General features: G+C 34.2%; 35 protein-coding genes, 3 tRNA genes and 1 pseudogene. 6 read left to right on the top strand and 33 right to left on the bottom strand.

The features are described 5' to 3' along the window. Window positions 1-524: 524 nt before the first annotated feature. From CJF12_RS08745 to nusG, 11 genes and pseudogenes are all read right to left on the bottom strand, one after another. Entirely contained in the window at window positions 525-4685 is a 4161-nt protein-coding gene (locus CJF12_RS08745) for an amino acid adenylation domain-containing protein (protein WP_449384837.1), read from the bottom strand. Further along, window positions 4671-6881: pseudogene (locus tag CJF12_RS20545) on the bottom strand (non-ribosomal peptide synthetase); the annotation flags it as partial. The pseudogene CJF12_RS20545 and the gene CJF12_RS08745, both read right to left, overlap by 15 nt. A 58-nt stretch (window positions 6882-6939) precedes the next feature. Continuing rightward, window positions 6940-8322, bottom strand: a complete 1383-nt coding sequence (locus tag CJF12_RS08750) for an aminotransferase family protein (protein WP_034682269.1) — start codon at window positions 8320-8322, stop codon at window positions 6940-6942. A 78-nt stretch (window positions 8323-8400) separates the two neighbouring features. After that, the gene (locus CJF12_RS08755) at window positions 8401-8964 is read right to left on the bottom strand and encodes a GNAT family N-acetyltransferase (protein ID WP_034682270.1); all 564 of its coding nucleotides are present in this window, start codon (window positions 8962-8964) and stop codon (window positions 8401-8403) included. 21 nt (window positions 8965-8985) lie between these two features. Further along, window positions 8986-12240, bottom strand: coding sequence for a condensation domain-containing protein (locus CJF12_RS08760; protein WP_034682272.1), 3255 nt, complete (start codon window positions 12238-12240; stop codon window positions 8986-8988). A gap of 3 nt (window positions 12241-12243) precedes the next feature. Further along, a complete protein-coding gene (locus CJF12_RS08765; protein WP_157759853.1) occupies window positions 12244-12921 on the bottom strand; it encodes an aspartate/glutamate racemase family protein in 678 nt (225 codons plus the stop codon). Between the two features lie 42 nt (window positions 12922-12963). Beyond that, window positions 12964-13929, bottom strand: coding sequence for a TauD/TfdA family dioxygenase (locus tag CJF12_RS08770; RefSeq protein WP_051887199.1), 966 nt, complete (start codon window positions 13927-13929; stop codon window positions 12964-12966). A gap of 13 nt (window positions 13930-13942) precedes the next feature. Next, window positions 13943-21814 (bottom strand): non-ribosomal peptide synthetase, encoded by a 7872-nt coding sequence (locus CJF12_RS08775; protein ID WP_034682278.1) that lies wholly within the window; start codon window positions 21812-21814, stop codon window positions 13943-13945. Window positions 21815-21842: 28 nt separating this feature from the next. Continuing rightward, a complete protein-coding gene (locus CJF12_RS08780; RefSeq protein WP_157759854.1) occupies window positions 21843-24203 on the bottom strand; it encodes a TonB-dependent receptor domain-containing protein in 2361 nt (786 codons plus the stop codon). Window positions 24204-24240: 37 nt separating this feature from the next. Beyond that, entirely contained in the window at window positions 24241-29919 is a 5679-nt protein-coding gene (locus CJF12_RS08785) for a non-ribosomal peptide synthetase (RefSeq protein WP_099668553.1), read from the bottom strand. A 4-nt stretch (window positions 29920-29923) separates the two neighbouring features. Next, window positions 29924-30424, bottom strand: coding sequence for a transcription termination/antitermination protein NusG (gene nusG, locus CJF12_RS08790; protein WP_034682374.1), 501 nt, complete (start codon window positions 30422-30424; stop codon window positions 29924-29926). A 357-nt stretch (window positions 30425-30781) separates the two neighbouring features. On the opposite strand from nusG, the gene CJF12_RS08795 reads away from it, so the two are divergent. The 3 genes from CJF12_RS08795 to CJF12_RS08805 all read left to right on the top strand — a co-directional run bounded on the left by CJF12_RS08795 (window position 30782) and on the right by CJF12_RS08805 (window position 35968). Further along, window positions 30782-32518, top strand: coding sequence for a helix-turn-helix domain-containing protein (locus tag CJF12_RS08795; RefSeq protein WP_084675601.1), 1737 nt, complete (start codon window positions 30782-30784; stop codon window positions 32516-32518). Window positions 32519-32802: 284 nt separating this feature from the next. Then, complete coding sequence (locus CJF12_RS08800; RefSeq protein WP_228379063.1) at window positions 32803-34977, top strand: prolyl oligopeptidase family serine peptidase; 2175 nt, start codon at window positions 32803-32805, stop codon at window positions 34975-34977. Between the two features lie 241 nt (window positions 34978-35218). Further along, a complete protein-coding gene (locus tag CJF12_RS08805) occupies window positions 35219-35968 on the top strand; it encodes a M12 family metallo-peptidase (RefSeq protein ID WP_034682283.1) in 750 nt (249 codons plus the stop codon). Between the two features lie 65 nt (window positions 35969-36033). On the opposite strand, the gene CJF12_RS08810 is transcribed toward CJF12_RS08805, so the two are convergent. The 21 genes from CJF12_RS08810 to CJF12_RS08910 all read right to left on the bottom strand — a co-directional run bounded on the left by CJF12_RS08810 (window position 36034) and on the right by CJF12_RS08910 (window position 53382). After that, window positions 36034-36107, bottom strand: a tRNA-Asp gene (locus CJF12_RS08810). 33 nt (window positions 36108-36140) lie between these two features. Then, window positions 36141-36214: transfer RNA gene (locus CJF12_RS08815), tRNA-Asp, on the bottom strand. 32 nt (window positions 36215-36246) lie between these two features. After that, window positions 36247-36320 (bottom strand) — tRNA-Asp (locus CJF12_RS08820). A 128-nt stretch (window positions 36321-36448) separates the two neighbouring features. Next, window positions 36449-36766, bottom strand: a complete 318-nt coding sequence (trxA, locus tag CJF12_RS08825) for a thioredoxin (protein WP_034682284.1) — start codon at window positions 36764-36766, stop codon at window positions 36449-36451. An 84-nt stretch (window positions 36767-36850) separates the two neighbouring features. Next, window positions 36851-38026: a cysteine desulfurase family protein gene (locus CJF12_RS08830; protein ID WP_034682285.1), complete on the bottom strand. Its 1176-nt coding sequence runs from the start codon at window positions 38024-38026 to the stop codon at window positions 36851-36853. Between the two features lie 2 nt (window positions 38027-38028). Continuing rightward, window positions 38029-38490 carry a protease complex subunit PrcB family protein gene (locus CJF12_RS08835; RefSeq protein WP_034682287.1) on the bottom strand — a complete coding sequence of 154 codons (462 nt, stop codon included), beginning with the start codon at window positions 38488-38490 and terminating at the stop codon, window positions 38029-38031. A gap of 23 nt (window positions 38491-38513) precedes the next feature. Next, a complete protein-coding gene (locus tag CJF12_RS08840) occupies window positions 38514-39101 on the bottom strand; it encodes an HAD-IB family hydrolase (protein ID WP_034682289.1) in 588 nt (195 codons plus the stop codon). A gap of 5 nt (window positions 39102-39106) precedes the next feature. Then, window positions 39107-39832 (bottom strand): SDR family NAD(P)-dependent oxidoreductase, encoded by a 726-nt coding sequence (locus CJF12_RS08845; RefSeq protein ID WP_034682290.1) that lies wholly within the window; start codon window positions 39830-39832, stop codon window positions 39107-39109. Beyond that, window positions 39833-41152: an FAD-binding oxidoreductase gene (locus CJF12_RS08850; RefSeq protein WP_034682293.1), complete on the bottom strand. Its 1320-nt coding sequence runs from the start codon at window positions 41150-41152 to the stop codon at window positions 39833-39835. It lies immediately after the preceding gene. Then, window positions 41149-42036 (bottom strand): decaprenyl-phosphate phosphoribosyltransferase, encoded by an 888-nt coding sequence (locus CJF12_RS08855; RefSeq protein ID WP_034682295.1) that lies wholly within the window; start codon window positions 42034-42036, stop codon window positions 41149-41151. The genes CJF12_RS08850 and CJF12_RS08855 overlap by 4 nt, the downstream gene beginning before the upstream one ends. Window positions 42037-42144: 108 nt before the next feature. Next, window positions 42145-42834, bottom strand: a complete 690-nt coding sequence (locus CJF12_RS08860) for an OmpA family protein (protein WP_034682296.1) — start codon at window positions 42832-42834, stop codon at window positions 42145-42147. 22 nt (window positions 42835-42856) lie between these two features. After that, window positions 42857-43351: a lipocalin family protein gene (locus CJF12_RS08865; RefSeq protein WP_034682297.1), complete on the bottom strand. Its 495-nt coding sequence runs from the start codon at window positions 43349-43351 to the stop codon at window positions 42857-42859. 125 nt (window positions 43352-43476) lie between these two features. Further along, the gene (locus CJF12_RS08870; RefSeq protein ID WP_034682298.1) at window positions 43477-45156 is read right to left on the bottom strand and encodes a S8 family serine peptidase; all 1680 of its coding nucleotides are present in this window, start codon (window positions 45154-45156) and stop codon (window positions 43477-43479) included. Between the two features lies 1 nt (window position 45157). Beyond that, a complete protein-coding gene (locus CJF12_RS08875) occupies window positions 45158-45781 on the bottom strand; it encodes a WbqC family protein (RefSeq protein WP_394336998.1) in 624 nt (207 codons plus the stop codon). Between the two features lie 56 nt (window positions 45782-45837). Continuing rightward, window positions 45838-47493 carry a signal peptidase I gene (gene lepB / locus CJF12_RS08880; RefSeq protein WP_034682300.1) on the bottom strand — a complete coding sequence of 552 codons (1656 nt, stop codon included), beginning with the start codon at window positions 47491-47493 and terminating at the stop codon, window positions 45838-45840. Window positions 47494-47569: 76 nt separating this feature from the next. Continuing rightward, window positions 47570-48271 (bottom strand): 4-hydroxy-tetrahydrodipicolinate reductase, encoded by a 702-nt coding sequence (dapB, locus tag CJF12_RS08885; protein ID WP_034682303.1) that lies wholly within the window; start codon window positions 48269-48271, stop codon window positions 47570-47572. 48 nt (window positions 48272-48319) lie between these two features. Further along, entirely contained in the window at window positions 48320-48958 is a 639-nt protein-coding gene (locus tag CJF12_RS08890; protein ID WP_034682304.1) for a DUF5683 domain-containing protein, read from the bottom strand. Beyond that, window positions 48959-49849 carry a ParB/RepB/Spo0J family partition protein gene (locus CJF12_RS08895; protein WP_034682307.1) on the bottom strand — a complete coding sequence of 297 codons (891 nt, stop codon included), beginning with the start codon at window positions 49847-49849 and terminating at the stop codon, window positions 48959-48961. It abuts the gene before it with no gap. Window positions 49850-49963: 114 nt separating this feature from the next. Then, complete coding sequence (locus CJF12_RS08900; RefSeq protein ID WP_034682308.1) at window positions 49964-50737, bottom strand: ParA family protein; 774 nt, start codon at window positions 50735-50737, stop codon at window positions 49964-49966. Window positions 50738-50904: 167 nt separating this feature from the next. Next, on the bottom strand, window positions 50905-51747 hold the full coding sequence (locus tag CJF12_RS08905; protein WP_034682309.1) for a hypothetical protein: 843 nt from the start codon (window positions 51745-51747) through the stop codon (window positions 50905-50907). Window positions 51748-52095: 348 nt separating this feature from the next. Further along, entirely contained in the window at window positions 52096-53382 is a 1287-nt protein-coding gene (locus CJF12_RS08910) for an adenylosuccinate synthase (protein WP_034682310.1), read from the bottom strand. Between the two features lie 218 nt (window positions 53383-53600). On the opposite strand from CJF12_RS08910, the gene CJF12_RS08915 reads away from it, so the two are divergent. Beyond that, window positions 53601-54536, top strand: a complete 936-nt coding sequence (locus tag CJF12_RS08915; protein ID WP_034682312.1) for an alpha/beta fold hydrolase — start codon at window positions 53601-53603, stop codon at window positions 54534-54536. Window positions 54537-54700: 164 nt separating this feature from the next. Here CJF12_RS08915 and CJF12_RS08920 read toward each other — a convergent pair whose 3' ends face one another. Continuing rightward, on the bottom strand, window positions 54701-56290 hold the full coding sequence (locus CJF12_RS08920; RefSeq protein ID WP_034682315.1) for an ABC-F family ATP-binding cassette domain-containing protein: 1590 nt from the start codon (window positions 56288-56290) through the stop codon (window positions 54701-54703). A 195-nt stretch (window positions 56291-56485) separates the two neighbouring features. Here CJF12_RS08920 and CJF12_RS08925 point away from each other — a divergent pair, with 195 nt between their 5' ends. After that, window positions 56486-57040 carry a phosphoribosyltransferase gene (locus CJF12_RS08925; protein WP_034682317.1) on the top strand — a complete coding sequence of 185 codons (555 nt, stop codon included), beginning with the start codon at window positions 56486-56488 and terminating at the stop codon, window positions 57038-57040. 44 nt (window positions 57041-57084) lie between these two features. After that, window positions 57085-57663, top strand: a complete 579-nt coding sequence (locus CJF12_RS08930; protein WP_034682319.1) for an adenylate kinase — start codon at window positions 57085-57087, stop codon at window positions 57661-57663. Window positions 57664-57671: the final 8 nt, after the last annotated feature.

Consider the following 57671-nt stretch of genomic DNA (forward strand, 5'->3'; position numbering starts at 1 on the left):
TTTCATTCGTAGATCAATTATCTTATCCTCTCATCTTTTTATGTTGATTATAAACACTTTGTTCACTCTGGCAGTGTATGGAATTCGGCGCAATAAATGATTTCACTGGCAATTCCCATAAATACAAGCTAATGCAAGACTTATCAATCACACTACTTTAGAGTAGGAGATCTTTTGTGATAAGACAATAAGCTTTCACTGGATATTTTTCAATTTTGTTTTAAAAACTAATTCTTGATTTGCAATTAAATTGTTCATTGCAAGAACATTACAATCAATTCAGTTTACTGATTGATATTCAAATGAACAACTTTTTACATATTTATTTCATAATGCACAAGAGGTCATATAAATTTCTGTCAAATAATAGATTTTTATATTTCAATATATTACCCCAAATAGAATTGTCAAATTTTCCAGAATCCCCCATTTAAATCGCGGATATGAAATTCAAGTTTATTTGCAAATACTAAGAAAAGAATGTTTGTACGAACGTAAGTAGCTACACAAAGGTTTAATTAAAATTATTTAAATAATTCATTTATTCTTTTTTCATAGATCTCATTATTAAATTCAGACATAGCCTCCCAATGATTTCCTTTAATTTTTTCAATTTCTATGGAACCATTAGTGAATTTCTCCCATTCAAGCATATTATCTGAGCTTTCATTAGACTGGAATAAATAAATATCAGATTTTATTTTCCCTTTTTGAAAATATTGATTGAAAATAGTATTATTATTAATTATATAATTTTTCAGGTTCTGATCAAAATCAATATTATTTTCTTTTGCATAAGCTTCAATTATCTCAAGGTTATTATTCGTATTTTCTTCGATGATATCCTCCTGGTAATGGTTCTTACTAATATAACTCTCTGCAAGAACAAAACTGATATTATCATATTTATTTTCGAGAGTTTTCATCATTTCAAAAGCTATACTACCTCCCATTGAATAGCCAAAAATAATTATATGGCTATGGCCCTGATGTCTTTCAATAATTTCTTTGCAAAACATCTGGCTTGCTTCTTCTATAGATTTGAAAAAAGCATCTCCGTTATTTATCCCGGAATATTCAAATCCATAGCAATTTATATTGGATTCAACACGTGCTGATAAATTTTTAAAAACACCAGGAATACCTGTTATAGGAGGAATACAATACATTGATGTATTTTTTTTCTCAAAAGAAGTATTGAGATCAACAAGAAGGCTTTTATTCGGCTTTATAATACTTAATTTTTGAATAGTTGGTGAACTATATATATCACTAAGCTTTATATTGAGATTTTTTAATTTTTTAATTTTTGACCAAACAGTCAAAGCGTTTAAGCTATTTCCACCTAACTCAAAGAAATGATCCGTTATTCCAATTTTATTGATTCCCAACACTTCCTGCCAGATAAGAACAAGCTGATTTTCTATTTCATTTTCAGGTGCCACGTACTTATTTTTTATCACATCATTTTCAGAAATATCCGGCAATAACTTCCTATCTACTTTACCATTTGCATTGAGTGGCAACATTTCTAATTCCACATAAAAACTGGGAACCATATATTCAGGCAATTTACTCTGTAGAAATTCTCTCAGTTCAGTTTTACCTATGCTGGCATTGCCAGCATAGGCATAATACACCACTAACACTTTTTCCCCATTGAATTCCTTCGCTTCAGCAAACACCTGTCTGATACTGGAACTAAACTGGCGAACATTGGTCTCTATCTCTCCCAATTCTATCCTAAAGCCCCTTATCTTTATTTGAAAGTCATGTCTCCCTAAAAATTCTATATTACCATTGGGAAGCCATCTGGCCAGATCTCCCGTATCATACATCTTCATTTCGGCGTCGAAAGGATTCCCTACAAACCTCTCCGATGTCAACTCGGGTTTGTTCAAGTAACCCCGGCGAGATAAACCGTCCCCGGAAATATATAATTTGCCACCTACTCCAACCGGAACTACTTCTTTATTATCATCTAATATGTAAACCTGGGTGTTGGAAAGAGGCTTACCTATGGATATTTTACCTCCTGCATATAACAATTGAATAGAAGTCACAGTTACTTCTGTAGGACCATACCCATTATAGAAAGAAAAACTATGATTATCAAACCTATTAACTAATTTTTGACTACAAGTATCCCCACCAGAAATAATTCTGTTCAGATGGGTATCATTATCAAGAGTCATCTTATCTAATATAATCGGAACAGTATGAAAATGGGTAACTTGATGCTCTTTTATATACTCCTGAAGACTCTTAGGATCAGTAATGATATTTTTTGATACGACATGAAGTACCGCCCCCCTTAACAATGCTAAAAAGATTTGCTCTACAGAAGCATCAAAAGTATAGTTTGCAAATAAAAGTACAGATTCATTATCCTTAAAATCAAATTCTATTACTTGTCCCCAAATCAGATTTGTTAAATTTTTATTTTCTATCATGACTCCTTTAGGTTCTCCGGTAGTTCCTGAAGTATAAATCACATAGGCCAGACTATCCGGTGTGCTGATAATCGGGAGATTTTCTTTTGTATAATCTTTTTCTGATTTTTCTAAGTCTTTCCGATAATTTTCTAAGAAAGCTTCATCAATGGTAACCTTTGTTTTTGTATCCTTCTCTATATATTCAACTCTTTCCTGTGGATAATTAGGATCTATAGGAACATAGGCCGCTCCAGATTTCAAAATTCCAAAGATGGAAACAATCATCTTCTCGCTCCGCTCAAGTTTAATCGCTACCAAATCATCTGGTTTTAGTTGATACTTTTGCCTTAGATAATCCCCCAACTGATTTGCTTGTTCATTAAGCTCTCTGTAAGTAAGCTCTGTGTTCTCAAAAAATACTGCTGCATTCTCAGGTGTCTTATCCACCTGCTCTTCGAACAATTGAGCAATTGTCTTGTCACTTGGATAATCCATCTTCTTGTCATTGAATTCTATCAATAACTGGTTACGCTCCGCATTGGTTAGGCAATCAATATCTTCTATGATTACTTGTCCTGTAGAATCTTCTATTACATCTGTAATAAGGTTCTCAAAATGAGTAAACATTCTCTGGATTAAGAACTCATCATAAATGTCCGTATTATATTCTATGGTTAAATTTAATTTGTCCGTTTCAACAAAAATAAAGCTGATATCAAACTGAGATGTTTTACTGGTCAATTGATAGTCGCTGGCTTTAATATTGGAAAGTTCCTCATTACCAAAGCTATTTATCTGCCTCTGATTCTGTAAGACTACCATAACATCAAACAAAGCAGACCGACTGGTATCCCTTTTTAAATCCAGTTTTTCAACTAATTTATCAAACGGATAAATCTGGTGATCATATGCTCCCAACAAAGCCTCTTTCTGTATAGCTAACAAATCTGAAAAGCTATTTTTTTCTCTTAAACGGGTCCGTATGGCAAGAGTATTCAAGTATAATCCAAGCTGGTTCTCCAAATCAGGATGTTCCCTACCTGCTATAGGAATGCCTATAACCATATCTTTCTGATTTGAATATTTATAAAGCAGTGCATTTATTCCTGTCATTAAAAGCATGAATAAAGTGGCATCGTGCGCTTTGGAGAAGGTTTCAAGCTTTTCCAGAAAACCTTCCTGAAATTGATGAGTAATACTATTTCCATTATACGTTTGAATCAAAGGACGTGAATTAAAACTTGGTAATTCCAGCACCGGCAATTCTCCTTCAAATTGCTCTAACCAGTAAGCTTCGGCCTTTCGGAACTTTTCTCCTTTTGTCTCTTCTTGCATCCATAGTGTATAGTCTTTATACTGGATATCCAATACTGGCAGACTTACTGGAGTACCATCCGTTAACGAATTATAAATATTCACAAATTCTGAAATAGCAATTCTGGACGACCAACCATCTCCAATGATATGATGCATGGAAAATAAAAGCAAAAATTCATCTTTTTGTACTTTACATAGCAAAACTCTGAAAAGAGGTGCCTGCTCTAAATCGAATGGTCGATTACTTATATTTTGTACATGCTGAATCGCTGCTTCCTCCTGGTTTTCTGACAAGCTAAAATCTTCAACTTCTACTTTAAAAGATAGATTCTCTTTAGGAAGTATATACTGATGAATTTCACCATCTTCATTAGATTCAAAATAGGTTCTTAATATCTCATGACGACCTATCAGCAATTTGAAGGATTCTTCAAATATATCAATCTCTATATTTCCTTTAAGTTTAATGACGGATGACATATTATAAGCCAATGAGCCCCCATCCAATTGACTCAGTATCCATAACCGGCTCTGTGAAGTAGTGAGCGGATACGAGGTAGCCTCTGGCGATTGAGGAATAGGAGTATATTCATTTTCGAACATCTTTTTTATCAGACCTTCTATTGTTGGATTCGTAAAAAATATTCTAAAAGAAATGGTTTTCCCCAATTGCCTGTTGATCCTGTTAATGACCTGATCCACCATTAAACTATGACCACCTAATTCAAAGAAATTATCTGTGATTCCTACCTTAGAAAGCGCCAGCACCTCTTGCCATATTTCTACGAGCAGTATTTCAGTTTTTGAAACAGGTGCCTTATACAATCCGAAACCTACCGATTCATAGCTGGGAGCCGGGAGTTGCTTACGATCTATCTTTCCATTGGTATTGAGTGGCAAATGAGGCATTACTACTACAAAGCGCGGAATCATATAAGCAGGCAGCACCGTTTGGAGGTAATCTTTAATCTCTTCCGATGACAATTCTCCGGAGAAGGTAGCTTTTTTGTCAACATAAGCTGCCAGGAAAATCAGACCCGATTCATCGGGTAAATCAACAACAATAGCATTGTTTACACCAGGAATATTAAGTAATTGATTTTCAATATCTCCAAGCTCCACCCGATGTCCACGAACTTTTACCTGGTGATCTTTCCTTCCCATAAATTCCAAGCTGCCGCAAGAAAGATATCTCCCTAAGTCTCCGGTTTTATACAACTTTTCATACGGACTATTATGAAGCGGATTTTTAAAAAAAGATGCTTTTGTTTTTTCTTCATCTTTAAAATATCCACGTCCTACTGAAAAGCCTGCAATATAAATATCACCTATTACACCAATAGGACAAGGAAGCATATTTTCATCTAATACATATATATTAAAGTTAGGAAAAGGTCTCTGCATCACCGGTACAGTCATACTATCTGGCTGGCTTGTCATTACAAAATGAGAAGTGTCATCAGAAACTTCTGTTGCTCCATAGGTATTGCTGATTTTTTTGCCGGGAAATATTTTAAACCACCTTCTTACCATATCATTTTTTAAGGTTTCGGCGTTCAAAACAACATGATCCATCTTGCTCCAGACTGCAGCATATTCTTCCAGCTCCAGAATATTCAGCAACTCCAGGAAATAAGAGGGTACCAATTCCAATATGGTGACCTGATCTTCTTCTATGCGATGGATGAAGTTTTTTATATTGTATACCAGATCATCATCATACATTACGGTCTTACCCCCTTCTGCTAATGCGGCAAACATTTGCCAGATTGATATATCAAATCCTTGTGATGCATTCTGGACGACTACAGAGCTTTCATCTATATTCAGGACATCAATTTTACCAAAGATATGATTGAGCATTCCTTTATGCTCTATCATTACGCCTTTAGGTTTGCCTGTGGAACCGGAAGTATAAATAATATATGCAAGCTGATTATGATCTATATCTATACCAGGGTTTTCAGTAGTCTGAGTGTCAATTGCGTCTTTAGAACGATCTAAGTCAATTACCTGATAGGATGAGAATACAGTTTTAAGCTGAGCACGATTTAGGAGCTCTGTCTGGCTGATAATCAAAACCGGCGAAGCACTTTCTAAAATATCAATGATACGTTCATCAGGATAAATTGGATCGACAGGAATATAGCAAGCTCCATTTTTCCAGATAGCCAATACGCTCATCAAAAAAAGATCTGACCTATCCATAAAAATAAGAACCCGATCTTCTTTATTTAGCTTTGTAACGCTTTGCATAAATGCAGCAATTTGGTTGACTCTGTTATTAAGCTGTGAATAGGACCAGCAAGCATTTTTAAATTGTACTGCAATATGGTCAGTTCTCTGTAATGCATTGAACTCAACCATCTTAGTTATTGAATACTCGGTAGAACGTCCCTGAGATGTAGTGTTGAACTCTTCCAATAGAAGATATCTCTGATCCGGATCCAAGCTATTAATTTCACCGATTTTTACATCAGGATTTTCAATCACCTGTTTTAAAACATGGATAAAGGATTGCAGAAAGTTTTTCAGGACGTTTTGATTATAAGCTGATGAGGAATCTGTTATTAATTTTAATTGATGATTTTCAGGTATTATTGCAAGCATCCATTCATAGGGGGTGAATTCCTGAGGTGGCCTCCCCATATTTTCGATATGAAACACAACACTTTGTAAATGTGAAAACTGTGAGGAGTCTTCAATACAATCAACCGGGTATAAAGATGCCTCAGCCACTTCTTTCCGAACCCGTAAAAAGAGCTCTTTAAAGGTTTCAGATGTATCGCACTGAATAGGGTAAAATACTACACCACTATTGAAATTCAATTGTTTAAATCCTCCATGGCAGACAGGAATAGGCTGTATTGTACCGTATTTATTAAATGAAATATGTAAAGCCGTAAGAAAGTACACATAGCTCAACACCGGGTTATTATCACAAAGTTCCAATACTTTATCATATACTGTTTGTGGAAGATCAAGACAAATTTCATGATCGGTCTGTGGATTTTCAACAACCTCTTTTATAAAAAATGAGTCTGGAAGCCTGCCTATTAATTCTTCTTTCAATTTTACCTTCCAAAACTGATGTGTTAACTTTGATTTTATACTTTTTTCAAGTTCCATTTACTTATATATATTAAATTGTGTTTACAATAGATTAGATGATTTGGAAATATATTTCCTATATTTTTATACTAGCAGTTTCTTTGGTATTCTTTGTTTGAAGATTTCTACTTACTTCTTCTATACTTTCATCTATTGCCTGAACAATTATTTCTATCTGTTCCTCATTTATTATTAAAGGTGGTGATATGGTAATATGATCTCCCGAAGTACCATCATAGGATCCTTTTCCTAGATAGACAACCACTCCTTTTTCAAATACCTTATCAACGATTTTCCTGCTTATATTTAATTCTTTTGCAAAAGGTAGTTTTGTTTCTCTGTCAGCCACAAACTCTACTCCCAGGTAAAGTCCCATCCCTCTGACATCCCCAACCATATCATGACGATAAATCCTTTGTAATTTCTCAAGGAAAACTTCCCCCATTTTCAAACTGTTTTCGACTACTTTATTTTCCTTCATATAGTCTATTACAAAACTTCCTATAGCCGCTCCCACAGGATTACAGGCAAATGAATGGCCTCCGAGAAAAGGGATTTTCTTTTCTTCAAATATGGCAGTCACTTTCTGATGGGCAATGACTGCTGAGAGTGGAAAATAGCCTCCACTGATTCCTTTTCCTGCAGCTATTATATCGGGGGTAACACCGAATCTTTCCATTCCGAAATTGGCTCCAATTCGTCCAAATCCGGTCAAAATTTCATCGGCAATAAATAGTATTCCATATTTGTCACATACTCTTCTAACTTCTTTAAAATATCCTTCAGACGGTCCTACCCCACCTAAGGCAGCTGCTACCATTGGCTCTGCTATAAAAGCTGCGACGGACTCCGGGCCTGTTTCCAGTAAACATTTTTCTAATTCTCCGGCACTTATGACTGCATATTCTTCTTCTGACATCCCATCAGGTCTTCGATAAGAGTATGAAGGCGGAATATGAGGAAAATTGTTCATCCATTTATCATACACTGCACGTCTTAAAGCCATTCCACCAACATCTAGGGTAAAGACTGAATTTCCATGATATGTTCCCCATCTGGATATTATTTTATATCGGTGGCCTTCTCCTCTTAATTGGTGATATTGTAAAGCCAACTTTAAAGATTGTTCTACAGCTTCTGTTCCGCTTGTAGCTGTCCAGGCACGATTAAATCCTTCAGGGGCAAAATCTATCAGTCTCGCTAAGTATCCTTCTACTTGTTCTGAAGTAAATGTATGAGTAGGAATTAATGCAACAGCATCCATCTGCTCTTTAACCACATCTGAAATACCTGGTATACTGTGCCCTAAGTTTGAAACTGCTGCAGTACCAGATGTTGCATCAATATATTTTTTCCCATTTTTGTCAATAAGATAAATTCCTTCTGCGTGAGTAATAGAAGGATATGCCCTATCATAGTCTGGGCAAACTAGCATTGAATGAATTAGGTTATTTATCATAATTTATTTATAGTTTATGTTTATTGTTATTTTTCCAGATATGAGGATAATTTATTACCATCATATCTAATTAATTTATTAAGGTTTACTATTAAAAAAATAGTCTTCTTCAAGAATTGCATATTCATAATTATCACTCCAACCGTTTCGTAAGGGAAGTAGTTTTCTTCGATGTGCCTCCCTAATCATCCCTGCTTTTTCCATCACTTTATAAGATCCGATATTATCAACAGCACAGCCTGCTTCAATTCGATGTAATTTTAAGTCTTCAAAACCGAACTTAATAATGCTCCCTAGAGCTTCAGTTCCATAGCCATGCCCCCAAACTTCGGGACTGAGTTTAAACCAAACTTCAGCATTTTTATAGTTTACTTTGATAATATCTAAACCAATAATTCCTACAAATGCGCATGTCTCAGTAATTTCAATTAAAAAAGTAAATTTTTTCCTATCACTTCCTTGTTCAATCTGCTGATTCCAATCATGAACTAACCTTCTGGTATCGGCTTCATTTTCAGAATAGGTGGTTGGGTTAAATTCTGAGGTTTCAGGTCTTATCAGCATTTTATGCAGATCAGAAATATCGGATTCTTTAAATCCGCGTAGGGTAAGCCTTTCAAGTTGTAGTACAATATCATTCATCAATTTATTTTTATTTATTTTTTAAAACTTTAACTCGGAATTCAACAACTCTGTAATATCAGTGTTTTCTTCAATAGTAGGGCGTAAATCGAGCTTTTCCAGGGAAACATCTGGGTTTTCACAGGCATAAGACATGAGCTTTTTGAATTTCATTATTAATAATTCAATGGTAGAAAGATCATAAAGTTCGGTACTGTATTCAATAGCCCACTGGAGCTTATTATCAACTTCTGCAAAGCTAAATGTCAGATCATTTTTTGATGTTTTCCCACTGCTTGGATAATCTTTAATGGTAGTATTCTTCAATTCGAATTGCCCGGTTGGAGCATTTTGAAAAACTAGCATACATTGAAATAACGGTGCATATTGGATATTTCGCTTAATCATCAAATGATTCACAATAGTATCAAAAGGTACTTCCTGATTCGCCAATGCTTCCACCGCCAGGGTTTTTACCATTTCAATTATGGCAGTTATTGTTGATTCCGGTTGGATTTTGGCACGTACGGCAACGGTATTCAGGAAAAATCCTATGATTGGCTCCAATTCTTTTCTGCTACGCCCGGCTACAGGAGAACCAATCACTAAATCACTCTGTCCGCTGTCTTTATTCAAAAGTATAAAATACAGAGACAGTAATAACGTATATAAGGTTGTCCCTTTATTTTTTGCAAGGAGAATAAGGTCTTCTGATAGTTCTGGATCAATATCTACATAGATTGAATTTCCTGTTTTTAAAGGAACTTTCGGACGCTGCCAATCATGTTGAAAGGTGCTTTGTAGTGGGGAATCCTTTAACTGATTTTCCCAATATTTCATAGATTTTTTAAAACGTATACTATCCATATCATCATATTGCCATTCAGAAAAATCTTTATACTGGAGTGATAATGTCCCTGCATCAAAATTCGGATTTTGGAGCAATGATGAATAAGCCCGTGTCAATTCATTTGCAAATAATCCCAATGACCAGTAGTCACCGATAATGTGATGCATCGAAAATGACAGTACATATTTCCCCATCTTGTCGTCGATCAGCAAAATACTGAATAGCGGGCCATTTTCGAAGTCAAATAATTTTAGTTCTTGTGACTGCAATAAAGGTTCAATATCATTCTGATTATTATCTTCCGCATCAATAGTATACTGCTGAAAATTAAATGTGAACTGATCAAATGGAATAATTTTTTGTCGGGGTATTCCTTCCTCATTGCGGATAAATACTGTACGAAGACCTTCTTGTTTCTTTACTACACTTAGTAACGCAGTTTTCAAGAGTTCAACATTCAATTCTCCTTCTATTACAAATGTCCTAACAATATTATACGGAATTCTTCCTTCTTCCATCTGATGTTGCAGCCAAACTCTCTGCTGCCCAAATGACAATGGATAATCCTCTTTTTCCTTTACCGGTTTAATACTTTCATCCTGCTCTTCATGGCTGGAATTATTGCGTTGTACAGTAATCTGTTCGCCTAATTTACGTATGCTGTTATATTGAAAAATATCCCTTATGTTAAGTAAAATCTGATATTCTTTATAAATTCTGGAAATCAACTGAATAGCCTTTAAGGATGATCCTCCAATAGAGAAAAAAGAATCTTCCATCCCGAACTTGTCTTTTGAAAGAAGCTCCGACCAAACCTGTTTCAAAAAGGTCTCATTTTCTGTTTCCGGAATACTCATATTTTTTGATAATGAGCCGGTTTTAACTAATAAATGCGCCAATTGTTTTCTGTCAATTTTTCCGTTTTGAGTCAATGGAAATTTTTCCAGATGAACAAAATCAACAGGAATTTGATTTGGGTTTAATAAATCGATCAATAACAAATGAAAATCATGAGTCATTTCTTCCTGAGTACTTGTATAATAAGCTACAAGCTCTTTTTCAAAGTTATTATTTTCGCGGGCAATCACCACAGTTTCTTTAATATTATCCAATGATAGTATAGCTTTTTCAATTGCTTTCGGTTCGATAAGGACTCCATTAATTTTTAGCCTTTCATCCTTTCGGCCTTCAATATGCAAATTAAAATCTGCATCGAACTTACCTTTATCTCCTGTATAATAAATAATATCCTCGGTATCTGACAATAAAGGATTCTGTACAAATACGGAATAACTGGCTTCTGGATTATTATAATATCCTAAGCTTTTATGCGCTGTTTTAATATAAATGTCACCTTCTTCTCCGATTTTACATATTCTATTATCCTTTATAACAGCAATTTTACAGCCTTCAATAGGTTTTCCAACAGAAATAGCTGTCACTCCGCCCGTGGGCACAATACCAATTCTATAGAAGGATTTAATCAGTGTAGTTTCTGTCGTACCATATAGATTTACCAATGTACAATCTTTCACATACTTTCTCCAGGCCAAAACATCTTTGTTATACAAAGGCTCTCCTGCTAAAAGAACAAATTTAAGTTGTGTCAGTTCATCCATTCCATCAGTAAATTCGCTATATATTAATCTAAACATGGTAGGAACACAATGAATCAGGGTAATTTCATTCTTAATAATCCATTCTATCAGTAAGGCAGGATTATGACGAACTTTATTCGATGGTATTACCAAGGTGGCTCCTGTACAAAGAGGCACCAAAATATCCCTTAAGGAAGCATCAAAGGTAGGTGACGTAAGCTGACTAACACGAAAATCTTCATGAATGCCAAACTCTTTTATTTCCCAATTGATAAAATGATTTAATGAGGAACGACTTCCTAGCACGCCTTTGGGCTCTCCTGTAGTACCTGAAGTATAGAAAAGATATGCCTCATCACATGCCTCCGGAAATGGCTTCCCGGTTTCAATCTCTTTCAGCACTGGATTACAGTTTCCTGGTTGATAACTAATGATCTTACTTTCTAATAAATCAACTGCTATTAATAAGTCTATCTCAATACCATTTACTTTTACAAGCTTTTGTACTTTTTCAATATGCTTTGTATTACATATTATAACGGATGGATTGGAATCAGATAATAATTTTTTTAGAAATACATTTGAATGATGTAAATCAAATGGCATATAAATAGAGTTTGAAAACCAGGTTCCCAACAATGCTGTTACCAACTCTACTCCAGGCTCTGCAACAACACCTACGATAGGTGATTTCCTATCTTTTAAACTTAAAATTATATTGCTAATTTCTGAACTTAATTTATAAAGCTCATTATAAGTAAGTCTACCTTCTTCTGTTTGAATGGCAATTTTATTGGGGTATAATCTTGTACTTTGAACTAAAAGAGAGGTAATTGTTTTTATTTCCATTTCTTATATATTACTTATTTTATTATATACTGATCTGGCCATCAGTTCCATCGGATCAATGAAAGGAATACTTACATTCTTCTGACTTAAAACCATAGACACTTCTGTGCAACCAGCAATTAATACTTCTGCACCTCCCTGAATCAATAGGTCTGCTGCTGAGCGCAGTAGCTCTATTGATTTATCCGAGGAAGTATGACTTTTTAATCCGTTTTCTCCATATATTGCTTCCATAAAAACCGATTCTTGTTTATGTATATCCAGAGTTATTAATTCTTTTCCCGAAGATTCAATGGGACCATGAAATAAGCGAGAATGTATAGTGCCGGTAGTTGCCAGTAATCCTATTTTATGTGCTGTGGGAAATTGATAGTTTATATAATCAGTGACTAGTCGGATGGGATGAAGTACCGGACAGTTTGACACCTCCGTCATGATATTAAAAAAATAATAAGATGTCATACATGCAGACAGAACCAAGTCAACTTCAGCATTATTCATCAATTGGATCGAACGGATCAGTTCAGGAACAGGTGATGCTTCATTATAAAGTATTGCACGTGTACGGTCAGGTATATTAGAATTATTATGATATAGAAACTCTATAAACTCCTGATCTGTTTGTGCATTAGAAAACTCTAACAATTTTGATTGAAAAGTAAGACCTGCATGAGTGCCCATTCCTCCGATAATACCTAATTTAACTTTTTCCATAATGCATCATTATGCCATTGCAACAAGTACCTTTCTATCTCCTTTAAAAGGCATCCTACCATGACTGATTAGCTCATTATCAACCATCAGAAAATCTCCTTTTTCCCATGGCGTTAGGTTCAACTCCGCATCGATATTCTGCTGAATCTCTTTTACTACCTTATCGGAAATCGGTTCTCCATCACCAAAGCATACATACATGGGCAAGGCTTCAGCATTATTCCCTGAAATAAGCATAAGAGCCTCATAAATTTCGGGTTCCATATGAGAAGGATGAAATTGATCGATCTGATTAAACCATACTTCTTCTCCATTTTTTGTTTTAATAATTCCTTCACGCAGATGAGAAAGACGTAAACCACCATCCTCTTTCCATTCATAGTGAATATCCCCGGCACGGCAAAAATCTTCCACGTCATTCTTATTATCCAACTCAAAGGTATCTTGCCAGGATGGCCCCATTCCAACCCCACCATGTAAATTCCTGATATACAAAAGCTTATTGTTTTTTATTTTGTCAACCAATTCTTTATCCATTCGCTCCAAAACTTTTCTACCATCTGCCAGCGGGGTTTCGCCTCCTTCTTGGGACGGTTGGATGCAAGACAGATATAAATTTTTTGGCCAGCTGGAAGAATAGGATAGTTCATTATGCTGTGTAATCCTGAAATCCTGATCATACTCTGTTGATGTATAGATATTGCCAGAAATTTTTGTACGTGGAGAATTTCCGTCCTTATAATCTATGTATTTAGTATTGACAATATTGAGTACTTTTTCGAATTTTTCAGCACTGTCAATCTCAAGCCCTCTAAATACAATTGCTCCATGTAGGTTCATGAGCTCTTCAATACCCGAATGTCCTTCGTGAAGCCAGGTTTTAAATTCCTCTAATTCCAAAGCTTTTTTAAACTCAATAATAACAGGTATTCCTATATGCACTAAAACATCTACATTATTTTTTAATATTTCCATAGCTAATTATTTTTTATTTGTTAAAATCATCCCGATACATATCATATATTTCTTGATTTTCATCCTGGATATCTAAGCTTATTTCTTCCATATTTTTTTTATTTTCCTCGATTATTTCGGCTAGGACAAACTGAAAATTGTTCATAAAAGATATAATGGTCTCCTGTTTAAACAGCCTTTCATTATATAGACAATTGATCGTCATACTGCCACCGGATTCGATCACATAGATAGAAATAGGATTTTTACTTTCTATAGGAACTTCAAATTCACAATCTCTAATCTGAAATGGTAAGTCCAACTGATTCTCTAAATTGGTATTCTCATAATTCATCATATTGATTACAACATCAAATAAAGGTTCCTGAAAATAATCCGTCCTTTTTCTAATTTGTTCAATTAAAAGATCAAAGGGATAATCCTGATGATCGAATATCTCTAATATAGAGCTTCCTATTTCTTTCAGGAATGCTTCTATATTTCCTACTTTCGGAACCTTTGACTTTACAATAATTGTATTTAAATAATATCCTATCTGATTTTCTAATTCAGCATTCAGTCTTCCACTGATGGGTACTCCAAAATAAGAACTATTGATCTTAAATTGTTTACTGACCGTAATGGCCAAAATACCTGTAATAAAAGAAAATAATGTTATTTCATTTTTTTGAGAAAAAAGAGTAATGGCATCCGTGCATTCTTTATTCAGGACAAATGTTTCTTTTTTTGCAACTCCTGTTGTTTGTGACGTGTTTTCATAATCAAAAGGTAAACGTTCTACCTCATCCAGATTTTTGAATTCGTTCATCCAGAATTTTTCCAACCGTTCAAGACGATCCTCATTCAGTTCTGTAAATTGCCATTCGGAAAAATCTTTATAATGAATTAAAAGAGGAGATTCTTGGGATTCTTCTGCATTCAATTCACAAGAATAAAAATATTTTAAATCTTTAAAGAAAATATTGAGCGACCATCCGTCTGCAATGATGTGATGAATATTAATCGACAACAAGCTCTTTTTTTCATCTATTCTATACAGTCTGATCCGTAATAGCGGCTCTTTCTGTACATCAAACGTATACAAATTATCTTTTTTAATCTGCATGATGAGGTCTTCGTATTGATAATCATTATCCGAGTATGATATCGTTTCTAAAACAGATGGAAATTCATTGGAAGAAATAATTTGCTGCATGGGCTCTCCATCAATAATAGGAAATATAGTTCTTAAACTTTCATGACGTTGTATAACCTTTGATAGGGCATTTTTAAAATACACTATATCGAAATCCCCAATTAATTCCTGTACCATAAACAGATTGTATTTTTCAGGATTGGATTCGATCTGGCATTGTATCCAAAGTCTCATCTGAGCATTGGACATCCTATAATAAGGCTTATCTTCCTGCTTTTTAATAAGCACATGATGATTCCGATTTTGATGGCTTAAAAAAATGGATAATTGGGAAATTGAAGGCATTTTAAAGATTTCATTAAATTTTAATTTAATCTCTACCTCTTTTTCAATTCTGGAAAGTAATTTTAAAATCTTTATACTATTTCCGCCCAATTCAAAAAAGTTATCAGTAATTCCTACTTTATCTACTCCCAATACTTCCTGCCATATCTCTGCAAGCTTCTGTTCTGTTTCGTTTCTTGGAGCAATATATACTTCTCTAATTAGGTCTTCCCCTCCAATAGGCGGTAACGCCTTTCGGTCCATTTTGCCATTAGGGGTTAGCGGAACAAAATCCAGTTCTACAAAGAACCCGGGTACCATATAATCCGGTAACTTGCTTTGCAAATACGTTCTTAAGTCTGATTTCTCTATTCCTGTTTCTTTATCAACAGTATAGTACGCTACCAAAACTTGCTCTCCACTTACTTCTTGCGCATCAGCTATGACTTGCTTGATCGCTGAACTGAATTGACTGATGCTTGTTTCTATCTCACTCAGCTCTATTCTATACCCTCTTATCTTTACCTGGAAATCTTTTCTGCCCAGGAACTCAATATTTCCATCCGGAAGCCACCTTGCCAAATCTCCGGTATCGTACATTTTGGAACCGATTTTAAATGGATCGCTGATGAATTTTTCAGACGTAAGCTCAGGTTTGTTGATATACCCACGGGACAAGCCGGTACCTGAAATATAAAGTTTGCCGAATTCCCCATGAACACATAGCCTTTGATGAGCATTAAGTATATAAATAGAAGTGTTGGCGATAGGTTTACCAATAGGCGGAATTAATATTCCGTCACAAGACTTATCAATAACGTAGCTCGTTACTACATGAGTTTCTGCAGGACCATAATGATTGTGAATTTTTAATGAAGTACCTTTTATTTTTTCCTGAATCAAATCATTAAGAATCAATTTTTCCCCAGCAACTATGATGTGTTTAACATGCTCTATACAATTCAGAAATGAAATATTCTCTATCAAAACTTTAAAATATGCTGTTGGGAAAAACAGGGAATCCAGCTGTTTCTTTACTATAAAATGAGTCAATTCATGAATATTTTTCTTAACAAAGTCTGATATAGGATATAAAGTTGCTCCACTCAATAGAGTACTAAAAATTTCTTGGAAAGAAACATCAAAACTCGGATTTGATAGAAAAGTAACTTTACTATATGGATCAATTGTTTTAATATGATATATCATTAAATTAAGAATACTACCCTGCTGCATCATTACTCCTTTGGGATTGCCAGTGGTTCCCGATGTATAAATCACATAGGCCAAACTGTCTGGGTTGTTGATGATCGGAAGATTTGATTTCGTGTATTTCTCCTTGTCGTCTAAGATTTGTTTATAAAAGTCTTCTAAAAAAAGTTCGTCTATTGTAACCTTGGCTTTTGTATCTTCTTCAATATAATCTATCCGCTCCTGTGGATAACCAATGTCTATCGGAACGTAGGCTCCGCCAGACTTGAGAATACCCAATATACCCACGATCATCCGATCGCTCCTCTCAAGCTTAATAGCTATTAAATCATCTGCTTCTATTTGATAAGCTTTTCTCAGGTAATCACCCAGTTGGTTGGCCTGCTCATTCAGCTCCTGGTAAGTCAGCTCCAAATCTTCATAGACTACAGCTATATTATCTGAGGTTCTACTTACCTGCTCTTCAAAAAATTCAATGATGGTCTTATTATTAGAATATTCACAACTTGTATCATTGAACTCTACTAATAACTGATGATGCTCTGCTTCAGTAAGAAAGTTAATCTCTTCTATGTTTAATGGACAGCTTCCTTCGCTTTCTTTATGCTTAATCTCATGGTCAATAACTTCTGTCAAAAAATTCTCAAAATGCGAAAACATCTTTGAGATCATTAACTCATCATAAATATCTGTATTGTATTCAATGTTAAGGGTCAATTGATCAACCTGCTCTGAAAAAATATAACTCACGTCAAACTGAGAGGTTTTACGAAGGTACTCATAACCTGTAACCTGCAAACCTTCTATATCATTTTCTGTGTTGCCAAATTGTAATTGATTCTGATTCTGGAACACCACCAATACATCAAACAATGCTGAACGGCTGGTATCCCTTTTTATATTCAGCTTTCCTATAAGTTTATCAAAAGGATAAACCTGATGTTCATAGGCCGATAACAGGGTTTCTTTTTCTTTTTTCAAAAGAGAGTCAAAGGTATTAAGCCCCTCTTCCAATCTTGTTCTTATCGCCAGGGTATTTAGGTAAAGCCCTATCTGCTTCTCGAGATCAGGATGTTCTCTCCCTGCTATGGGGGTTCCTACAATCATATCATGCTGACCTGTGTAACGATAAAGAAGCGCCTTTATGCCTGCCATAAGGGTCATGAACAAAGTGACGCCTTGATGGCCGGAGTATGTTTTTAATTTTTCTGTAAAATCACTTGAGAAACGATAAGCGATATTGGATCCATTGTAGGTCTGGACAAAGGGGCGAGGGTTAAAATTAGGTAACTCCAATACGGGAAGTTCTCCTTCTAACTGTTTCAGCCAATAGGTTTCTGCTCTTTGATATTTCTCGCCTTCCATCTCTTCATACAACCATACAGCATAGTCTTTATACTGGATTGATAATGGGGGGCGTTTTAAATCTTCGTTATATTCTCCGCTAAGATATTTATTGTAATTTTCAACAACTTCTGAGACCAACACTTCTGTGGACCAACCGTCTCCAATGATATGGTGCATGGATAGAAAGAAAATCCTTTCATGATTACCTCTTTTTAGCAAAGAGGCACGTATCAGCGGGGAATCTTCCAGATGAAAAGCCTCGCTATTGGAAGCCTGTAAATAATATTCTATATCAGACTTCGTCTTATCGGTAAAATCTAAAATGTCTATCGTAAAGTTTACCGATTCCTGCGGAGTGATATACTGGCGAATCTCTCCACTAGAAGCATCTAGCCTGAATGAAGTTCTGAGAATTTCATGTTGGTTGATAAGTTGTTTGAAAGATTTTTCAAAATAGATCTCGTGAAGTTCTCCACGCAAGGTAACTACGGCAGGCATATTATAGGCCTGTGATCCACCTTCCAATTGACTAAGTATCCAAAGTCTTTGCTGCGAAGGAGTCAACGGGTAATGATCTTGGTATGGGGCTTTGGATATCGGTATGTAATCCTTACCGGTAAGTTTTTGGGAAATATCCGAAACGACCGGTGAGGAAAAGAAATCTTTAAAACTGATCTGCATGCACAGGGTTTGATGGATCCTGTTCAGAACCTGAGCCACCATTAGACTATGCCCTCCCAATTCAAAAAAATTATCAGTGGTTCCAATACGATCCACTCCCAATACTTCCTGAAAAATTTTTACCAGTTGTTCCTCAACATTATTCACGGGAGCCACATAATCTCTCCTGATAAGATCTTCCCCTGTAACTAATGGCAAAGCTTTATGATCAACCTTACCATTGAGAGTCAACGGAATAGACTCGAGTTCCATGAAGAAACCGGGTACCATATAGTCTGGTAATTTGTTTTGAAGATAGTTCCTAAGACTAGTCTTGTCTATTGATGTTTCTTTATCTACCGTATAATAGGCAACTAGTACTTTTTCACAGTTTATTTCTTTGGAATCAACCCAAACCTGTCGGATAGACTGGCTAAATCGAGAGATATTTGTTTCTATCTCGCCTAGCTCTATACGGTAACCCCGAATCTTAACCTGGAAGTCCTTCCGACCCAGGAAGTCTATATTGCCATCGGGTAACCATCTTGCCACATCTCCAGTATCATACATCTTACATCCTTCTTCAAACGGATTGTCTATAAACTTCCCTGATGTTAGCTCAGGATTATTCAAATAACCCCTGGATAAGCCCGCTCCACTTACATAAAGCTTACCACTTACACCAATCGGAACTACATTCAGGTCTTCATCCAGAATATAAATCCGTGTGTTGGAAATAGGAGTTCCAATGTAAATGTTCTCTGAATCCTTTGTAATTTTATAATAACTACAGCAAACTGTTGATTCTGTCGGGCCATAGGTATTATATACATCAATTTTATTTAACAATTGGTGGATCTGATTAACTTGTAGCCTATCTCCCCCACTTATCAACGTATTTAATTTTAATTCGTCTAACTTATTGGTGTGGTTATTAAAATATTCTATAAGATAAGGATTAGTACTGAGTTTGGTGACTGATTGTTTTTTGCATATATCAATTAAGTTCTCAAAGTCTTTATTATCTTTCGCAATTGCTAATTTACCCCCAGCTATAAGCACAGGGAAAATTTCTTCAATGGATGTATCAAATGAAATAGTAGATTGACTCAGCATTGTATCAGAAGATCCGATTTCAAAATAATTGATAAATGTTACAACATAGGAGGACAAATTTTTGTGTTCTACCATTACTCCTTTTGGCTTACCTGTTGAACCTGAAGTATAAATTACATAGGCCAGATGATCTTGTGTGTTGATCATCGAAAGGTTATCTTTTGTATATTTCCCCTCATTCTCCTGTATTTTTTCATGGAAAACTTCCAAAAAAGTCTCGTTTATCACAAGTTTTACCTGGCTATCTCCTTCTATGTAATCTATCCTGTCTTGTGGATATTCCGGGTCTATCGGTACGTAAGCGGCTCCTGATTTCAATATCCCCAATATCCCTACAATCATCCTATGGCTTCTCTCAAGCTTGATGCCCACCAAATCATCCGCTTGTATTTGATAGTTGTGTCTTAAATAATCCCCAAACTGGTTGGCATATTCATTCAACTCACTGTAAGTAAGCTCCATATCTTCAAAAACCACCGCGATATTACCTGGCGTCCTGGATACTTGTTCTTCAAATAATCCAACTATTGTCTTATCATTGGGAGCATCAACTTGTGTATTATTAAACTCAACCAATAACTGATGACGTTCTTCTTCCGTAAGACAACTAATCTCCTTGATTAAAAAATCACCATTGATAATAATTTTTTCAATCAGATGATTTAGATGCCTGGCCAAATTATCAGAAAAAGAATGACTGTAAATCTCACTATCATAGGTCAAATCTAAATTCAGATGGCCAACTTCAGTGTAAAAACGAAAATCCAGATCAAATTTGCTAGTATGAACATCTAAACTTAATTTTTTAATGAAAAGGTTTTCAAATTGATCATTAAACTTAGATTCTTCTTCGAATGAAACCATTACATCAAATAATGGATTTCGGCCAGCATCATGGGACCATTTTAAGTGGGCCACTAATTCATCAAATGGGTAGTCTTGATATTTATAAGCATCAAGCAGCTGTATCCTGTTCTCCTGCAACACATCTAAAAAAGACTTATCAGATTGAATGTTTGCTCTTAAAGCCAACGTATTTGCATAAAATCCAATCTGATTTTGCAGGTCATCAAGCTCCCTGTTCGCAATTGGAGTACCTATGATAATATCATTCTGATGAGAATATTTGAACAACAAAATATCAACAAGAGTCTTCACTCCCATAAATAAAGTTGCGTTGCTGCTAGCACATAATTTTTGGAACTGTGATGAGATCTTATCATCAAACTGTATGGAGACCGTTTTTCCTTTACCACTCTTATACCGTGGTCTAATCTTTTGAGAAGGCAATTCTAAAACAGGTACTTCTTCTTTAAAAAGAGAAATCCAATATTCCTTCCCTTTACTTATTTCTTCACCGTTTAACCACCCTTGCTGCCAAACTGCATAATCTTTATATTGGATGGATAAATCCGATACTTTAAAATTATCACTATCTATATTTCTAAAAATCTCAAAAAAATCTCTGGTCAATACATCAATGGACCAGCCATCACTTATAATATGATGCATTACTATAAGCAAAAGGTATTTCTCTTCGGAAATTTTCAGTACACTACCCCTTATCAATAAATCCTGTTCCAGATCAAAAGAAAGATTTAGAAATTTATGGACTTCCTCATTAATAGCATTGATATTACATTGATAATCGAGTATAAATATATCATTGTGAAAATCTCTGATTATCTGAACGGGATTTCCTTGATTATCCTCCTTAAAAACGGTTCTAAGAGACTCATGTTTTTTAATTATATACAGAAAGGTCTTTTGTAACTTCTGGACATCAAGGTTACCCTCAATTTCAAGCATCATCGGAATATGATAGGCTATGTTCTCAGGATTCATCTGATGCATCAGCCATGTTCGCTTCTGGGTAGAAGAAAGGGGGTAGAAATCTTTTTTTTGAGCCTTTTCTATACGTACGTTAGTGGAAATATCTTTCAAAAAAGTAGTAATTTCGTTTTTATGCTCTTTTATTTCCGATAAAATATGAGGAGTAACAATTCCTTTCGGAGCCTGTATATCTATATTATCTCCTTTAAGAGATAGCTTTATCTTAAGCTTATTTAATTTTTCTAAAAGTTGATTCATAAAATACTGATGGTATTTAGATAATAAATTAATTACCTGTTCTGTTTATTTCCTCCTCATTGCCGGTAGCTCTTTTTACAGACTTTATTTTTTGATTCCCAAACTTATAACTCATACTGAGTTGTACATATTGGTTATCCATATAATAAATACCTTCTTGATAGACATTATTCACTGTAGAGCTTTGACGTACCTTTTCTGTTCTCAGAATATCGTTTACTTTCAATGAAATCCTTAAATTCTTATTCATCAAAACATATTGCAAAGAGGCGGAAAGATTCCCCATGGCTCCAATATTATAAAACTTACCGTCAACACTTCTGGGGCTATACCAATAATTTACATTAAATAGAAATGTCTTATCCTTGTTTAAAATAAAATCATTATTGGTAGAAAATCGCCCGCTCCAGCCTTTCTGATACCTTTGAATGGCAGGAATAAAAGACTCCGCTTTTACATAGCTGATATCTAAACTATTCATAGAGGTCCACCATTTCAGCTTATCAAAGGTGTAGCTTTCGGATATTCCCCATCTTTTTGTGTTTACATAGTTTTCATTAGTGAATGAGATCTCATTGGTTACTGGATCTGCCAGCGCAATTTGGCCAAAGAGATTTTTTTCGTTTGAAAAGTAAATTTTACTTTCCAACGCTTTGTAGGTATATGATAAATCGATATTATCAATAAATGCAGGTCTTAAAAAAGGATTTCCACCAAGTTTCTGAAAAGGATTTATATACCATTGATTAGGATTTAATTCATGAAAGCTTGGACGTTCAATTCTTCTGCTATAATTTAATGCGAAAGAGGAGTTCTCAGAAGATTTATAATTGATGAATAAACTGGGAAATAATTTGGCATAATTATAATTATTGGTCTGATTAAGGCTTATTGAATTCGATTTTGTTTGCATGGCTTCCAGCCTCATCCCAAGCTGTGTTTCCCAATGATCCCCAAATTTCTTATTTGCAGAAGCATATAAAGCCTGGATATGTTCTGTGTATTCAAACCTTGTCGAATTTGATGGAAAACTTATAACAGGAGTATCGGATAAACCACTGTTAAAGATATCCATGTCATTTTTGGCTTTTGAAGTACCTATTTTTCCTCCAAAGCTGATGTTTATATTTTTCAAAGGGTATTCAACATCTATTTTTCCAGAATAATTATTAATATTTTGAGAATTAAGACTAAAACCATTATAAAATTGTTGTTGATAAGGTGTTGTAGTAGCTGAGTTCCCCTCATAATAACGATCATCCTGATTGGCATAATTGAAATAATCAAAATTTAAAATAATTTTTCTGTTTAATGAATCAAGCTTAAACTCATTATAATAATTAATAGAATTAAAATTGGGTTTTCTGTTTTGATTACCATTGGATTGTAGTTGTTGAAGAACAGTGTCTGAACCGTAATCCAGAACATCTGTAGAGGTTTGTCCAGGAAGTTTAGATCTATTGATATTGGCAATATACTGAATCCCTGTCTTCCAAAAATTATTAATTGTATAATCTACACCAAATTTAGAACTGAATCGCTTAGAACGAACAAATTGAGGAGATTTTGTGTACCATAAAGCATCTTGAAAATAAGCATAGTCATCAGCGTCAATCTTCAATCCACCCTGTCTATAGCTTAATGCTGATGATATAGCCCATCTTCCTTTATTAAAGTTGAAATTTGCAAATCCCGACCCTTCTGAACGACTTCTTTGTAAATAAGTCATTCCTGCATTAGCATTCCACGAATCTCTTTTGGCTATTTTTGTTTTAATATTTATAATTCCGCTATTACCGACAGCGTCATATTTTGCAGGCGGAGTAGAGATTACTTCTATACTTTTGATATTATCTGCAGCAATAGATTTTAAAAAATTACTCAGATCCTCTTGCTTCAGCTCTATTAAACGATCGTCTACCATTACACTTACTGCTCCTTTTCCAATAATTGATATATTATCGTTTCTTACTTTGACACCTGGAGTAATTTTTAAAGCTTCAAGAGCGTCCCCCCCTGCTGTCGCAATGGCATTTTCGACATTGAAAACCACACGATCAATCTTTCTTTCAATCAGTTTCTTTTTGCTTGTGATGATAACCTCTTCTATTTTTTTAGTATTTTCAATCACGATTGTCCCCAAATTGAAATCTGAATTAATTTGAATATTACGATTGTACAGGAAATGATTAAATTGTTTTACCTTAAATGTATAAACTCCTGTATCGTTTATTTTCAAAGTAAAGTTTCCGTTCTCTTCAATTAATCCATTTTTTACAATTATAGAATCTTTGTCTATTAAAAGAACTTCTGTAAATTGATTTTTATTTTTATCAGTTTGTTCAACTTTACCGGTTATTATAAACTGACTATATACCTTGTTTGTCAATAATATTATGATTATAAAGCTTATAAGTCTTAATTTATTAAATAGTAAATGTTTCAGATTCTGATTCTTCATGTTGATTATGTGAGAGATTATGAATTAAATTTAAAGTGCTTATTAGGTTATTTGTTTTTTGTATGGTATTATGTTCAAATAGTTGACTTACATTTATATCTATTTTAAGAGCTTCATTAATAGAATGAGTTAATTTTATAGCCATTAAACTATGCCCACCTAGTTCAAAAAAGTTATCTGTAATTCCTACTTTATCTACTCCCAATACTTCCTGCCAGATCTCTACAAGTTTCTCCTCAATTTCATTCCTTGGAGCAACATATTCTCTTCTGATTAAATCTTCACCTGTCACACACGGCAATGCCTTACGGTCTATTTTACCATTCGGTGTTAATGGGATACTATCCAACTCTACTAAAAACCCCGGTACCATATATTCAGGAAGCTTACCCTGGAGATACTCTCTCAGTTCAATTTTGTCTATGTTTGCTTCCTTGCTCTTCACATAATAAGCTACCAGCACTTTTTCTCCGTTGACTTCTTTAGCATCAGCAACGACTTGCTTAATAGCTGTATTAAACTGGTTAATATGGGTTTCTACCTCACCTAACTCTATCCTGTACCCCCTTATCTTTACTTGGAAATCGTTTCTGCCGAGATATTCAATATTGCCATCTGGCAGCCATCGTGCCAAGTCTCCCGTATCATACATCTTAGTTCCTTCTTCAAAAGGATTATCTATAAACTTTTCAGCAGTCAGTTCCGGTTTGTTTAAGTAGCCACGGGATAAACCTACTCCTGCGATATAGAGTTTACCAAATGAACCGTGTTCTTTTATTTGCAACTTACTATCTAAAATATATAATGATATATTGTCAATTGGCTTTCCAATTGGAATGCTTATTCCACTATTAAAATCTGAGCAATCATAATAACTCACATCAATGCTTGCCTCTGTAGGACCATACAGATTAATTAATGAAGTGTTAGGCAAAATTTTATAAAATAAATCCCTTTGGGGAATCGTTAATGCTTCACCACTAACAAAAACTTGTTGTAAACTATCTATTTTTTTTATAAATTTATTATTTGAATCTAAATAGATTAAGAATCTCATTAGCATAGAAGGAACAAAATGAATTACAGTTACCTTATTCTTATAGATGTTCTCTATTATATCAAAAGGACTTTTTTCATGTTTCGAAGTTAATACGGACAATTTAGCTCCATAAATACCCCACCACAATAATTCCCATACTGAGACATCAAAAGAATAGGTCGTCTTTTGTATCAAAGTATCTTCTGAAGTTAAGGAGTATGCTTTTTGCATCCACACTAAACGATTAATTAAAGAATGATTCTCAATCAAAACCCCTTTGGGCTGTCCGGTAGTTCCGGAAGTATAAATTACATACACTAAACTATCCGGTCTGCTTATAATCGGAACATTTTCTTTTGTGTAAATATTTTCTGATTTCTCCAACTCTTTCTGATAACTTTTTAAAAAGGCTTCATCAATAGTAACTTTTGCATTGGCATCTTGCTCTATGTATTCAATCCTTTCTGTTGGATATTCCGGATCAATAGGAACATAAGCTGCTCCTGATTTCAAGATTCCCCAGATTACAAAGATCATCTGCTCACTTCTTTCTAACTTAATTGCTACCAGATCGTCAGGCTTTATGTGATAGCTCTTTCTCAGGTAATCACCCAACTGATTTGAATGCTCGTTAAGTTCCCAATAAGTAAGTTCTTTATTCTCAAAAACTATCGCCACACTTCTTGGTGTTTTTTCAACCTGTTCTTCAAACAACCCGACAATTGTCTTATCGCTAGGGTAATCTATTTTTGTATCATTAAACTCATAAAGGAGTTCGTAACTCTCTTTTCTGGTAAGAAAATCAATGTCTTCTATAAAGATTTCCTTTGTTGAGTTATCTACAATTACTCTCAGTAGCTTCTCAAAATGAGAAAACATTCGTTTGATGAGAAAATCATCATAAATGTCTGTATTGTATTCTATGGTAAGACTTAGTTGCCCTCCATCTTCCTCAAACATATAGCTAATATCAAACTGAGAAGTCTTCCGATGATAACCATATTTCTCTACCTGTAAACCATTTATATTGTTTTGTGTATTCCCTAAGTGTAACTGAGTCTGATTTTGGAATACTACTAACACATCAAACAATGCTGATCGACTAGTATCCCTCTTTATATTAAGTTTACTCACCAACTCATCAAATGGATAAAGTTGATGTTCATATGCAGACAGAAGAATTTCTTTTTCTTTAGTAAGAACAGATTCAAAAGTATTATGTTCTTCTAATCTTGTTCTTATCGCAAGGGTATTTAGGTAAAGTCCAATCTGATTCTCTAAATCAGGATGTTCCCTTCCGGCTATCGGTGTACCTACAATAATATCGTCTTGTCCCGTATAACGATATAACAATGTCTTTATTCCAGCCATTAAGGTAATGAACAATGTTACCCCATGCTTCTCCGAATACTGCTTGAGCTTCTCTGTAAATTCTCGAGAGAATAAGTGATTTATATTATTACCATTATATGTCTGTATTAATGGTCTTGTTTTATAGCTTGGTAATTCCAATACAGGGAGTTGACCATCAAACTGGTTTAACCAATAGGCTTCTGCGTTCCGGTATTCATCTCCCTTAATTTCTTCTTGTAACCATACTGCATAATCTTTATATTGAATAGCTAGTGGTGCTTTTTCCTTCTCTCCATTTGAGCTAATAATGCCCTCCTCCTTATTACACTCTTTAAGAAGTTTGTTGTAATTATTAACGACTTCCGATATCAGTACCTCTGTTGACCATCCATCGCCAATAATGTGATGCATGGATAAAAAGAAAAGGTATTCTTCACTTCCTCTTTTCAGTAAAAAAGCTCTTACCAATGGACTTTCTTCTAAATTGAAGGCTTCGTTATTGGCCGAATGTAAGTAATCTTCTACTTCTGATTCTGATTTGTCTATAAAGTCCAACACTTCTATGGTAAAGTGGATTTCTTCTTTTGGAGTGATGTACTGTCGGATTTCTCCCGTTCCTTTATCTGATTTAAATGAGGTTCTGAGGATTTCATGTCTATCTATCAAGGACTGAAAAGCTTTTTTAAAATACGCTTTATTAAACTCTCCTCTTAAGATAACTACTGCAGGCATATTATAGGCCTTTGAGCCACCTTCCAATTGGCTCAGTACCCAAAGTCTCTGCTGCGATGGAGCTAACGGGTAATTCTCTTGTTGAGATGCTTTTGGTATCGGGGTATATTCTTTTCCTGTAAGGTTTTTGGTAATTCCTTCAATGGTAGGAAAAACAAAAAAGTTTTTGAAGCTTACCCTCATTGATAGATTTTGGTGGATTCTATTCAATATCTGGGCTACCATTAAGCTATGCCCTCCAAGTTCAAAAAAGTTATCTGTAATTCCTACCTTATCTACTCCCAATACTTCCTGCCAGATCTCTACAAGTTTCTCCTCAATTTCATTCCTTGGAGCAACATATTCTCTTCTGATTAAATCTTCACCTGTCACACACGGCAATGCCTTACGGTCTATTTTACCATTCGGTGTTAATGGGATACTATCCAACTCTACTAAAAACCCCGGTACCATATATTCAGGAAGCTTACCCTGGAGATACTCTCTCAGTTCAATTTTGTCTATGTTTGCTTCCTTGCTCTTCACATAATAAGCTACCAGCACTTTTTCTCCGTTGACTTCTTTAGCATCAGCAACGACTTGCTTAATAGCTGTATTAAACTGGTTAATATGGGTTTCTACCTCACCTAACTCTATCCTGTACCCCCTTATCTTTACTTGGAAATCGTTTCTGCCGAGATATTCAATATTGCCATCTGGCAGCCATCGTGCCAAGTCTCCCGTATCATACATCTTAGTTCCTTCTTCAAAAGGATTATCTATAAACTTTTCAGCAGTCAGTTCCGGTTTGTTTAAGTAGCCACGGGATAAACCGACCCCACTTACGTAGAGCTTACCGCTTACCCCTACAGGAACTATATTTAAAGTATCATCTAGAATATATGCCTGCGTATTACTAATGGGAGTTCCGATAGGAATATTTACATAAGTATCATTCCTCTCCAGTTTGAAAATACTTGTACATACAGAGTATTCTGTTGGGCCATAGGCATTATAATAACTTATTCCGTTTTTAACTATTTCTTTTGCTTTTAACGGGTTAGCCGATTCACCTGCAGTTATTATTTTTTTTAAGGTTTTTACATCTTCATTAGATAGTATCTCTAAATAACTAGGAGGAAAGGTCACAATAGTAGATTCCGTTTCCTTTAAAAATGAAACAAACTTATCTTTATCTTTCTGCTCTTCTTCAGTTGGGATACATAATGTCGCACCTGAATAAAGACACATTATTATTTCAGAAATAGAGGCATCAAAAGCTACAGAAGCAAACCATATAATTTTATCTTCAGAACTAACTTCAAATATCCTTATTTGATCCAAAGACATATTGATATTACTATGATGTTCTACTAAAACACCTTTTGGTTTTCCAGTAGATCCAGATGTATATATTAAATATGCAACATCATTGGGTTTTATTTCAACATTAATATTATTTGTAGATGCAAATTGAATTTCCCCAGATTTTATAGAAGTATAAGGTTGTTGAATGTTTAATGCTTGAAGAACTTCTTTTTCACTTAAAAGTATTTTCGCTTTACTATCTTTTAAAATGTAATCAATTCGATCCTTAGGATAATTAATGTCAATCGGTAAATAAATACATCCTAATTTTTCAATTGCCAATAGCGAAATCAAGAGATCAATCGACTTAGGTAACAATGTAGCAATAATTTGCCCTGATTCAATAGCGTACTTTTCTCTTATATAATGAGCTACCTGATTCGATCTCTCATTAAGCTCTCTGTAAGTAAGCTTTCTGTCTTCAAAAACTACCACTATGTTTTCTGGGGTTTTTATAACCTGCTCTTCAAACATCAAAACAATAGTTTTATCTCGTGGATATTTTTTTTTAGTCTTATTAAAGTCAACTAATATTTGGTTCAGCTCTTTATGATTAACTAGCAAATATTTATGAACATTAATATCTAACAACAATTGATAAGAACAAAGTATATTTGTGAGGTTTTTCAAAAAACTTTCTATGACATACTTTGGGTAATGTTGACTATAAGTAACTGTAAAAATCATTTCATCATCATTTTCTTGATACAATAATGAAATATCATCTTTACAATCGTCTACGCTTTGCTCAAACTGAATTGAAAAATTTGAAAATAGCTCTAAATTTAGCTCCGTTATATTATAATCTTTACAGGAAACTGCATCTTTAATCTCTTTTGCAGTATTTTGTATTCTCTCTTTAAAAGTTTTAGAATCATTATCTTCAACTTCCAATAATATAGGCACTTCCAAATTGATAGAATTAGAAGGATATATTTTAATGATATTCTGAAAGTTCTCAAAATACTTTTTTACGAGAAAAGAGAAGGTCGATGAAATTATGGTAAATTTTGATAAAGAACTATTCTTTGAGATTTTAAGAAAATCTTCTAAGTTTTCTTTTGCCACTTCTGTTTTATAAAAAAAAGAGGTTTTTCCTGAAAAAATGATTGCTTCTTTATCCCTAATTTTATTTCTCCAAAAAATTGTGGATACTAATTGATTATCGGTCATTAGATTAAATTAAATGATAGGAGTGCATTTCAGCTAAAATACTATGCTTTAAGGACTCAATTCTTACGCAAATTTTTTCCTTATTATCTATTTTTATGATTTCACATTCATAATTTTCAAAAGGCCCTGAGGTAATTTTCTTCTTCTCTCCAACTTTAATCTCAAGTGAGCCTCTAAGTTCAACCTCTGAAAATTCATTAAGAAATAATTTAATTCTATTTATTTCTTCATCAAGAACACGAACTAATCTATCTCCAAACTTAATGAATACAACCACCCCATCAATTGCCAGCGCTCGTAAATAATCTTTTATGGTCTCCAAATAAATGAAAACGTAAGAACTAAAAAGAGGCTTCTCTACTTTCTTTTTACGATCGCTCCATTGAGAGATTGTTTTATTAAGTGGTAAATACACTTTGAAATTTTGCTCAGTTAGTACCTGTGCGGTTTTTTTTTCGTAGCGTGATTTGGTATAGATGACATACCATCCTTTAATGAAATTCATTTGCATATATCTTTATAGCTTCGCCCTTTCAGTCACAGTAAATGCTCTATTTTTTTTAAAAGGGATATTAAAACAATGGAATTTTAGAAATAACAGACGTATACATTCAATAAACAAAAAGTAAAAATGTACATTTTAGACCTGTTCTTCTTGTATAACAAAGATGCACTAGCTTTTAATATATAACAACTAAAGCATATCGGAATTAATCAATTTAGGCACTTTATTTACTTAAATTTATAAATTTAAGTAAATAAAAACTTGATTAAAACCCTATATATAAGTCCATTACATTTTTTCTCTTGTCTTCTATTAATATTCAATATAAAATTGTATTATTACGCTTGAAAAACACATATGATGATACGATATTTCATCTTTTTATTATTAATTACTAGCAGTAATCTTTACTTTCCTCAAAGTAGAAAAGGATTTCATATACCGGATTCCTTAAAAACAAAAGATTTTAAGCTTTTAGAAAAGTCTTTTAACAAGACTCTCAGAGTGGATAATAAAAAAGCAGAAATCTATGCCAATATTTTTTTAATAAAGGGTAAAAAAAATAAAGATCTCATCAAAATTGCTAATGGATACCTAATGTTATATCAATTAAGTAATGATAAAACAGCATCATTGTATTTAGATAGTATGATAATAGCTTCTAAGAAAATTCAAAATCCCTATTATTTAGCAAACAGCTATAAATATAAAGGTAACTATTATTACTTGAAAGGAGAATATTCAATAGCTTTAAACAATTATTTAACAGCGAGAAGCTATGTGAAAAACAATAATGAAATATATTATATTCTTAATTTCAATATTGGATTATTAAAACTGGAGCTAAAGGAATATCAGCAAGCTTTACAACTATTTTTGGACTATAAACAGTATTTGGATAAAAATAATATAAAAAATCTTAATTATCTAAGTTGTATATATGCATTAGCTTATACCTATAGTTTTTCAAATCAATTAAATACGTCAGATCATTATGTAGAGATCGGCCTGAAAAAAAACTTAGAAATAAAAGATAAAAAAAGTGAATATAATTTATTACTGGTTTCCGGTATGAACGCCTATAAAAGAAAAGAATATAAGCTATCATTAGAAACACTAAAAAAAGTTAATAAATTAATTAATGGCCATCCTTATAATTCCCAGAATAGAGCAATCAGTGAATATTATATTGGGAGAGTATTATATGATACTAATGATAAAAAATTTGTAGATGCATTTGAGAAAGTTGATTCTATCATTGGTAGAACTAAAAATGTTACTGCTGAATTAAGAGATGCTTACCCCTTATTAATTGATTATTATAAAAAAACAGGAAATAAGGAAAAGCAATTATTATATATAGAACGTCTGTTATCTGTAGATAGTATTTTAAATAAAAATAACAATTTCCTAATTACCGAAATAAATAAAAAACATGATACACCTCTTCTCTTAAAAGAAAAAGAAAATCTCATTTCAGAATTAAATTCCAAGAATTATATTTTATTCCAGCTATTGGGAATAGGTACAATATTTTTAATTATTACATTGCTTTTGTACATTAGAAACCGAAAAAAAATTAAATCCTATAAAAGAAAAGCTTATTTACTGGCCATTCCTCCAGCTTCTACTGATTCTCTCAATATTAATAAAAATATAGAAACAATAACCCAATCAAAAACAATAGATATCCCTCAGGAAAGCCTTAAAACGGTTTTATCAGATCAGAAATTACAACAATTAAGTAAGCAACTAAAAGAATTTGAGAGTAAAAAACTTTTTTTATATAAGAACATGAATCTAGACATTCTGTCTAAAGAGTTAAATACAAATAGGGTTTATTTATCAAAAGTGATAAACGAATTTAAAGGCCAAAGCTTTCCTAAATATTTAAACGAATTAAGAATTCAATATATCGTTGGAGAGCTAAAGCAAAATAAAAACCTACAAAAATTCACCATTGCTGCTATTGCAGATAAAGCAGGATATAATAATGTTGAACCTTTTACCAATGCTTTTAAAAAAATAACAGGTACTTTGCCCTCCTATTTTATAAAATCATTACAAGAGAATGAGAATAGCAAAAACACATAATAAATACAATATCAATAATTTACCAATTAATCTGTTCTGAATTTATAAATTTTGGTATATATTTTTTGGTTAATAATCGATTTCTTTATTTCTTCGTACTATAAATCAAAAAATAAAGCACATTATGAAACAGAAAAAATTACAAACAGAAAAAAAATTAGCATTGAAAAAATCACAAATGTCCAAAATCAACAATCTTAAAGTAATAAAAGGAGGTGATCAATTACTAATTAGTGAAACACATACATGTACAGAACCAACAACTAACAACTAATAAGTAAATAGTGGCTAAGTCAGTTTTAATCTTCTATATATTTTTTGTTCTTATTGGAATGATAGATGCTCAAACAACTAATTTAGCTCCTGCTAAATCTGTTAGTAACGAATATTTTGGAATTAAAACAGTTGATGAATACAGAAACTTAGAAAATTTAAAAGATCCTTCAACAATTAAGTGGATGAAGGATCAAACAAAATATTCTGAATCTATTCTTCAAAATATTCCCAACAGACAATATTATATTGATAAAAGATTAGAATTCGATATGCGAAAATCATTTTCTGTATCAAACATTAATGTTACAGAAAATGGTTTTTATTTTTATCTCAAACAAACTCCAGAAGAAAATACCACAAAGGTTTTTTTCAGAAAAAACTTCAATGGAATTGAAAAAGAAATTTTTAATCCTCAAAATTATAAACCGAAAAATAAAAAAAATTACCACATTAATTATATTAAACCTAGTTATGATGGATCTAAAATTGCTATTGCCTTAACAGAAGGTGGAAAAGAAATTTCAGAAATGGTGATTTATGACCTCAAGCAAAATAAATTACTTCCTGATATTATTACCCACTGTTGGCCCTCAGATGGAGCGGGCATATCATGGCTTCCAAACAACAATGGTTTCATTTATTTGTATTACCCTGTTATTGATCCTAATTCACCCTTATTTTTAAAAAATACAGCATCTGTGATTTATAGAATAGGAGATAATCCTCAAAAGCTAAATACTCTACTTTCTAAAGAAAATAATCCAGATTTAAAAATAAATACTGAAGATTTTCCAGATGCAGTGCTCCCTAATAAGAATAGTAAGTATTTATTTGGATATATATCCGGTCCTAACAAATTTCAAGATACTTATTATATGTTTGAGAATAGTATTGATAAAAAAAATCAATGGCAATTTTTATTTAGTAAGGATGATAAAATTACCCGCTTTATAACTAAAGATCACAATATCATCTATATCTCCGAAAAAAACGGAACGAATGCTATATATAGCACTTCATTGGTTAATCCTGACTTTAAAACACCAATATTAATTGTACCCAGTATTTCTGATGAAGTTCTCAAAAATATATCTAATATAAAAGATGGATTTATTTTTAGTACATCCAAAAACGGTGTGGAAGCAAAATTATATTGGTATAAAAATGGAAAATCTGAATTAATAAAGTTACCAATTCCTGCAGGAAATATCTCAATTACAACCCAAAATGATCTTTCCAATGATTTTTGGATAACATGTAGTGGTTGGAAAAATGAAACAGAAAGATTTAGATATAATTCATTAACCGGAAAATTTGTGCCTGAAAATTTAGCACCCACCATTGAATATCCCGAATTTAAGAATATTATTATAGAAGAAATTATTGTAAAATCACATGATGAAAGAGATATTCCTCTTTCTTTAATTTACAATAAAAACATAAAAAAAGATAAGAATAATCCGTTACTTATGAACGCTTATGGAGCTTATGGATATAATAATAGTCCCTATTTTGCCAAAACTTATATGCTTTGGGCTTTACAGGGTGGTATTGTTGCCGTAGCCCATGTAAGAGGTGGGGGTGAAAAAGGTGAAGAGTGGCATAAAGGAGGTAATAAAGTGACAAAACCAAATTCTTGGAAAGATCTAATCTCTTGCGCAGAGTATATGGTTAAAGAAAACTATACATCACCTGAAAACATAGCAATTTGGGGAGAAAGCGCAGGGGGTATTACTATCGGTAGAGCCATGACTGAAAGACCTGATTTGTTTAAAGTAGCAATTATTGATGCGGGTATTGTGAATTCATCAAGAATGGAGTTTACTCCAAACGGCTTAAATAGTGCAAAGGAATTCGGTTCTTTAAGTATTGAAGCTGAATTCAAAGCACTATTACAAATGGATGCCTATCAACATCTTAAAAAAGGGGAAAAGTACCCAGCAACCTTAATCACTTCCGGTATTAATGATCCCAGAGTATCTTCATGGATGCCAACAAAATTTGCGGCTAAATTATTAGCTTATAATACTTCAGAAAATCCTATTCTTTTAAAAATAGACTACGAAGGAGGACATGGGGGCGACATTCCTATTGCGCAGAAGTATGCTAATTTAGCAGATACTTTTGCATTTGCTTTATGGCAACTAGGACATCCTGATTACCAACCTACTAAAAAACAATAAATAAATCGGATCAATTATTAAGAATAAAATTTTAATTATACGATCTTAATTTACAAATTAAGAAAACGCTGTAAAACCTAGGTTTTACAGCGTTTTTTTTGGTTTCGATACAATTTACCTTAAACAATAATGATCCCAGGATTATAAAGGCAAAAGAGCCCTTTATTCCATTACTTACACTATCCATCTATTATTTTTTTATTTTTAGTATTATTGCATACAATTTTAAACACAATATTATATGCTTAAAAAAATTATTATTCCGCTTTTAATCCTTCCTTTTATTGTTTCTTGCAATAGAGATAACGAATTCAGTAACGGGTCGTCAGATTATAGCCATACGCGTCCGGTAGGAGCCTCTGCCAACAATTTGTTAAGCAATGAACGTTACAACTCATTATTAATAGAAGTCCAATATATGCCGGGATATGCTCCAGATTCTCAGGCTATAGAACATTTAAAGAATTTCTTGTCTACTTTTCTTCGTAAAGATGGAGGAATTACTATTATCCAGCGTGAAATTCCGGGAACTTCATCACCCAGTTTGTCTGCTGAAGATATCAGACAGATTGAAAACACCAACCGTACCGTATTTACTAACGGCTCTACCCTCGCTGTAAGTATTCTCTATACCAACGGGCAGTATACTAATAATAACACCCTTGGAATTGCTTACCGTAATACCTCAGTTGCCTTATTCGGAAAAACAATCCGCGAAAATTCAGGAGGATTCGGACAGACAAGCAGAACCAAGCTTGAAGCCACTGTACTTGAGCATGAATTAGGGCATTTAATGGGATTGGTGGATCTGGGATCACCTATGCAAACCAACCACAAGGATTCTTCTAATGGTAATCATTGCAATAATCAAAACTGCCTGATGTATTATACTTCTGAAACAACAGATATTTTAGGGCTTCTTACTACTGGTAATATCCCTCAATTGGATAATAATTGTAAAGCAGACTTAAAAGCTAATGGTGGAAAGTAGCTGAAAACACATCAACCGTTTAAAAACAAAAAAAGCTGTAAAATAATTTTACAGCTTTTATATTGCGATCCGGACGGGACTCGAACCCGCGACCTCCGCCGTGACAGGGCGGCATTCTAACCAGCTGAACTACCGGATCAGTAGTCCTTAGTTTTCAATCAAATTTGATATGCGATCCGGACGGGACTCGAACCCGCGACCTCCGCCGTGACAGGGCGGCATTCTAACCAGCTGAACTACCGGATCAGTAGTTCTATAATTTCAAATAAATTTGATTGCGATCCGGACGGGACTCGAACCCGCGACCTCCGCCGTGACAGGGCGGCATTCTAACCAACTGAACTACCGGATCAAATTTTGTTAAAGAACTTGTTTCTTTTTTGTGATTGCAAAATTACACCTTTTTTAATTACCTGCAAATTATTTGTTAAAAAAATGCCCTCCAAATATGGAAGGCATTCATTATCAAAGTTATTTTTTTTATAAGTGTGCGCTTAATTTCTCAGCAATCACCTCTTTTGGAGTTACTCCAACTAATTTATCTACAACTTCACCATTCTTAAAGATTAAAACTGTAGGGATATTTCTGATACCGTACTGCATAGAAATCTCCTGATTGTTGTCTACGTCTACTTTTCCTACTACTGCTTTTCCTTCAAAATCTGTTGCTACTTCTTCGATGATCGGACCCAATGTTCTACAAGGTCCACACCATACTGCCCAAAAGTCTACTAATACAGGTTTATCTGATTTTAAAACCGTTTCCTGAAATGAGCTATCCGTAATTTCTAAAGCCATTTTATTATTTTATTTAAATTAATATTCTATTTTATTTTCAATGCTTAATTGAATATCCAAAATTACTACTTTTCAGTAATAACACTATCTATGCTCGACATTTGTTTTTTCTATAACGAAATCATTTGAGATTTCTTTTAAAGCAGTGACTAAAGCATCAATGTCCGCTTTCGTTGTCATATGGCTGAATGAAATACGTAAAGGTGTACAATGATCCATTTCATCCTCAGATAAAACCATCATCATTACCATAGAAGGCTTCGAAGCTCCAGAAGAACATGCACTTCCCTGGGAGATAGCAACTCCCTTCATATCTAGCTGTAATCCTATTAGCGGATTTTTATAAGGCAATAAAGCACTTAGAACAGTATAAAGACTATTCTCCGTTTCTGCACTTCTTCCGTTAAACTTGATTCCGGAAATTTCCGCAGATAATCTCTCAATAGCATAATTTTTAATTTCCTGAATGTAATTGGTATAGCTTTCCATATTTTTGATAGAAAGCTCCAATGCTTTTCCTAATCCAACAATACCGCAAACATTCTCAGTTCCTGCTCTTAGGCTTCTTTCCTGCGGACCTCCTGTAATAATTCCTTTTAATCCGGTCGCTTTCCTGATAAAAGCAAAGCCCACTCCTTTTGGCCCATGGAATTTATGTGCACTGCAAGAAGCAAAATCTACAGGAATATCAGACAGATCCAGATCCATATGAGCCATCGTCTGAACAGTATCCGAATGAAGTAAAGCATTATGCGCTTTACATAGTTCTGCCATTTTCTTTAAATCGGTGATATTACCAATTTCGTTATTGGCATGCATTAAGCTTACTAAAGTCTTCTTTTCTGAAGCTTTTAATAATTCTTCTAATTTATTAAGATCAAGATCTCCTTTTTCATTAGGACGAATATAAGCAACTTCAACTCCTTTTCTATTCTTCATCTCCATAACACTTTCGGAAACACATTTATGTTCCAACGGAGAGCTGATGATTCTTTCGACTCCCAGGTGCTCTATACTCGACTTAATAATCATATTATTAGACTCTGTGCCACAAGAAGTAAAAATAATTTCAGCAGGAGTTACATGAAGATAATCAGCAACTTGTCTTCTTACATTTTCAATAAGAATCTTTGCTTCCTGGCCAAAGCTGTGAGTGGAGGAAGGATTTCCAAAATTCATCCTCATGGTACTTACCATTGCATCAATAACTTCTTCTGAAAGAGGTGTTGTTGCTGCGTTATCTAAATATATTTTATCCATTGTTATTTTGAATATTTTAATGCTACGGAATTGAATTGATAATTTAAAGGTACTGTAAAAACTACCCAGGGATTTGACATCACCTGTATTTGCATTCCACCAGACTCCCGCTGAGGAACTTCTACATACAATATATTGTCTTTTACAGAAATACTTTTAATCTCTGTAATTTTGTAGTCACCAGAATTGAAAGTTCCCAGATTATACAGAACAGCTTTTTGGTTTTTTGGAAAAGTGGGATAATGAACAGTAGTACTACCTAAGTCTGTAAGACTTAAATTTCCTTTTATAACCTTTTGAAGGTCTTCCTGATTTTTCAGAATGATAAAACCTGAAGTTTCAGTTCCTCCTTGAGATTCAGAAACAAGAATTTCACCCCCTTTCTCTGCATTGGATGCAACTGGGGATGGTACATTTGTACAGCTCATGAGGAAAACAAGAAACCCAATAATAAGTTTATGCATTATTACACTTTTACAACCCAAAATTAGTGAAAAAATTGGTAATGTCCCTCATTTGCCCATTTGAGCATTTGCTTATCTCCGGATGTATCTCCGAAAGCGATTATTTTATCGTATTTAGAATCGTTAATTTGTTCTTTTATTCGGACCAGCTTCTCATCTCCGTTACAGTTTCTTCCAATAAAATTTCCTGTAAAAATTCCATTTTTAAACTCTGCACGTGTGGATACCAGCTGCATTTGCAATTTTTCCGCAAATGGCTTCACCCAAATATCTAAAGAGGCGGTTACCAATAGACTTTGCGTATTTTTACGATCTATATTTTTTATAAAGTCTAAAGCATTCTCCCGTACAATTCTGGGATAATGTAATTCAAAAAACTGTTTGGATTTTTTTTCTATTTTTTCCTGGGTTTGACCTTTAAGAATAGAACCTATAAAGCTTTTCTTCACTTTTTCAGTTTCGGCCAGCCTTAGCTTTAATAATATAAAAAGGGGCACATGTCTCAAAAATTGTATATGATATTTTGTAGAATTGTAAAACTTAAGATACATAAACATGGTATCCTTATAAGTGATTGTGCCATCAAAATCAAAACAATACAATTTTTTCATTTTATTTAAAGCTTTAATTTCTTAAATATAAATTCAGGAATATTCCTGATGATCATCATAATAACTCCCCAAATTGGCAATACATAAGCAACATTTTTCCCATTTTTATAAGCTTTATAAATGTAGGCTGCTGCCTGTTTAGGTTTTGCTGTAAGCATAGGGTTTAATGGTAAACCTTCAGTCATTTTGGTTTCCATGAAACCTGGCTTTATGGTCAGCACGTGAACCTTTTTATCAAAAAGATAATTTCTAAGACCACTTAAGTAGGCTGTAAATGCAGCTTTAGCACTTCCATAAATAAAATTACTTTGCCTTCCCCTGTCTCCTGCCACTGAAGATAATCCTATAATTGTTCCCGATCTCCTGCTTTCAAATTTCTGAGCAAAATAGTTCATTACGGGAACTAATCTTGAATAATTAATACTGATTATTCTTTCGGTATTTTTATTATCATACAATCCTTCTTCACTTCCTTCACCTAAATATCCGGTTGCACAAAATAATACATTTGAGCTGACATAATCAAATTTAGTGTAATCAATCTCTTTCATCAGATCCAGTTCGATCACTTCTGACTGTTGCAGAAACTTTACATCAATATGCCTTGCAAACCTTTCGGTAGTTTCCCTGTTAGAGGTAAACAAATAGATTTTCTCATATTTTTCTCCTTCTTCAAGAGCTTTTTCTACAAAAGCTTGTGCTACTTCGGAGGTACTTCCCAGAACTATCATTTATGAATTGTTATTTATGATTCTTTTGTGCTGTAAAGACACAAATTTAGGATTTTGAATATTTTTCAGATAATTGGTCAGAGAGGATTTGCTCATGCTGTCTTTCGTCAAATAAATTCTTCCGCCGAACTCCTGGACAATCTGATCTAGTTGCTCAACCAGCTTTTTTAGTTTAGAATTGACTTTAAAATCAAGTGCTAAAGTATATCCTTCCAAAGGAAATGAATTATAAGCCTCCGGGTTATCTTTTCCAAACAGCTTTAAAACTGCTAAAAAAGATCCATTTCCACTGTTCGCTATGGTTTCAAGAATTTTTTTCATTCCTTCTTTTCCTTTTTCTTTGGGAATAACCATCTGATATTGAATAAAACCTGATTTCCCATAGATCTTATTCCAATCATTGATGGCATCTAAAGGATAGAAAAATGTTTCGTAATCAATAAAGCTTTTCACTTCTTTTTTTGATTGCTTTTTATAATACAAAAGATTGAATAGCCTTACAGTCAGAGAATTCAATACAAAGCCAGGGAAATAAAAAGGAACCGTTGGCTGAAGCTTTTTCTTGAGCCTTAAAGGAGTTTTAGACATATTTTGAGGAAGCTCATGCTGGAAAGCATGTTCTCCCCGCATCAATATACTTCTTCCGATATTTTTTCCTTTCTGTAAGCAGTCAATCCAGGCTACCGTATAAGTCCAGCTTTCGCTTTCATCAAACAATCTGAAAATTTCGTCAAGGTTTTCTGCTTTAATGCTTTCCTGACGAATATAAGCAGACTCTATATTTTTAAGTTTAAATTTTGCTGTAAGAATAATCCCTGTAAGTCCCATTCCACCAATCGTAGCCCAAAATTTTTCCGAGTTAACCTCTCTTGAACAGGTAATAATTTCACCATTCTCGATCATGAGCTTAAACTCAATCACGTATTCGGAAAAGCAGCCTTCCGCATGATGATTTTTCCCATGGACATCAGATGCTATTGCACCCCCTACTGAAATAAATTTAGTTCCCGGAGTTACGTATAAAAAATACCCCTGTGGAACTGCAATTTCGAGTACATCAGAAAGAAGTACTCCCGACTCACATTCTATAATGCCGTTTAAACGGTCGAAACTGATAAATTTATTTAATTTTTTTGTTGAAAATATATGTTCTCCCAGTGAAGCATCTCCATAACATCTTCCGTTGCCTCTTGCAATAACTTCATTATGATTTAAGACAAACTCTTTTATCTTTTTGAAGCTGTCTTCAGACTTCATTTCTTTTTCCACTATGGGAAAATTACCCCAATTGGTAACTTTTTGTATAAAATTCGGTCTCATTTCTTAAAGTAAATTTGAATTAAAAATGTGGCTACCCATAATAATAAGGTAACCTGTATATACCGATCTCTATAAACAATTTTTGTAGGAGACTCAGTCCTGTTATACACTAGTGTCTGCTGCAGATACCTTAGAAATGCAAATACGACAAAAATCACAGTATAAAAGACCCTCTCATGAAATTTAGCCTGTACCTCCGGTGATAAGGTGAACATAAGATAACACATAATCGCCAGCGTTACAGAAATAGAAAGTGCAATATCTGCAAACTGTACGTTATATCCATCTAAAGCACGTCTCGTTTTCCCGGAAACCTGTGCATTAATAAGCTCTCCTCTTCTTTTACCAATCGCCAGAACTAATGCCAGAACGAAAGTCAGCAAAATAGCCCATTGCGAAATTGTAATTCCGGTGATATATCCTCCGGCCAGTACTCTTAAAACAAATCCTGTTGCAATAATAAAAATATCAATAATAGGGACATGCTTTAATTTGAATGTATAAGCAAGATTCATGACGAAATAAAAGCCTATAATAGTCGCAAACTTCCAGAGAATCTGATGGAAATAAGCCTGAGCAAAGATGATCAATGCGACATTCACCACTATAATACCGATTAAGATCCCTATAGCCTGTGATTTAGATATAGCTCCACTCGCTAATGGTCTTCTCCTTTTTTCAGGATGTTGACGGTCTGCCTCAATATCATTATAATCATTTAAGATATAAACAACACTGGCAGCGAGCGAAAAAATAATAAAAGCAAAAATACTTTTGGTAAGTAAATCTAAGTTTTTGATATTACCCGAAAAAAATAAAGGTACAAAAACAAACAGATTCTTTACCCATTGCTCTACACGAAGCAGTTTAAAATATTTCTTCATTTATGTTATTTCAGTTACAAAAATAGTAATTTTCAAAATGAGCAGCATAAAAATACAAAAAAAACCGCCGCAGCGGTCTTTTAAGAAAATATTTATAGATTAAATTAATTATTGCCCTTTTTTAGCTTCATTAATCATCTTTTCATTTGCTGTAATCGCAAATTCTACTCTTCTGTTTTTAGCTCTTCCTTCTTCAGTATCGTTGCTTGCAACCGGCATTGTTTTACCTTCTCCTTTTGTAAACATTCTGTTTGAAGCAATTCCTTTTGCTGCTAAATAAGCTTTTACAGCATCTGCTCTTCTTTGAGAAAGTGCCATATTATAAGCATCTTTACCTACGCTATCTGTATGTCCGTAGATATTGATATTGGTATCAGGGTTATTTTCTAATACTTTTTCTAATTTATCCAGGTTAGTCTGAGCTACAGAAGTAAGGTTTGAAGAATCAAAAGCAAAGTTAACAATACTTTCATTCATTGTCACTTTAATACCATCTCCTACTCTTTCCACTTCAGCACCTGGTAAAGTTTCTTTAATTTCTTTAGCCTGCTTATCCATTTTGTTCCCGATAACGTTACCAGCAACACCACCAATGATACCACCTAATACAGCTCCTAAAGCTCCGTTTCCACCTCTACCTACATTATTACCTAGAATACCTCCAAGTACAGCTCCTGATGCAACACCGATTCCTGTTCCTCTCTGTTGGTTATTCGAATTTTGAACGGCCTCACAACTTGTCAACAACAATGCTGATGATAAGAAAAGACCACTAATATATGTTTTAGTAAATTTCATCTTTTTATTTTTTGTTTATTATTTAATATTTCATTCCTGTTCTTTCGAAGTTGTACACTACTCGTACGGTACTTCCATCAAAAGGTATGTTTTGTTCCAGTGAAAATTGATCTGTAGTTTGGTTGATGATATTTAAAGAGTATCCTACAGTGTTCTGCTTCGCTTTAGTTCCAGCAGCAATTTTTTTGAACATAAAGGTATTACCTCCTGTAGTTTCAAATTTGATAGGCTGTGTAATACTAGGACAAGATCCACCCCCGTTTAAAGTATAAGCTCCTGTATAGTTATTGGGAATTAATCTCCAATGACTTCCTACAAAACATTGTGCATCTGCGCCTTCATCAAAAGGCTTAATTTTCAACCCTTTATCATAATCTATGCTCACAATTTGCCAATCTCCTTTTAATTTTAAAAATTCAGATCTTTGATTTTGTGATGTTTTTGCATTTTTCACAGAGGAACAAGACACTGCAAAAAGTGATGTTCCCAACATTCCTGCAAGTAGTAACTTTTTCATTTTGTCGTTTATTTTTTTTGTTATGTTAAAGTTACAAAAAACCGTGCCAAAATAGAAAAATAAAAACAAAAAAGTCCGAAAAATTCGGACTTTACATGATAAGTACTGTAATACAGTAGAATATACTATTTTTTAACAGCCTTTTTTATGGATTTCGTAGCTTTTTTTATTCCTGCAGATTTCCCATCATAGAAATGAGTGTAAGCATATTCCGCAGCTCTTTTAAGGTCTATAACTCCTCCAGCCTGTGAAAAATTTCCAAATTCATCAGTACTCGGATTGCTAGACTTTACCAATGATTCAATAATCTGATCTGGTTTTAAGTTCGGCATGTATGCTAATAAAACAGCTGCTGCACCTGCTACAACAGGAGATGCCATAGAAGTTCCCTGAAGATATTCATACTCATTTGTTGGTACTGTAGAGTAAATTTCTTCTCCCGGAGCAAAAACGTTCACCATTTTCTTATTGAAGTTAGAGAAGCTTGCTCTCAGCTCATTATTTTTATTGGTACTTGCTCCTACAACAATAACATTGTTTACGAATGGTTTTTCATCTGCACTGTTTTTAAAGTTGGTAGGATATGCAAGATGCTCTGCAACGTCTTCATTTTCATTTCCCGCAGCTTTTACCAGAAGAACTCCTTTATCTTCAGCATATTTAAATGCATCCCAAACTACATTTTTACCTGGAGAAACCGGTTTACCAAAGCTCATATTTAAGACTTTAGCACCATTATCCACTGCATATCTGATTGCGTTGGCTACATCCTTATCTCTTTCATCTCCATTAGGAACCGTTCTTACAGACATAATTTTAGCTACTCTCGAAGCTACCCCATATTGAACTTCTTTCCCTTGTGGTAAACCTGCAATAATACCCGCTACGTGAGTACCATGTTCCGCATCCGGTCCCTGGTAATGGTTATTTCCATAACTCTTTTCTGAGTAATCATCATAGTTATCACCTACAATCTCAGCTCTTGTATCATAGCTTAAATCATATTGTTTAGCCTGTGGTGCAAAATGATCGATCGCCCCTTTCATTTCCTTCTTCATAGCTGCTTCAAAGTCTGCAGAAGATTTTCCCTTAAATTCAGGGCTTTCGGAAAGCTGGGTTAAAATCTGAAGAGCAATAGCGTCTCTCTGCTCCGTTGGAGCCTTGATAGCAGCAATGTTTTCAGAAGTTACCGATTTCCCTCCTAAAAGTTTAATCATATTAGGGATCAGATCATTAATCATAGTATATTGCTGCAGATTTTGCTTTCCTTCAATACTTTTCTTTGCAAAAAGATCTTTGGATTTCATGTACATCGCAAATTCCTCAGGCATTTTTGCCTGATTGGCTTTATTCTTAGTAGAATCATCCCCTTCAAATATCGGCTTGTATTTAGCGACTACTCTAGTCACCTCCATATTATCGATATCTACATCTCCATTTTTCCCTCCGATGAAATTCCATCCGTGAACATCATCGATATATCCGTTCCCATCATCATCTTTTCCATTATTGGGAACCTCATTGGGGTTCGTCCAGATATTTTTGATTAATCCGGGATGATCAACCTGTACTCCACTATCTAAAACACCTACAACAACCGTTTTAGGCTTCAGGCCTTTAGATTCCAGATATTTATATGCATTTTCAGTATTGATACCATATACTTTTGTAGTTCCAAAATCTTTATGATACCAGGTCATCAGATCTTTATTCTCTTTTGGGTCAACGCTCTTTCCTTGTGCTTCCTGTGCAAAAGCAGAATTAAAGCCTGCTAAAAAAATAGCAGCTAATAATACCTTTTTCATGTTAATATGATTGTTTAATATTTTTTATATAAGTCAAAGATTCAGGTCCTTTGTTACAAATCAGATCCAGAATCGATAAGTCGCTTAAAAATCCTAATTTATCTGAGAAAGTCTGATAATATTCTTCCATATCAAATTCGGAAGGTAATTTTGCAGAAAATTTTTCTCTAAAGTTAACTTCATCGGGATTTCTGATATATTCTTTATTCAAAGAGTATGCCTTTTCTGTTTTTAAAACTTGCTGGAGAATCTCAAGCCCCTTAAGATTAAAATCTAAAAGATGTTTTTCCTTCAGCTCAAACAGCCTGATTAATTTGTCTTCATAAAACTCAAAATAAGGAGAGCCCTGATAGGCTGTTTTAATAGATTTCCAATGAAGCTTTCTCCAATCCTCTCTATAAGAGACTTCTATATCTTTAATTTCTCTTTTCCCGTTATGATTAATAGGAATTATTAATGAAAGTTTTCCATTTGCCCCATAAATATTGGCCCTATTTCTATAAGTTTGTTTAGGAAAATTTTCAAATTGCTCTAAAGTAACTTCATTCTCAGTATTCGTAAAAACTGAAAACCATGAAATCGGTGGTAAATAAAACACCGGTAATAATACATTCTTCATATTCATTATACAAAAATGAAGTATTTCTTCAAATACTTCATTTTATTTTAAGTTGATTATACTTATAAATCTTCTTCTGTTTTTTTCTTTCTGAACAGCTTCACAAAATATTCCCATCCAAAGAATAAGATAAGAATCATTGCTGCAATCCACCAGTAAGAAGTTTTGTTAGCTTCTCCTGTATTCGTTGCTTTGAACATTCTTTCCCAACGAATTTTAAATGGAGCCTGATAAGTAGAGCTGGCGTCTTTAAAGACTCCTTGTAAACTCATCCATGTGAACATCGGTTTTCCTACAATATTTTCCTCAGGAACAAAACCAAAGAATCTTGCATCAAGCGATGCATCTCTGTTATCCCCTATCATCATATAATAGTCTTGTTGAATAGTATATTGATTAGCCTCTTTTCCATTAATAAAGATCTTTCCATTTCTATCCTCCAGACTGTTATGCTCATATTCAGAGATAATCCATCGGTATGTCGGAAGAGTTTCTTTATTAATAGCAACGACATCTCCTTTTTTAGGGATTCTCAACGGTCCGTACCAATCCTGATTCCAAGGCTTGTTAACCGGGAAAATAGATTGCGTAGTATCTATACTTTTTGTATAAGCTGTTTTATCAGCGTTTAATTTATATTGAATGGTCGCAGAATCCTTTGGATAAATGCTTTCCTCCATATCAATTACATTGGGTAAAGCTTTAATTTCTGCTGCCGTTTTATCGGTTAAACCTTGAAATCTGTACATAAAGCCCCTATCGGTTTGCATTTCCTGTACAGGTAAGAAACCATAAGTATTATACAATGAAGGAATATCTAACTGAGCTCCTGTATTTACAGTATATGCATGTTGCACTTCCTGATCTCCTAAAACCGTTTCCGGCTTTCCGTTAACAAAAAGTCTCCCGCCTCTCATTTCAAAATTATCTCCTGCAACAGCAACACATCTCTTTACATACGGATCTTTTCTATCTATTGCAGTATGAACTGAATCCTGAGGATAATTGAAAACAACTACATCATTTTTCTGAGGCTTATTGAATTGCAATATTCTGGAATACGGCAGTTTAACCGCATCTACATAAGATTTCGGATCATCCTTAGGGTTTCCTTTTTCTCCTGAATCAAAAATGGTTCCCTGCAAAAATGGGATAGCTAAAGGACGCATAGGTAATCTGTATCCATAACTCCACTTATTTACAAAAAGGAAGTCACCTACCAGCAATGTTCTTTCCATTGATCCTGTAGGAATACCAAAAGGTTGCGTTATAAAAGAATGAATGATCGTTGCAAAAACTACGGCAAAAGTAATAGAGCCTAAGAAAGAATCTTTCTTTTTTTCATTTTTCTCTTCTTCTGTCAGATACAGCTCGTTTTCATCTTCAAGTTCCACATCCTTCGAATAATTCACAGTTGCCATATAAATAAAAGGAAGAATAACCGTAAGAAGCTGGTGCTGAAATAGACCCTTCCCGAATTTTTTCATTAAATAAATATGAAAAACCGACATCATAATAGGTCCCACGATTGGCAAATACGATAGAATAGCCCACCATTTCGGATGTTTGGTTTCCTTCAGAATAATGAAATAATTATAAAAAGGTATAAAAGCGAATAATGGATTATACCCCAGTTTCTTGAACAGCTTCCATGTTGAAATCCCCATTAATACGGATAAGATGAGAACATATACTGTATAAGTTAAAAAATAATTCATAAATTTTGTGCCTATTCTATTAAATTTTGTTGAGCAACTTCTTTATTAGTTTATCGTTAGGGGAATTTGTTACAAATTAAAGTCCCAAAACGTCTTTCATTGTGAAATTTCCTTTTTTATCTTTAATCCATTCCGCAGCGACAACAGCTCCCAAAGCAAAACCATTTCTATTGAAAGCAGTATGTTTGATTTCAATTTCATCCACTTCGCTTCTATAGAATACGCTGTGCGTTCCCGGAACCTCATCTTCACGAATGGCAAAAATACCCAGTTGGTTTTCCTGAGTTTCATCCAGTTTCCAAGCATCAAATTTAGGATTGTTTTTAAAAATTCCTTCAGCTAAGGAAATAGCTGTCCCACTTGGAGCATCTTTCTTGTGAACATGATGAATTTCTTCCAATTGACAAGAATATTCATTGATATTCTTCATCAGGTCAGCCAATTTCTCATTCAAAGCAAAGAATAGATTAACTCCTAAACTAAAATTTGAGCCATATAAAAATGCCGTTTGATTTTCAACCGCCATTTTTTCTATTGTATCTTTATGTTCCAGCCATCCTGTCGTTCCACAAATTACAGGAATATTATTTTCCAAACAAGCTTTGATGTTATCAAAAGCCACTTCAGGTAATGAGAATTCAATTACCACATCTGGATTATTAAGGTTTTCAGCAGTTGGGGTTTCTTTTAGGCGGGCAACTATTTCATGACCTCTTTTAGTGGCAATTTCATCGATGATCTTACCCATTTTACCATATCCAACTAAAGCTATTTTCATGTACTATTTATTATTTGTTACCATAGTAAACTATGGTGTCTGTATTCATTAAAATCTATAACTTAAACTTAAGCCTGTTTTAGGAGGTTCAATACTAAACTGATCCTGTATAACCGCCGGTTTAAAAGTCAAATCAGGGTCATGACGGCTTTCATAAAGATGCGCATCTACCACTGCATCTACAATACTCAGAATATAAATCAATCCGGTGATGGCTATCGCATAGTCCCTTTGTCTTTTTGCTCTGTCCTGTACGTTAGCCAAAGCTACTTTATCCAGCCAGGGACGGCTATCGATAAATTCATTGGGAGTCCCATTCAATTTTGCGATATAATATTCTCTGTATTGTTTGTATTGCTTATCATTCCACAATGCGATCCCTACTCCTGTTCCTACAGCCCCCCAAACGATTGGAATTTTCCAATATTTTTTGTTGTAAAATTGCCCAAGACCAGGAAAAACTGCCGAATACAACCCTGCTTTTGTAGGGTTTAATTTTAAAGTTTTTGCAGTAGGTCCATTAGCGCTTTCAAGGTCCGCTATGACTTTTGCCTCAGATTTCTGTGGTTTTACCGCAGAGACACTGTCTTTCGGATGGTGTTCTACCCGAATGGTGTCATTAGGATTTACTTGTGAATAAGCCAAAGTGCATAGGCACAAGAAAAAAGTGAAAAGTATCTTCTTCATTTATTTAATGTGGGATAGAATGTATTCCAACTCTTCTTCATTCTTAAAATCAAGAACAATTTTGCCTTTTCTGCCATTTCCAGTAGTTTTGATTTCTACTTTTACATCTAAAATATCAGAAATGGTTTTCTGAGCTCTTTTATAATTATTGGAAAGTTCTGCTTTTACTTTTTTGGCAGCTGGTGACTTTGGATTTTTCAGTGCTGTAGCAGCTTGTTCAGCCTGACGAACATTCAGCTGTTCTTTAATAATGAGATCAAACAAAATCTGTTGCAACTCATCATTTTCCATGCTAATAATTGCCCTTCCGTGTCCTGCAGAGATTTCACCACTGCGGATGGCATTTTGAATATCAGGACTCAGCCTCAATAATCTGATTGAATTCGTGATTGTACTTCTGTCCTTTCCTACTCTCTGACTCAGATTTTCCTGGGTCATTCCGATTTCATCCAAAAGTCTCTGATAAGTCAATGCAATCTCAATAGAATCGAGATCTTCTCTCTGAATATTTTCAACAAGAGCCATCTCTAAAAGCTCCTGATCATTCACCAAACGAATATATGCAGGGATAGAAGTTAATCCCGCAATTTTACTTGCTCTGAAACGTCTTTCTCCGGAGATAATTTCAAACCTCTCACCTTCTTTTCTAAGGGTAATCGGCTGAATTACGCCTAGATTCTTGATAGACTGCGCAAGTTCGTTTAGTGCTTTTTCGTCAAAATAAGTTCTCGGTTGGGTTGGGTTGGGATAAATATCTTCAATGGCTACCTCTACAATATTCCCAACAAACTTGTCTGCTCCTTCATCAGTAGCAGAGTTGACAGTCGCTTTGGATTCAGCACTTAAAATAGCTCCCAAACCGCGTCCCATAGCTCTTTTTTTGTCCTTCATAGATATAATTGATAAATGATGATAATACCAATGATAAGCGATCGATGATAATTGATACCATATATCAAAAACCAGTTGAGCTACATTTTATTATTATCGATTATTTATTTAATTTTAATTCTTTACTAAATTTTCATTTTTTAGCAGAACTTCTTCTGCCAGCTGAATATACTGAATCGCTCCTTTACTTTCAGCATCGTAGTTCAAAATACTTTCTCCAAAGCTCGGTGCCTCACTCAGTCTTACATTTCTGCTGATAATAGTTTCAAAAACCATTTCTGGGAAATGCGCGTTTACTTCTTCCACAACCTGATTAGACAGTCTTAATCTGCTGTCATACATTGTTAAAAGCAAACCTTCGATATCCAGATCTTTATTGTGTATTTTCTGAACGTTTTTAATGGTATTCAAAAGCTTACCCAATCCTTCTAAGGCAAAATATTCACATTGAATAGGGATGATCACAGAATCTGCTGCCGTAAGAGCATTAACGGTAATCAAACCTAAACTTGGTGCACAGTCGATAATAATGTAATCATATTGATCCCTTACCGTTTGTAATGCTTTTTTAAGCATATACTCACGATCTTCTTTATCTACCAATTCTATTTCTGCCGCTACCAAATCAATATGAGACGGAACAATATCCAGATTCGGTGTTGTAGTTTTTTTGATACAATTGATCGTTTCTACGCTATGTTCTAAGAGATTATATGTAGAATACTGAACATCCTCAACTCCTAAACCGGACGTTGCATTTGCCTGAGGGTCAGCATCGATGATTAAAATTTTCTTTTCTAATACCCCTAATGCTGCTGCAAGATTTACAGCTGTTGTCGTTTTCCCAACTCCCCCTTTTTGATTAGCGATACCTATGATTTTTCCCATTATTAGAACTTTAAGCCTCAAAAATACACTTTTTTCTTTGCTCTTAATGAATGATGAAAAGTAAAAATGAGTTAAAATATTGTTAATAAGGATTTTAACCCTTAAAAAAATTATCCACAAAAAATAGTATTTTGTGGATAACTGTCAAGATTTGTTTTTATTATAAATTATTCAAACTTCATTGAAATCGGAAATTTGAAATAACTTCTCACGGCTTCGCCTTTTTTATTCTTTCCAGGAATCCATTTTCCTCTGATCGATTTAATGGTTCTAAGAGCTTCACTGTTGAAATCAACATTTGCACCATTAGCTTTAATTCCTGAAATAGTTCCATCGATCTCCACAATAAAAGTAATAGTTGTTTTTACAATACCGTCTGATTCGAATCCTGAGCCATCAAAGTTATTCATAACTTTGTTTCTGAATGAATCGATTCCTCCGACGAAATTAGCTTCAACGCTAAGCTCACTTGCGTCCGCTATAGAATTTCCAGGATTAGCAGGTGGCGCAGGAGGCACAATATGTGGAGAAACTACAGTTCCACTGCCAATAGTTGGGGCTACAGGAACATAACTATCTTTCACATCCTCTCCTTTAAGATTATTGACTAATCCGGCAGTTGCATCTTTTGGTATAGCCTGAATTTCTTTCTCTACTGCATCTCTGACAGGAATTTTCACAGAGGAATCATACTGCTTTACATTAGGAGGTGCAACAGGTTTTACTATTGGTACAGCTGGTGGAGCCGTTTCCGGAGTAGCCGGATCTTTCAAATCAATAACTACCGGAGGTCCATCAATAGGTATATGTATGGGGTTATTATTACTAAACGCTGAAATCACAAGCGGAGTAATTGAAATAGCAGCCAACAAACTTACACCTACAAACAGTGCTTTTGTTAGTATTTTGTCTGATTCGTTTCTTAAAACGTAAGCACCATATTCCTTGTTACGATGCTCAAAAAGAACTTCATTGAAGCGAAATTCCTGATTGTTGTGTAGGTGTTTCATCACTTAAAATATTTAAACTGTTAATGAATAGTGATTATTAGTTTTTATAGTACTTATCGATAAGTATTATTACAATATCAAAACATTTGCCAAAATTTTAACAAAATGTTAATATTTGAAGATTTTAAATATCAATACATTAAATTTAACTATGTATAAAATAATAACTCACTCTCAATAAAGGAGATAGACTTTCAGTTATTAATAATTTACCTTCTTTTAATCATGAATGCACTAATAATAATTTCACATAAGCGAAAAGGATTTGTGTATTTGTGGTTAAAACAAAAAAGAAGCGATCTCAAAATGTGAGATCGCTTCTTTTATTTATATCTAAATTATTCCAGATTAGAATAACTCTTTTCTGATAATATTCTGACTTCTTTCAGGACCAACAGATACTAAATATACGTTGATACCCAAGTATTCCTCAATAAACTCAATATATTTCTGAGCGTTATCAGGAAGTTCGTCATAGCTTCTTACTTTTGTAAGATCTTCATTCCATCCTGGTAAATCCTGATAGATAGGTTCGTAGTTATATAATTTCTCAGTGGAAGAAGTAAAGTAATCAATAACCTTTCCATCTTCAGTCTTATAATGTGTTACGATCTTTAAGTTTTCAATTCCTGTAAGAACGTCCAATTTAGTAATAACAAGGTTATTAATTCCATTGATCATACATGCATGTTTCAAAGAAACAAGATCTAACCAACCTGTTCTTCTTGGTCTTCCTGTAGTTGCTCCAAACTCACCTCCAATCTGTCTGATCTTCTCTCCAAGTTCATTGTCTAGTTCAGAAGGGAAAGGTCCGTTTCCTACTCTAGTACAATATGCTTTTGCAACTCCAATTAAGTTCTGAAGTGAAGTTGGCGGAACACCAGCTCCTGTACAAACTCCTCCTGTTGAAGGAGAAGATGAAGTTACATACGGATATGTTCCGAAATCGATATCAAGCATTAATGCCTGAGCTCCTTCGAACAAAACATTTTTACCATCTCTGATCGCTTCGTTTAGCTCAACCTCTGTATCTACAATTCTGTCCTGCAGCTGTTTTCCTATTTCTAAGAATTCATTGTAAATTTCTTCTACATCTAAAGTAGGCTTCCCATAATATTTTTCAAAAAGAGAGTTTTTAACCTTAAGGTTTTTCTCAATTTTATCTCTTAAAATCTCAGGATTTAAAAGATCTACCATTCTGATTCCGATTCTTGCAATTTTATCTTCGTAACAAGGACCGATTCCTTTTTTGGTAGTTCCGATTTGAGTCCCTCCGTGTTCTTCTTCACGGTAGGTATCCAAAAGAATGTGGTAAGGCATGATAACATGCGCTCTTCTGCTGATAAAGATGTGATCTGTTCTCAAGCCTTTGCTTTCAATCTGGTTCACCTCTTTAATAAAAGATTTAGGATTTACCACTACTCCGTTTGCAATAATACACTTGCCTTTGCACTGAAGAACCCCTGAAGGAAGAAGGTGTAAAACAAATTTTTCCTCGCCTACATAAACCGTATGTCCTGCATTGTCTCCACCCTGGAAACGTACTACATAATCCGATTTTGCAGATAAAACATCTGTGATTTTTCCTTTACCTTCATCTCCGTACTGAAGACCTACAACTACGTAAGTTGACATATTTTACTTTTATTTTAAGTTCATGCAAAATTACTCTGAAAAAATAGCGTGGGCAAATTATGTGGAAAATTTATTTTGATTCAAGTTTAAAAATCATAGAATTAGGATGATATCTCATGATAGAATTTCACTACTCCTCCCCTTCTATTACTTTAGTTTATCTTATTTATTATGTATCTTTGAGTACCTTCTGAAATAATCAGAATAGTCATCATTATATGCAAACATTACAACAATCAGGATACTTATCTCAAAACACAAACGATCAGCCCAAACTTTTCTACAACCTATTCTATCCGGAAACCAATGAAGTAAAGGCAACCCTGCAAATCATCCATGGAATGCAGGAACATAGCGGAAGGTATTCTGAAATAGCAGAATATTTTGCAAGTCACGGACTGGCTGTATTGACATATGACCACCTCGGTCATGGAAAATCAGTAAACGAGAAAAAAGATATTGGATTTTTTCAATTGGATCAACCAGATAAAAAACTGATTAACGATGCGGCAATGATGAATGATCACCTGATCAGTCAATACCCTGATGTTCCACACTTCATTCTGGGACATTCGATGGGCTCTTTTGTGACCCGTTGTCTTCTTCAAAAAATTGGTAATCAATTCACAGGCGCCATCATAGTAGGTACGGGAGGCTCTCTGACCGGACTCAGTGTCCTTAATGGATACTTTTCATTAGCAAACAGAATAGCCCCACACCAGAAAACATTTTTCAATTCCCTTTTTAATTTTGTGAATAACAGCCATTTTAAAAAAGATGAAAATTTTAGTGATACAAGCTGGCTAAGCCTTAGCCAAGCCAATAGAGATACCTTTTCCCAAGATGAGCTCTCAGGAGTTCCATTCACCAATAATGCTTTTTACACTTTATTTAAGATTTACAAACGGGCTACAAAAAGAAACTGGGCCAGCAACGTTCCAAAATCTTTACCTCTTCTTTTCGTAAGTGGACAGAATGATCCTATTGGCAATTTCGGAAAAGGGGTTATGCAGACAGTTAATAATTTAAAACAAGATGGATTCAATAATGTCGATTATAAAATCTATCCTGATATGCGACATGAAATTATGAATGAAGAAATCAGGGAGGAAGTGTTGAATGGTATTTACGGGTGGATTTCTAAGAATATATAAAAAATAATTAAGGTTACTCGGATGGTTTCCAGCCTGATTATATAAAAAACATTGCCATTCCGTAGGAATCTAGCTTGTCGTTTTTAATATTAACCGTTTAGATTTCTACGGAATGACAAAAAAGGTGCTAAAAGTTTATGCTTTTGCGATATCCAAAACTGCAATTAATCCAGTACAATCTCCTTTTCCACACCGATATCATCCAAAAATATCTCATCATGGGAAATCACCAGTAATGTCCCATGATAATCTTTAATAGAATCGGTGAGAATTTCAACATTCTGCAGATCCAAATTGTTGGTTGGCTCATCCAAAACAATGACATCCGGAGCCTTTTCACTGATAGAAAGTCCACATAATAAAAGTCTTAAACGTTCTCCACCACTCAGCACTTCTCCCTTTTTATCCCAGGTTTCTTTTCCAAATAAAAATCTTGACAACAATGTTTTCACTTCCGATTCCTGTAATCCATGATCGTTAAATTTTTGTGCAAATTCATATATAGTCAGGGTTTTGTCAATCAAAGAATACTCCTGGTCAATATAAATCACATTAAAGTCTGCTTTTCTGATTTCCCCAGCAAAGGGCTTCAAATTTCCAAGCAAGAGCTTTATTAAGGTGGTTTTCCCAGAGCCATTAAATCCTTTGATAGAAATCCGGTCTCCACTTCTGATTTCTAGATTCAAATTTTCTTTCCAAAGGAGTTTTTCCTGATACTTAAAATTGACCTCTTCAGCAGTAATAAGGATTTTTCCCGAATGAAGATCAGAATCATTAAAATTCACTTTCATTTGCTCTGCATTTTTCACAGACGAACGTAAATCGCGTAAGTCACCTGAAATATCATTAATTTTTTCAGCATGGATGTTCTTTAATTTAGAGGTATTTTTTTCAGCGTTGTTCCGAAGTGTATTCATCATAATTCTCGCCACGCCGGACTTTTCCTGCTTCTTCTTTCCTCTTGCATCTAGTTTTTGTTTCCTTTCCAGCGTTTCGCGTTCTTTTTCTTTTACTTTTTTTAAAGCTCTTTCTTTTGAATGGATATCGTTATATAATGCCTCTTCTTCAATCTCCTTTTGTTCAGCATAAAAATCATAGTTCCCACCATAAACAGCAATTCCACGATTGCTTAATTCATAAATAGTATCTACAAAGTTCAGTAAAGCCCTGTCATGGCTCACGATCACAATGGTTGAATTACTTTTTTCAATATAATCATATAATAATCTTCTCCCTTCCAAATCCAGATGATTGGTAGGTTCATCCATTAATATGATGTCAGGATGGTTGATTTGTAGTCCAGCCAGAAAGACTTTAGTCTTCTGCCCTCCACTTAAGTTTTCCAGTTTTTGGTTTAAATCCAGACCTTCAAGATTCCAATAATGAAGTGCATCTAGGCTTCGATCTTCAATATCCCAATCGTCATTTAGAATTTCAAAATATTTTTCATCAACTTCTCCATTCGTAATTCTATGGAGAGCTTCTAGTTTTTTGTCAATTTTCAGACATGCTGCTATCGTGACATGGTTAAAGTTCCCAAACATCTGGGGAACATAATAGAGATCGCCTTGTATGTTAAGACTGCCTTCCAAAGGCTGAATTTCATTAGCTAAAAGACGGAGTAGCGTAGACTTTCCTGTTCCGTTGCTTCCAACCAGAGCTGATTTTGTATGGGATGGTATTGTTAAATTGATATGACTGAAAAGAAGGTCTCTGTTAGGAAACCTATAGGATATATGTTGTAGAAAAATCATGATTTCTTTCTAATTAAAGTTAAACATCAATAATCTGGTGATTATTGTCTGATCAAATCTGAAAGAAATTATATCCTACATGAACGTATTTTTAGGTTTTGTGTATGCAAATATAATGCAAATACTGGATTAAACATAAAAACATTTTAATCAAAAATCAAAAATCCGTAACTTTGCCAACTACTAAAAATTTTTATGGAAAGCATTAAAGTTCACGACAAAACTTTTGTTCCTTATTTAAAGGACGCCGAAATTCAGGAAATAGTAAAAGCGACAGCGCTGAAAATTTATGAAGATTACAAAGATGAAGTTCCTGTCTTTATAGGGGTTTTGAATGGGGTTATCATGTTCTTCTCAGACCTTTTAAAGCATTATCCGGGAAACTGCGAGATTGCTTTTATTCAAATGAGTTCTTACGCCGGAACAGAATCTACCGGAATCGTTTACCAGAAAATGGAGCTGACTAAGGATGTAAAAGACCGTCACATCATTCTTGTAGAGGATATTGTAGATACTGGAAATACCGTGGAAAGTCTTTTTAAATATTTTAAAGAGACCCAACGTCCGAAATCTGTAAAACTGGCTTCTTTCTTATTAAAGCCTGAGGTGTATAAGAAAGACTTCAAGCTGGATTATATTGGGAAAGAAATTCCAAACAAATTTGTTCTTGGTTACGGATTAGATTATGATGAATTGGGAAGAAATCTTTCGAATTTATATCAATTAGAAGAGGGAAAAATCAACCATTAATTTCAAAATCTGAAATTTAAATTTAAATATCTAATTAAATAAAAATGATAAACATTGTTCTGTTCGGGCCTCCAGGAAGTGGAAAAGGAACACAAGCTCAAAATTTAATCGAAAAATTTAATCTAAAGCAAATCTCAACCGGTGATCTTTTCAGATTCAATATGAAAAATGATACGGAATTGGGAAAATTAGCTAAATCTTACATCGATAAAGGAGAATTGGTTCCGGATCAGGTGACGATAGATATGTTGGTAGACGAATTAAGAAAACCGACTGATGCAGCAGGATTTATTTTCGATGGATATCCAAGAACTGCTGTGCAAACAGAGGCGTTGGAAAAAATCGTTAAAGAAGAACTGAATGACGAAATTGATGTTTGTCTGTCATTAATCGTAGAAGATAAAATTTTGGTTGAAAGATTGCTAAAAAGAGGAGAAACCAGTGGTAGATCTGATGACAGCAACGAAGAAATCATCCAAAACAGAATTAAAGAATATTATACTAAAACAGCTGAAGTAGCTGAATTATACAAGCAGCAAGGGAAATATGTAGAAGTAAATGGAGTTGGTGAGATCAACGAAATTTCCCAGAAATTGTTTGCTGAAGTAGAAAAAATAAAATAATCGGGATT

Source organism: Chryseobacterium piperi (assembly GCF_002285635.2).
Lineage (GTDB): Bacteria > Bacteroidota > Bacteroidia > Flavobacteriales > Weeksellaceae > Chryseobacterium > Chryseobacterium piperi.

Coding starts and splice junctions, on each gene's coding strand:
- CJF12_RS08745 (WP_449384837.1), bottom strand. CDS start 4,685: ATGATTCCGCGCTTTGTAGTAGTAATGCCTCATTTGCCACTCAATACC.
- CJF12_RS08750 (WP_034682269.1), bottom strand. CDS start 8,322: ATGATAAATAACCTAATTCATTCAATGCTAGTTTGCCCAGACTATGAT.
- CJF12_RS08755 (WP_034682270.1), bottom strand. CDS start 8,964: ATGAATGATATTGTACTACAACTTGAAAGGCTTACCCTACGCGGATTT.
- CJF12_RS08760 (WP_034682272.1), bottom strand. CDS start 12,240: ATGGAAATAAAAACAATTACCTCTCTTTTAGTTCAAAGTACAAGATTA.
- CJF12_RS08765 (WP_157759853.1), bottom strand. CDS start 12,921: ATGGGCACTCATGCAGGTCTTACTTTTCAATCAAAATTGTTAGAGTTT.
- CJF12_RS08770 (WP_051887199.1), bottom strand. CDS start 13,929: ATGGAAATATTAAAAAATAATGTAGATGTTTTAGTGCATATAGGAATA.
- CJF12_RS08775 (WP_034682278.1), bottom strand. CDS start 21,814: ATGAATCAACTTTTAGAAAAATTAAATAAGCTTAAGATAAAGCTATCT.
- CJF12_RS08785 (WP_099668553.1), bottom strand. CDS start 29,919: ATGACCGATAATCAATTAGTATCCACAATTTTTTGGAGAAATAAAATT.
- nusG (WP_034682374.1), bottom strand. CDS start 30,424: ATGAATTTCATTAAAGGATGGTATGTCATCTATACCAAATCACGCTAC.
- CJF12_RS08795 (WP_084675601.1), top strand. CDS start 30,782: ATGATGATACGATATTTCATCTTTTTATTATTAATTACTAGCAGTAAT.
- CJF12_RS08805 (WP_034682283.1), top strand. CDS start 35,219: ATGCTTAAAAAAATTATTATTCCGCTTTTAATCCTTCCTTTTATTGTT.
- trxA (WP_034682284.1), bottom strand. CDS start 36,766: ATGGCTTTAGAAATTACGGATAGCTCATTTCAGGAAACGGTTTTAAAA.
- CJF12_RS08830 (WP_034682285.1), bottom strand. CDS start 38,026: ATGGATAAAATATATTTAGATAACGCAGCAACAACACCTCTTTCAGAA.
- CJF12_RS08835 (WP_034682287.1), bottom strand. CDS start 38,490: ATGCATAAACTTATTATTGGGTTTCTTGTTTTCCTCATGAGCTGTACA.
- CJF12_RS08840 (WP_034682289.1), bottom strand. CDS start 39,101: ATGAAAAAATTGTATTGTTTTGATTTTGATGGCACAATCACTTATAAG.
- CJF12_RS08845 (WP_034682290.1), bottom strand. CDS start 39,832: ATGATAGTTCTGGGAAGTACCTCCGAAGTAGCACAAGCTTTTGTAGAA.
- CJF12_RS08850 (WP_034682293.1), bottom strand. CDS start 41,152: ATGAGACCGAATTTTATACAAAAAGTTACCAATTGGGGTAATTTTCCC.
- CJF12_RS08855 (WP_034682295.1), bottom strand. CDS start 42,036: ATGAAGAAATATTTTAAACTGCTTCGTGTAGAGCAATGGGTAAAGAAT.
- CJF12_RS08860 (WP_034682296.1), bottom strand. CDS start 42,834: ATGAAATTTACTAAAACATATATTAGTGGTCTTTTCTTATCATCAGCA.
- CJF12_RS08865 (WP_034682297.1), bottom strand. CDS start 43,351: ATGAAAAAGTTACTACTTGCAGGAATGTTGGGAACATCACTTTTTGCA.
- CJF12_RS08870 (WP_034682298.1), bottom strand. CDS start 45,156: ATGAAAAAGGTATTATTAGCTGCTATTTTTTTAGCAGGCTTTAATTCT.
- CJF12_RS08875 (WP_394336998.1), bottom strand. CDS start 45,781: ATGAATATGAAGAATGTATTATTACCGGTGTTTTATTTACCACCGATT.
- lepB (WP_034682300.1), bottom strand. CDS start 47,493: ATGAATTATTTTTTAACTTATACAGTATATGTTCTCATCTTATCCGTA.
- dapB (WP_034682303.1), bottom strand. CDS start 48,271: ATGAAAATAGCTTTAGTTGGATATGGTAAAATGGGTAAGATCATCGAT.
- CJF12_RS08890 (WP_034682304.1), bottom strand. CDS start 48,958: ATGAAGAAGATACTTTTCACTTTTTTCTTGTGCCTATGCACTTTGGCT.
- CJF12_RS08895 (WP_034682307.1), bottom strand. CDS start 49,849: ATGAAGGACAAAAAAAGAGCTATGGGACGCGGTTTGGGAGCTATTTTA.
- CJF12_RS08900 (WP_034682308.1), bottom strand. CDS start 50,737: ATGGGAAAAATCATAGGTATCGCTAATCAAAAAGGGGGAGTTGGGAAA.
- CJF12_RS08905 (WP_034682309.1), bottom strand. CDS start 51,747: ATGAAACACCTACACAACAATCAGGAATTTCGCTTCAATGAAGTTCTT.
- CJF12_RS08910 (WP_034682310.1), bottom strand. CDS start 53,382: ATGTCAACTTACGTAGTTGTAGGTCTTCAGTACGGAGATGAAGGTAAA.
- CJF12_RS08915 (WP_034682312.1), top strand. CDS start 53,601: ATGCAAACATTACAACAATCAGGATACTTATCTCAAAACACAAACGAT.
- CJF12_RS08920 (WP_034682315.1), bottom strand. CDS start 56,290: ATGATTTTTCTACAACATATATCCTATAGGTTTCCTAACAGAGACCTT.
- CJF12_RS08925 (WP_034682317.1), top strand. CDS start 56,486: ATGGAAAGCATTAAAGTTCACGACAAAACTTTTGTTCCTTATTTAAAG.
- CJF12_RS08930 (WP_034682319.1), top strand. CDS start 57,085: ATGATAAACATTGTTCTGTTCGGGCCTCCAGGAAGTGGAAAAGGAACA.